Annotated in this window: 52 protein-coding genes and 3 pseudogenes (1 of these 55 cut by a window edge); 22 read left to right on the plus strand and 33 right to left on the minus strand. The window is 72.7% G+C overall.

From position 1 onward, the window contains the following. Nucleotides 1-172 precede the first annotated feature (172 nt). The gene (locus tag ACYVMZ_RS32420) at nt 173-1,222 is read right to left on the minus strand and encodes an acyl-CoA dehydrogenase family protein (protein WP_461086071.1); all 1,050 of its coding nucleotides are present in this window, start codon (nt 1,220-1,222) and stop codon (nt 173-175) included. A 98-nt stretch (nt 1,223-1,320) separates the two neighbouring features. Here ACYVMZ_RS32420 and ACYVMZ_RS32425 point away from each other — a divergent pair, with 98 nt between their 5' ends. Then, complete coding sequence (locus tag ACYVMZ_RS32425; RefSeq protein ID WP_461086233.1) at nt 1,321-1,674, plus strand: YciI family protein; 354 nt, start codon at nt 1,321-1,323, stop codon at nt 1,672-1,674. Then, on the plus strand, nt 1,671-2,867 hold the full coding sequence (locus ACYVMZ_RS32430; RefSeq protein WP_461086073.1) for an RNA polymerase sigma factor: 1,197 nt from the start codon (nt 1,671-1,673) through the stop codon (nt 2,865-2,867). Before ACYVMZ_RS32425 ends, ACYVMZ_RS32430 begins: the two co-directional genes overlap by 4 nt. Nucleotides 2,868-2,945: 78 nt before the next feature. Here ACYVMZ_RS32430 and ACYVMZ_RS32435 read toward each other — a convergent pair. Further along, a pseudogene (locus ACYVMZ_RS32435) lies at nt 2,946-3,154 on the minus strand (ABC transporter substrate-binding protein); the annotation flags it as partial. A 347-nt stretch (nt 3,155-3,501) separates the two neighbouring features. On the opposite strand from ACYVMZ_RS32435, the gene ACYVMZ_RS32440 reads away from it, so the two are divergent. Beyond that, nucleotides 3,502-4,392 carry a glycoside hydrolase family 19 protein gene (locus tag ACYVMZ_RS32440; RefSeq protein ID WP_461086075.1) on the plus strand — a complete coding sequence of 297 codons (891 nt, stop codon included), beginning with the start codon at nt 3,502-3,504 and terminating at the stop codon, nt 4,390-4,392. Between the two features lie 270 nt (nt 4,393-4,662). Here the strand turns inward: ACYVMZ_RS32440 and ACYVMZ_RS32445 are convergent, their stop codons facing one another. After that, nucleotides 4,663-6,987, minus strand: coding sequence for an FhaA domain-containing protein (locus ACYVMZ_RS32445; RefSeq protein ID WP_461086077.1), 2,325 nt, complete (start codon nt 6,985-6,987; stop codon nt 4,663-4,665). 430 nt (nt 6,988-7,417) lie between these two features. Between ACYVMZ_RS32445 and ACYVMZ_RS32450 the strand changes: the two genes are divergently transcribed. Next, nucleotides 7,418-7,810 (plus strand): VOC family protein, encoded by a 393-nt coding sequence (locus ACYVMZ_RS32450; RefSeq protein WP_461086079.1) that lies wholly within the window; start codon nt 7,418-7,420, stop codon nt 7,808-7,810. Nucleotides 7,811-7,892: 82 nt separating this feature from the next. Beyond that, nucleotides 7,893-8,972, plus strand: a complete 1,080-nt coding sequence (locus tag ACYVMZ_RS32455) for an adenosine deaminase (protein ID WP_461086081.1) — start codon at nt 7,893-7,895, stop codon at nt 8,970-8,972. Here the strand turns inward: ACYVMZ_RS32455 and ACYVMZ_RS32460 are convergent. Then, nucleotides 8,954-9,469 carry a mycothiol transferase gene (locus ACYVMZ_RS32460; protein ID WP_461086083.1) on the minus strand — a complete coding sequence of 172 codons (516 nt, stop codon included), beginning with the start codon at nt 9,467-9,469 and terminating at the stop codon, nt 8,954-8,956. The genes ACYVMZ_RS32455 and ACYVMZ_RS32460 overlap by 19 nt on opposite strands. 52 nt (nt 9,470-9,521) lie before the next feature. Then, a complete protein-coding gene (locus tag ACYVMZ_RS32465) occupies nt 9,522-10,433 on the minus strand; it encodes a LysR family transcriptional regulator (RefSeq protein ID WP_461086085.1) in 912 nt (303 codons plus the stop codon). A gap of 153 nt (nt 10,434-10,586) precedes the next feature. On the opposite strand from ACYVMZ_RS32465, the gene mgrA reads away from it, so the two are divergent. After that, nucleotides 10,587-11,579, plus strand: coding sequence for an L-glyceraldehyde 3-phosphate reductase (gene mgrA, locus ACYVMZ_RS32470; RefSeq protein ID WP_461086087.1), 993 nt, complete (start codon nt 10,587-10,589; stop codon nt 11,577-11,579). On the opposite strand, the gene ACYVMZ_RS32475 is transcribed toward mgrA, so the two are convergent. Both ACYVMZ_RS32475 and ACYVMZ_RS32480 read right to left on the minus strand, forming a co-directional pair. Further along, nucleotides 11,569-11,856: a DUF1905 domain-containing protein gene (locus ACYVMZ_RS32475; protein WP_461086089.1), complete on the minus strand. Its 288-nt coding sequence runs from the start codon at nt 11,854-11,856 to the stop codon at nt 11,569-11,571. The two genes, mgrA and ACYVMZ_RS32475, sit on opposite strands and share 11 nt — an antisense overlap. A 102-nt stretch (nt 11,857-11,958) precedes the next feature. Continuing rightward, complete coding sequence (locus ACYVMZ_RS32480) at nt 11,959-12,342, minus strand: nuclear transport factor 2 family protein (RefSeq protein ID WP_461086091.1); 384 nt, start codon at nt 12,340-12,342, stop codon at nt 11,959-11,961. A 328-nt stretch (nt 12,343-12,670) separates the two neighbouring features. Here ACYVMZ_RS32480 and ACYVMZ_RS32485 point away from each other — a divergent pair, with 328 nt between their 5' ends. From ACYVMZ_RS32485 to ACYVMZ_RS32500, 4 genes are all read left to right on the plus strand, one after another. After that, nucleotides 12,671-13,081, plus strand: a complete 411-nt coding sequence (locus ACYVMZ_RS32485) for a hypothetical protein (protein ID WP_461086093.1) — start codon at nt 12,671-12,673, stop codon at nt 13,079-13,081. 61 nt (nt 13,082-13,142) lie between these two features. After that, complete coding sequence (locus ACYVMZ_RS32490) at nt 13,143-15,482, plus strand: FHA domain-containing protein (protein ID WP_461086095.1); 2,340 nt, start codon at nt 13,143-13,145, stop codon at nt 15,480-15,482. An 8-nt stretch (nt 15,483-15,490) separates the two neighbouring features. Continuing rightward, complete coding sequence (locus ACYVMZ_RS32495; protein ID WP_461086097.1) at nt 15,491-16,081, plus strand: hypothetical protein; 591 nt, start codon at nt 15,491-15,493, stop codon at nt 16,079-16,081. After that, nucleotides 16,078-17,070, plus strand: a complete 993-nt coding sequence (locus ACYVMZ_RS32500) for a serine/threonine-protein kinase (protein WP_461086099.1) — start codon at nt 16,078-16,080, stop codon at nt 17,068-17,070. Before ACYVMZ_RS32495 ends, ACYVMZ_RS32500 begins: the two co-directional genes overlap by 4 nt. 9 nt (nt 17,071-17,079) lie before the next feature. Here the strand turns inward: ACYVMZ_RS32500 and ACYVMZ_RS32505 are convergent, their stop codons facing one another. Further along, nucleotides 17,080-18,348: a streptophobe family protein gene (locus ACYVMZ_RS32505; protein WP_461086101.1), complete on the minus strand. Its 1,269-nt coding sequence runs from the start codon at nt 18,346-18,348 to the stop codon at nt 17,080-17,082. A 181-nt stretch (nt 18,349-18,529) separates the two neighbouring features. On the opposite strand from ACYVMZ_RS32505, the gene ACYVMZ_RS32510 reads away from it, so the two are divergent. Next, on the plus strand, nt 18,530-19,672 hold the full coding sequence (locus ACYVMZ_RS32510) for a DUF6777 domain-containing protein (RefSeq protein ID WP_461086103.1): 1,143 nt from the start codon (nt 18,530-18,532) through the stop codon (nt 19,670-19,672). 1 nt (nt 19,673) lies between these two features. Here ACYVMZ_RS32510 and ACYVMZ_RS32515 read toward each other — a convergent pair whose 3' ends face one another. From ACYVMZ_RS32515 to ACYVMZ_RS32525, 3 genes are read right to left on the minus strand one after another with little or no spacing between them, the layout of a single operon-like run. Then, nucleotides 19,674-20,090 carry a PRC-barrel domain-containing protein gene (locus ACYVMZ_RS32515; protein ID WP_461086105.1) on the minus strand — a complete coding sequence of 139 codons (417 nt, stop codon included), beginning with the start codon at nt 20,088-20,090 and terminating at the stop codon, nt 19,674-19,676. Continuing rightward, nucleotides 20,087-20,671 (minus strand): PRC-barrel domain-containing protein, encoded by a 585-nt coding sequence (locus tag ACYVMZ_RS32520; RefSeq protein ID WP_461086107.1) that lies wholly within the window; start codon nt 20,669-20,671, stop codon nt 20,087-20,089. Before ACYVMZ_RS32520 ends, ACYVMZ_RS32515 begins: the two co-directional genes overlap by 4 nt. Continuing rightward, on the minus strand, nt 20,668-20,808 hold the full coding sequence (locus ACYVMZ_RS32525) for a hypothetical protein (protein WP_461086109.1): 141 nt from the start codon (nt 20,806-20,808) through the stop codon (nt 20,668-20,670). Before ACYVMZ_RS32525 ends, ACYVMZ_RS32520 begins: the two co-directional genes overlap by 4 nt. Nucleotides 20,809-21,053: 245 nt before the next feature. Here ACYVMZ_RS32525 and ACYVMZ_RS32530 point away from each other — a divergent pair, with 245 nt between their 5' ends. Continuing rightward, the gene (locus tag ACYVMZ_RS32530) at nt 21,054-21,464 is read left to right on the plus strand and encodes an ATP-binding protein (RefSeq protein WP_461086111.1); all 411 of its coding nucleotides are present in this window, start codon (nt 21,054-21,056) and stop codon (nt 21,462-21,464) included. 141 nt (nt 21,465-21,605) lie between these two features. Here ACYVMZ_RS32530 and ACYVMZ_RS32535 read toward each other — a convergent pair whose 3' ends face one another. Then, nucleotides 21,606-22,493 carry an RNA polymerase sigma factor SigF gene (locus ACYVMZ_RS32535; RefSeq protein ID WP_461086113.1) on the minus strand — a complete coding sequence of 296 codons (888 nt, stop codon included), beginning with the start codon at nt 22,491-22,493 and terminating at the stop codon, nt 21,606-21,608. A gap of 116 nt (nt 22,494-22,609) precedes the next feature. Next, on the minus strand, nt 22,610-23,419 hold the full coding sequence (locus tag ACYVMZ_RS32540; RefSeq protein WP_461086116.1) for a class I SAM-dependent methyltransferase: 810 nt from the start codon (nt 23,417-23,419) through the stop codon (nt 22,610-22,612). A 59-nt stretch (nt 23,420-23,478) separates the two neighbouring features. Between ACYVMZ_RS32540 and ACYVMZ_RS32545 the strand changes: the two genes are divergently transcribed. After that, complete coding sequence (locus ACYVMZ_RS32545; protein WP_461086118.1) at nt 23,479-23,907, plus strand: helix-turn-helix domain-containing protein; 429 nt, start codon at nt 23,479-23,481, stop codon at nt 23,905-23,907. 25 nt (nt 23,908-23,932) lie between these two features. Here the strand turns inward: ACYVMZ_RS32545 and ACYVMZ_RS32550 are convergent, their stop codons facing one another. From ACYVMZ_RS32550 to ACYVMZ_RS32560, 3 genes and pseudogenes are all read right to left on the minus strand, one after another. Continuing rightward, on the minus strand, nt 23,933-24,535 hold the full coding sequence (locus ACYVMZ_RS32550) for a ClpP family protease (protein WP_461086120.1): 603 nt from the start codon (nt 24,533-24,535) through the stop codon (nt 23,933-23,935). After that, a complete protein-coding gene (locus tag ACYVMZ_RS32555; RefSeq protein WP_461086122.1) occupies nt 24,535-25,191 on the minus strand; it encodes an ATP-dependent Clp protease proteolytic subunit in 657 nt (218 codons plus the stop codon). Before ACYVMZ_RS32555 ends, ACYVMZ_RS32550 begins: the two co-directional genes overlap by 1 nt. A gap of 131 nt (nt 25,192-25,322) precedes the next feature. Then, nucleotides 25,323-26,048, minus strand: a pseudogene (locus ACYVMZ_RS32560) (epoxide hydrolase N-terminal domain-containing protein); the annotation flags it as partial. Nucleotides 26,049-26,170: 122 nt separating this feature from the next. On the opposite strand from ACYVMZ_RS32560, the gene ACYVMZ_RS32565 reads away from it, so the two are divergent. Beyond that, the gene (locus ACYVMZ_RS32565) at nt 26,171-26,653 is read left to right on the plus strand and encodes a VOC family protein (RefSeq protein ID WP_461086124.1); all 483 of its coding nucleotides are present in this window, start codon (nt 26,171-26,173) and stop codon (nt 26,651-26,653) included. 46 nt (nt 26,654-26,699) lie between these two features. On the opposite strand, the gene ACYVMZ_RS32570 is transcribed toward ACYVMZ_RS32565, so the two are convergent. The 3 genes from ACYVMZ_RS32570 to ACYVMZ_RS32580 form a co-directional block, all read right to left on the minus strand. Continuing rightward, on the minus strand, nt 26,700-27,575 hold the full coding sequence (locus tag ACYVMZ_RS32570; RefSeq protein ID WP_461086126.1) for an aminoglycoside phosphotransferase family protein: 876 nt from the start codon (nt 27,573-27,575) through the stop codon (nt 26,700-26,702). Between the two features lie 69 nt (nt 27,576-27,644). Further along, nucleotides 27,645-28,550: an SGNH/GDSL hydrolase family protein gene (locus tag ACYVMZ_RS32575; RefSeq protein WP_461086128.1), complete on the minus strand. Its 906-nt coding sequence runs from the start codon at nt 28,548-28,550 to the stop codon at nt 27,645-27,647. A gap of 184 nt (nt 28,551-28,734) precedes the next feature. Further along, nucleotides 28,735-29,742, minus strand: a complete 1,008-nt coding sequence (locus ACYVMZ_RS32580; RefSeq protein ID WP_461086235.1) for a zinc-binding alcohol dehydrogenase family protein — start codon at nt 29,740-29,742, stop codon at nt 28,735-28,737. A gap of 153 nt (nt 29,743-29,895) precedes the next feature. Between ACYVMZ_RS32580 and ACYVMZ_RS32585 the strand changes: the two genes are divergently transcribed. Both ACYVMZ_RS32585 and ACYVMZ_RS32590 read left to right on the plus strand, forming a co-directional pair. Next, the gene (locus ACYVMZ_RS32585; RefSeq protein ID WP_461086130.1) at nt 29,896-30,696 is read left to right on the plus strand and encodes a VOC family protein; all 801 of its coding nucleotides are present in this window, start codon (nt 29,896-29,898) and stop codon (nt 30,694-30,696) included. A gap of 35 nt (nt 30,697-30,731) precedes the next feature. Beyond that, nucleotides 30,732-31,433, plus strand: a complete 702-nt coding sequence (locus tag ACYVMZ_RS32590) for a ribonuclease H family protein (RefSeq protein WP_461086132.1) — start codon at nt 30,732-30,734, stop codon at nt 31,431-31,433. On the opposite strand, the gene melC2 is transcribed toward ACYVMZ_RS32590, so the two are convergent. Beyond that, on the minus strand, nt 31,434-32,255 hold the full coding sequence (gene melC2 / locus ACYVMZ_RS32595; RefSeq protein ID WP_461086134.1) for a tyrosinase MelC2: 822 nt from the start codon (nt 32,253-32,255) through the stop codon (nt 31,434-31,436). 33 nt (nt 32,256-32,288) lie between these two features. Continuing rightward, nucleotides 32,289-32,663 (minus strand): apotyrosinase chaperone MelC1, encoded by a 375-nt coding sequence (gene melC1 / locus ACYVMZ_RS32600; RefSeq protein WP_461086136.1) that lies wholly within the window; start codon nt 32,661-32,663, stop codon nt 32,289-32,291. A 338-nt stretch (nt 32,664-33,001) separates the two neighbouring features. Between melC1 and ACYVMZ_RS32605 the strand changes: the two genes are divergently transcribed. Further along, a complete protein-coding gene (locus ACYVMZ_RS32605) occupies nt 33,002-34,225 on the plus strand; it encodes an FAD-dependent monooxygenase (RefSeq protein WP_461086138.1) in 1,224 nt (407 codons plus the stop codon). A gap of 10 nt (nt 34,226-34,235) precedes the next feature. Here the strand turns inward: ACYVMZ_RS32605 and ACYVMZ_RS32610 are convergent, their stop codons facing one another. After that, a complete protein-coding gene (locus ACYVMZ_RS32610; protein WP_461086140.1) occupies nt 34,236-35,957 on the minus strand; it encodes a cholesterol oxidase substrate-binding domain-containing protein in 1,722 nt (573 codons plus the stop codon). A gap of 136 nt (nt 35,958-36,093) precedes the next feature. Here ACYVMZ_RS32610 and ACYVMZ_RS32615 point away from each other — a divergent pair, with 136 nt between their 5' ends. Further along, nucleotides 36,094-37,077, plus strand: coding sequence for an aldo/keto reductase (locus ACYVMZ_RS32615; RefSeq protein WP_461086142.1), 984 nt, complete (start codon nt 36,094-36,096; stop codon nt 37,075-37,077). A gap of 71 nt (nt 37,078-37,148) precedes the next feature. On the opposite strand, the gene ACYVMZ_RS32620 is transcribed toward ACYVMZ_RS32615, so the two are convergent. Continuing rightward, the gene (locus ACYVMZ_RS32620; protein ID WP_461086144.1) at nt 37,149-37,508 is read right to left on the minus strand and encodes a hypothetical protein; all 360 of its coding nucleotides are present in this window, start codon (nt 37,506-37,508) and stop codon (nt 37,149-37,151) included. A gap of 166 nt (nt 37,509-37,674) precedes the next feature. Between ACYVMZ_RS32620 and ACYVMZ_RS32625 the strand changes: the two genes are divergently transcribed. Then, the gene (locus ACYVMZ_RS32625) at nt 37,675-38,145 is read left to right on the plus strand and encodes a DUF6328 family protein (RefSeq protein WP_461086237.1); all 471 of its coding nucleotides are present in this window, start codon (nt 37,675-37,677) and stop codon (nt 38,143-38,145) included. A 104-nt stretch (nt 38,146-38,249) separates the two neighbouring features. On the opposite strand, the gene ACYVMZ_RS32630 is transcribed toward ACYVMZ_RS32625, so the two are convergent. Both ACYVMZ_RS32630 and ACYVMZ_RS32635 read right to left on the minus strand, forming a co-directional pair. Beyond that, a complete protein-coding gene (locus tag ACYVMZ_RS32630; protein WP_461086146.1) occupies nt 38,250-38,675 on the minus strand; it encodes an SsgA family sporulation/cell division regulator in 426 nt (141 codons plus the stop codon). A 264-nt stretch (nt 38,676-38,939) separates the two neighbouring features. Then, nucleotides 38,940-39,911, minus strand: a complete 972-nt coding sequence (locus ACYVMZ_RS32635) for an LLM class F420-dependent oxidoreductase (protein WP_461086148.1) — start codon at nt 39,909-39,911, stop codon at nt 38,940-38,942. 73 nt (nt 39,912-39,984) lie between these two features. On the opposite strand from ACYVMZ_RS32635, the gene ACYVMZ_RS32640 reads away from it, so the two are divergent. Next, on the plus strand, nt 39,985-41,430 hold the full coding sequence (locus ACYVMZ_RS32640; protein ID WP_461086150.1) for a serine hydrolase domain-containing protein: 1,446 nt from the start codon (nt 39,985-39,987) through the stop codon (nt 41,428-41,430). On the opposite strand, the gene ACYVMZ_RS32645 is transcribed toward ACYVMZ_RS32640, so the two are convergent. From ACYVMZ_RS32645 to ACYVMZ_RS32655, 3 genes are all read right to left on the minus strand, one after another. Next, nucleotides 41,422-43,086 carry a serine/threonine protein kinase gene (locus ACYVMZ_RS32645; protein WP_461086152.1) on the minus strand — a complete coding sequence of 555 codons (1,665 nt, stop codon included), beginning with the start codon at nt 43,084-43,086 and terminating at the stop codon, nt 41,422-41,424. The two genes, ACYVMZ_RS32640 and ACYVMZ_RS32645, sit on opposite strands and share 9 nt — an antisense overlap. 601 nt (nt 43,087-43,687) lie before the next feature. Further along, complete coding sequence (locus ACYVMZ_RS32650) at nt 43,688-44,365, minus strand: AIM24 family protein (protein ID WP_461086154.1); 678 nt, start codon at nt 44,363-44,365, stop codon at nt 43,688-43,690. Nucleotides 44,366-44,435: 70 nt separating this feature from the next. Continuing rightward, nucleotides 44,436-45,863, minus strand: coding sequence for a CAP domain-containing protein (locus tag ACYVMZ_RS32655; protein ID WP_461086156.1), 1,428 nt, complete (start codon nt 45,861-45,863; stop codon nt 44,436-44,438). A gap of 111 nt (nt 45,864-45,974) precedes the next feature. On the opposite strand from ACYVMZ_RS32655, the pseudogene ACYVMZ_RS32660 reads away from it, so the two are divergent. Beyond that, nucleotides 45,975-46,118, plus strand: a pseudogene (locus ACYVMZ_RS32660) (RNA polymerase subunit sigma-24); the annotation flags it as partial. A gap of 33 nt (nt 46,119-46,151) precedes the next feature. On the opposite strand, the gene ACYVMZ_RS32665 reads toward ACYVMZ_RS32660, so the two are convergent. The 5 genes from ACYVMZ_RS32665 to ACYVMZ_RS32685 form a co-directional block, all read right to left on the minus strand. Further along, nucleotides 46,152-49,142 carry a helix-turn-helix transcriptional regulator gene (locus ACYVMZ_RS32665; protein ID WP_461086158.1) on the minus strand — a complete coding sequence of 997 codons (2,991 nt, stop codon included), beginning with the start codon at nt 49,140-49,142 and terminating at the stop codon, nt 46,152-46,154. A gap of 72 nt (nt 49,143-49,214) precedes the next feature. Then, the gene (locus tag ACYVMZ_RS32670; protein WP_461086160.1) at nt 49,215-49,568 is read right to left on the minus strand and encodes a UBP-type zinc finger domain-containing protein; all 354 of its coding nucleotides are present in this window, start codon (nt 49,566-49,568) and stop codon (nt 49,215-49,217) included. Next, a complete protein-coding gene (locus ACYVMZ_RS32675; protein ID WP_461086239.1) occupies nt 49,565-51,013 on the minus strand; it encodes an ATP-binding protein in 1,449 nt (482 codons plus the stop codon). The genes ACYVMZ_RS32670 and ACYVMZ_RS32675 overlap by 4 nt, the downstream gene beginning before the upstream one ends. Nucleotides 51,014-51,024: 11 nt before the next feature. Further along, nucleotides 51,025-52,701 (minus strand): NAD(P)/FAD-dependent oxidoreductase, encoded by a 1,677-nt coding sequence (locus tag ACYVMZ_RS32680; RefSeq protein WP_461086162.1) that lies wholly within the window; start codon nt 52,699-52,701, stop codon nt 51,025-51,027. Between the two features lie 116 nt (nt 52,702-52,817). Continuing rightward, entirely contained in the window at nt 52,818-53,171 is a 354-nt protein-coding gene (locus tag ACYVMZ_RS32685; protein ID WP_461086164.1) for a VOC family protein, read from the minus strand. A 78-nt stretch (nt 53,172-53,249) separates the two neighbouring features. Here ACYVMZ_RS32685 and ACYVMZ_RS32690 point away from each other — a divergent pair, with 78 nt between their 5' ends. Then, nucleotides 53,250-54,118, plus strand: the 5' portion of a protein-coding gene (locus ACYVMZ_RS32690; protein WP_461086166.1) for a universal stress protein. The gene runs 4 nt beyond the window's last position; only the first 869 of its 873 coding nucleotides appear in the window; it begins with the start codon at nt 53,250-53,252; its stop codon lies beyond the right edge, outside the window.

A 54,118-nucleotide genomic window follows, 5' to 3' on the forward strand; every position in this document is an offset into this window, starting at 1 on the left:
GGCGTTGCCTTGAACGCGGCGTGTTCTGCTCACTCGACGAACTGAAGACCGCGCTCGAGGACTGGATCAAGACCTGGAACGAGCAGGCCAGACCCTTGAAGTGGACCAAAACCGCGGACCAGATCATCGACCGCATCTGCCGCTACTGCGACAGGATCTCCGGACCGGGACACTAGCCGGCGCCCAGCGCGTCGAGGTGCGCCCGGCGCACCTCGGCCCTCTGCCCCTGCACCAGCAGGAACATCCCCTCCCGCGCCAGCCGCTGCGCCCGGCCGGCCAGGGCCAGGGAGCGGCCGCCCCCGGCCACGACCGCCGCGGTCGTGGCCGCGCGCATCAGGTCGTACGCCCGCGTCTTCAGCGCCAGCCGGTCCGCGATCCGCTCGTGCGGCACCGGGTGGTCGGCGAGCGCGTACGCCTCCCGCCGTACCTCGTCGAGCCGGGAGCGCAGCGACCCTGCGGTCTCCCGGCCGTCCGGGGCCGCCGCCACCAGCTCCAGCGCCGCGTACGCCACCCCGAACACGGCCGGGTTCGCGTTGGTGTTGCGGGGGAGGTCGACCAGGGCGAACTTCTCCTGCGCGGTGCGCAGGACCACGGCCTCCTCCGGCACCCACAGGCCCGCCAGCTCCAGGGACACCGTACGGGCGGCCGTGAGCGCCGCCAGGCGCAGGGGTGCCGACGGGCGCAGCCCCGGCCGCTCACGAGCCTCGGTGAAGGCGAACACCACCTCGGCGGTCCGCGTCACCCCCGCCAGCAGCATCACGTCGTTCAGGCCCCAGCCCGTGTACCAGGGCACGGTGCCGTCGAACCGCCAGCCGCCGCGCTCGGGCACGGCCCGTACGGGGACCCGGGGGAAGGCGCGGACATGGGCGTACGCGATTCCGGCCAGCGACTCCCCGGTGGCCAGCGGACGCAGCAGCTTCTCCCGTACGGGCGAGTCGTACGTGGCGAGCATCTTCACCGGCGTGTGGTGCTGGGCCTGCACGAACCAGGTCGAGCAGCACGCACCGGCCAGGATCTCCGCCGTCTCCCGCACTACGGCGGCCGGGGCGTCCGCACCGCCGTACTCCGTCGGCGCGCCCACCCCGAGCAGCCCCGACCGCCGGAGCGCCTCGATGTGGCTCGCGGGCACGCCCTCCTGGTCGACCCGTTCGGCGTGCGGGGCGAGGAGATCGCGCGCGAGCTGCCGGGCACGGGTGACGAGCGGGTGCGCTGCGGTGGCCATGGAGAGAATTCTCGCGTTTCGCCGGGGCGAGGTGTCGATCCGGGGGTGTGCCGTTCGTGTAGGAGGTGAGAGAAACCCACGAGGCCGAGGAGGCCGTCATGAAGTACTACCTGCTCAGCGTGATGCAGCCGGTCGGTGAGCCGCCCGCCCCCGAGGTGCTCGCCGAGATCGACAAGAACCTCGACGTCTTCCACCAGGAGCTGCGCGAGGCGGGCGCCTGGGTGTTCGCCGGGGGACTGCACGGCCCGGAGGCGTCCACCGTGCTGCGGCCCCGCGACGGAGACGTCCTGATCACCGACGGCCCGTACGCCGAGGGCAAGGAGATGCTCGGCGGGATCTGCCTGATCAAGGCGCCCGACCTGGACGCCGCCCTGGAGTGGGGCCGCAAGGCGGCCCTGGCGACCACCCTGCCGATCGAGGTGCGGCCCTTCATGGGCGACGCGGACCGATGACCGCGTCCCACGCCGGCATCGAGGCCGTCTTCCGCGCGGAGTACGGCCGCGCGGTCGCCACCCTCGTCCGCTTCCTCGGCGACATCGATCTCGCCGAGGAAGCGGTGCAGGACGCCTTCACCGCGGCCGTGCGGCGCTGGCCGGAGACCGGCGTGCCGCCGAGCCCGGCCGGCTGGATCATCACCACGGCCCGCAACCGCGCGATCGACCGGCTGCGCCGCGAGTCCACCCGGCAGGCCCGGCACGCCGAGGCCGCCCTGCTGCACGCTTCCGACGCACCGCCCGGGGAGGGCCCCGTGCGCGACGACCGGCTCCGCCTGATCTTCACCTGCTGCCACCCCGCACTCGCCCTCCAGGCCCGGGTCGCGCTGACCCTGCGCCTGCTCGGCGGGCTCAGCACGGCCCAGATCGCCCGTGCTTTCCTCGTGCCCGAGCCGACGATGGCGCAGCGGATCGTGCGGGCCAAGGCGAAGATCCGCAACGCGCGCATCCCGTACCGGGTGCCCCGCGACGCCGACCTTCCCGACCGGCTCAACGGTGTCCTCGCCGTCGTGTACCTGATCTTCAACGAGGGCTACACCGGCGATCCCGAGCTGTGCGCCGAGGCCGTACGCCTTGGCCGCCTCCTGGCCGAGCTGATGCCCGACGAACCCGAGGTCACCGGCCTGCTCGCGCTGATGCTCCTCGCCGAGTCACGTCGTGCGGCCCGCGTGAACGAGCAGGGCGAGCTGGTGCCGCTGCCCGAGCAGGACCGGGCCCGCTGGGACCGCGCCCTGATCGCCGAGGGGCAGGCCCTCGTCCGCCGCTGCCTGCGCCGCAACCGGCCGGGGCCGTACCAGATCCAGGCCGCCGTCCAGGCCGTCCACAGCGACGCGCCGACCGCCGAGGCCACCGACTGGGGGCAGATCCTCCAGCTGTACGACCAGCTCATGGCCCTCGCCCCCAGCCCCGTCGTGGCCCTGAACCGGGCGGTCGCCGTCGCCGAGACCGAGGGCCCGCGCCCCGCCCTCGCCCTCGTCGACACCCTCGGCCTCGACGGCTACCACGTCTTCCACGCGGTCCGCGCCGACCTGCTGCGCCGGCTGGGCCGCGACGAGGAGGCCGTACGGGCGTACGAGACCGCGAGCGAGCTGACGGAGAGCCCGGCGGAGCGCGGTTACCTGCAGCGGCGCCGACGGGAGCTCGCGCGCTGAGGACGTCTCCTTGAGCGCAGCCGACGGGCCTCACGCGCTGCGGGCCTGTCCGGAACGGCGCCGGCGAGAACTCGTCCCCACGTTGCTGACCAGCAGGTCGGGCCGGAGTGCGGCGTACTTCTCGATGTTGAACTGGCCCCACTCGGTGCCCAGGCTGGTCAGCTTGGTGACGTCCATGTCGCCGGCCTGCGGGTCGGGGCTGCCGTTCACGGGCTCGCTGGGGCCGAAGACGCCTGTGCACTGATGCCGTAGTCGTACAGGGCGGCCGCGGTGCTCACGAACGCGACGCCCGCCGCGAGCATGCGGCGGCGTGACGGGCCGGAGGGAGCGGCGGAGCGGGGCATCGCAGGTGACATGGAGAAGGCTTCCTTCGCGCAGGCTTGACTCGGAGAGCGCGCACATCCGGCCAAGCCCGGACGAGCGTGAAGCTGAGGGAAGGCCAACCTAATCGCCAACTGCCTTGTACTCCTTGCCGTGAGCCGTTCGGAGTTGACTGGTCTACACCCTTGACTGGTACAGACCAAAGCGGTTGAGTGTGCCACCACACCCCCCACCACGGCCGCCCCCGCACAAAGGCCCTGCCGTCCCCTGCCCTTGTCCGGGTGCGGCCGTGCCCGGCAAAGGAGTTGACCCCATGTCGAGACGCCGCGTCTCCGCCGTCATGGCCGCACTCGCTCTCGCGGGCACCGCGCCGGTGCTCCTCCCGGCCTCGAGCGCCTCCGCCGCCGCGTGCTCGAGTTACCCGAACTGGGTGGCCGGAAAGTCGTACGTCACCGGCGACATCGTCCGCTACACCGACGGCAGGGCCTACATCGCCGAGCACTACAACCCGGGCTACGACCCGACCATCAGCACCTGGTACTGGGAGCCGTACGCCTGTGACAACGGTCCCGGGACGCCCGTCGGGACGTTCGTCGTGACCGAGGCGCAGTTCAACCAGATGTTCCCGAACCGGAACCCGTTCTACACGTACCGCGGGCTCACCGCCGCCCTGAGCGCCTACCCCGGCTTCGCCACCACCGGCAGCGACACGGTGAAGAAGCAGGAGGCCGCCGCCCTCCTCGCCAACGTCAGCCACGAGACCGGCGGCCTGGTGCACGTCGTCGAGCAGAACACCGCCAACTACCCGCACTACTGCGACTGGAGCCGTCCGTACGGCTGCCCGGCCGGTCAGGCCGCCTACTACGGACGCGGCCCGATCCAGCTGAGCTGGAACTTCAACTACAAGGCCGCGGGCGACGCGCTCGGCCTCGACCTCCTGAACAACCCCTGGCTGGTGCAGAACGACGCCGCCGTGGCCTGGAAGACGGCCCTGTGGTACTGGAACACCCAGACCGGCCCGGGCTCCATGACCCCGCACCACGCCATGGTCAGCGGCGCGGGCTTCGGCCAGACGATCCGCAGCATCAACGGCTCCCTGGAGTGCGACGGCAGGAACCCGGCGCAGGTGCAGAGCCGTGTCGACGCCTACCAGCGGTTCACGCAGATCCTCGGGACGTCGCCGGGTGGCAACCTGTACTGCTGACGGCGGAGCGGCACGGGGCCATGCACCTGACTGAGCTCCACCCGAACCGCCCGCGCCTGCTCGCCACGACCGCCGCGCCGGCCGCCGCGGTCGTGGTGCCCCCGCCCGCTGCCGCCGCCGACGCGATCCCGGCCCCGGGCGCGTACTACGGGCAGAGCGCCACGACCGGGATCAACTCGGCCGACAACGCCGGAACGGTCGAGCAGCGCCGCCCCCCAGGGCGAACGAGGACCACCGGCAGTTCGCCCGCGCCGCGTCGCCGGTCCCGTGTCAGCCCCAGGCAGGGGCGGCGAACATGCTGGCGGCGTTGTAGCCCGAGTGCGGATAGGAGGCCGTCCAGTTCAGCGCCTCCGGCTGGGTACGGGGGAAGTCCGCGGCCACCAGCGTGGCGAGGCTGAAGTAGGCCTCGCGCGTACGTGTCTTCAGCTGCGCGAGGTCGACCTCGGCACCCGCGGCGAGGTGCTCGTCGAACGGGATCTCCACCACTCCCCGGCAGCGGGCGCGGAAGTGGTCCACCACCTCGTTGACCTTGACCGCCTTGCTCTTCTTGCGCGTCTCGGACACCACGGTGAGGCTGCGCTTGACGAGTTCGTCGTAACCGTGGGCGTTGAGCCAGTCCAGCGTGGTGCTGGCACTGGTCGCACCGTCCACGCTGGAGGTGGCGACCACGATCAGCTGGTCGGCGACGTCCAGGACCCCCCGCATCGCGCTGTGCAGCAGCCCGGTGCCCGAGTCGGTCAGGATGATCGGGTAGTGCTGTCCGAGGCAGCCGACGACCTGGCGGTAGTCCTCGTCGTTGAAGGCCGTCGACAGGGTGGGGTCCGCCTCGTTGGCGAGGATCTCGAGGCCGCTCGGGGACTGCGAGGTGAAGCGGCGGACCGCCATGTAGTTGGTGAGGTTCGGGATCTCCGCCACCAGGTCGCGGATGGTCGCTCCGGTTTCGCGCTGCACCCTGCGGCTCAGTGTGCCCGCGTCCGGGTTGGCGTCGATCGCGATGACCCGGTCCTGACGCTCGGTGGCGAGTGTGGCACCCAGAGCGGTCGTGGTCGTCGTCTTGCCGACTCCGCCCTTGAGGCTGATGACGGCGATCTTGTAGCACTGCATCACGGGGGTGCGGATGATGGCCAGCTTCTGCAGCCGTTCCCGCTCGGCCGCCTTGCCGCCGGGGCGCAACCGGCTGATCCCGCGGCGGTCGGTGGGCTTCTTGCGCAGCAGCCGGTCGGAGGAGAGCTCGGCGGTGGAGCTGTGCCCGATCCCTCCACCACGACCGGCCCGGTCCGCTGCCGGCCAGGGGGCCATGGTGTGGGGGACCGGCATGTGGGGAGCCGGCCGCAAGGGCGACGGCGCTCCCGCGGCGCCCCACGACGGCTGCGCCATCCGGGCGTAGGGGGCGGACCTGACCTCCGGGCCGTAACCGGTCCCGGCGGGCGCGGGGCGGCTCTCGGGCCGGGGCGCCGGCGGCGGAAACTCCTCCGCCGCCCTTACGGCGGTCTGGGGTTCCTCGGGTGCGCCGGCCTGGTGCCCGTTCGTGAGGCAGGGGTCCGGCGGCGCGAAACCCAGGCCGTCCGCGTGCTGGCTGCCTCGGGCGGACGTCGGGCCGCCGACGATGTCTGGATCGTTCGTCACGATGTTCAGTCCTTTTGATGAGGTGGAAGGTCCGTGGGCCAGGGAGTCGTCCCGGCGGCGTCCTTGTTCCGCGGGCAGAGGTTCGGGCTGCTCGGCGGCTCGGTGACCGGGCGTGCCTATGGGGCGCGATGCTCCGGACGATCCGACGGCGACGGCCGGTCGCCCGGGATCCGGGCCGGCCTGCCCTGCCGCCGTGGCGACGAGGTCGAGGCCGGCGTCGCTCCGGCCCGTGCGACGCGTCGCGCCCAACGCGGGGCCGAGGGCGAGTCGTGTGCCGGGGCCGGCAGGGAGGGCGGGCCACTCCTGCCCGGAGGGGCGCAGGGCGGCGGCGGCCGGACCGCGTGCCACCGGCCGTACGGGGCGCAATGATGCGGGCGCGGTGACAGGCCCCTGCGCGTCCGCGCGGACCAGCATGCCGCTCTTGTCGAACGTCAGTCCCATCGAGAGGAACTGATCGACGCTCAGGACCCTCTTCTCCCCGCGCAGGACATGTGCCTCCGACGGCCAGGCGCCGACCGCGCCACCACCGCGGACGGCCGGCGCCGAACGCGTGGCACCGGTGTACCGGGCGGATTGCAGGGCGTGCTGGACCTCCGGCGGAATCTCGAGCCGGCTGCGCACCCGGAACTGCCCGGCGTTGAGGGTTTCCGCCCGCAGCAGCTGGACCTTCAGCGGACCCACGAAGGAGTAGTGCTGCTCCTCGGCGTAGTCGCGAACCTTCTCGACCAGCTCTTCGCCGAGCATGACCAGGCATGCGCCGTGCAGTTCATGGTCGCCCGGGCTCAGTTCGACGATGAAGGCGTTGGGCACGATGACGCAGTCCTGGTTCCAGATCCTGGCGTTGACGTCGCACTCGCGCCGGAGTGCCCCGATGAACTCCATGGGCTGCACCGCAGACTTGAAGACCTTGGCGAACGCGCCGTTGACCAAAGCCTCGAAGCGCTGCTCCAGCTTGCTCAGTGCACCCACTGACAGCCTCCTGGAAGCCGATCTGACGCGTACAAGGCAGTCAGATGGCGAGTGTCAGATTACTAATAGTATTTTCATAACCACAGGCGGTGACGCCGTTCGCGAGCGTCGCCCTAATTCACCGGATCGGTCCCACGTCCGGTCACCTCCGGCCGCCGACGCGGGCGGCTCGGCATCTCACGGGAAAGGCGGCCCGTGCGCGTGAGGCGTCGTCCCGGCCGGCGGACTCGCGGAGGAGTCGGCGCGAATCGGGGCGGTGATCCTCCCGGTAGTCCTTCCCCTGGTGGTCCTCTGCCTGCTGGTCCTCCCTTCGCTGGTCCGCCCGGCGCCTGCCTGGTCCACGGCATCGGACCAGGTCTCAGCGGCGACTGGCGTGCATCAGGTTTTACGTATAACCTCTCCCGTCAATCACCCCGCCCGAGAGGTTTTGATGAGACGTATCGCCCTGGTCACCCTCGTCGTCGACGACTACGACGAGGCGATCCGCTTCTACACCGACGCCCTCGGATTCCGGCTCGCCGAGGACGCGCCCCGGCCCGACGGCTCCCGCTGGGTGGTCGTCGAACCCGGCGCCCCGGGAGCGGGAACCGGCCTGCTGCTCGCCCGCGCCAAGGGCGAGACGCAGCGCGCCCGGATCGGCGACCAGACCGGCGGGCGCGTCGGCTTCTTCCTGCACACCGACGACTTCGCCCGCGACCACGCCCGCATGGCCGCCGCGGGCGTGACCTTCCTGGAGGAGCCGCGCCACGAGCCGTACGGCACGGTGGCCGTCTTCCAGGACCTGTACGGCAACCGCTGGGACCTGCTCCAGCCCGCCGAGTGACACCCGCGTAAGCGACCCGCACCCAACAAGTGACCTGCCGAGCCGGCACGTCCATAACCACCTGCCGAGGAACAGCCCGCCCATGACCGCGCCCCGCATCGACACCGACACCCTCCGCCGCCTGCCCAAGGCCGTGCTGCACGACCACCTCGACGGCGGCCTGCGCCCCGCCACCGTGGTGGAGCTCGCGGACGCGGTCGCCCACCCCCTGCCCACCACCGACCCCGACGAGCTCGCCGCCTGGTACTACGACGCCGCCAACTCCGGCGACCTGGTCCGCTACATAGCCACCTTCGAGCACACCCTCGCCGTGATGCAGACCCGCGAGGGCCTGCTGCGCACCGCCGAGGAGTACGTCCTCGACCTGGCCGCCGACGGCGTGGTCTACGGTGAGGTGCGCTACGCCCCCGAGCTGATGGTCAAGGGCGAGCTGACCCTGCCCGAGGTCGTCGAGACCGTCCAGGAGGGCCTGGCGGCGGGCATGGTGAAGGCGGCGGCCGCGGGCACGCCCGTACGGGTCGGCACCCTGCTGTGCGGGATGCGGATGTCCGACCGGAGCCGGGAGATCGCCGACCTGGTCGTGGCGTTCCGGGACGCCGGTGTCGTCGGCTTCGACATCGCCGGTGCCGAGGACGGCTTCCCGCCCGCCGACCACCTCGCCGCCTTCGAGCATCTGCGCCGCGAGAACGTGCCGTTCACCATCCACGCCGGGGAGGCCCACGGACTGCCCAGCATCCACCAGGCCCTCCAGGTGTGCGGCGCCCAGCGCATCGGGCACGGCGTGCGCATCACGGACGACATCCCCGACCTCGCGGCCGGCAAGCTCGGCCGTCTGGCGGGCTGGGTACGGGACCGCCGTATCGCGCTGGAGATGTGCCCGACGTCCAATCTGCAGACGGGCGCGGCGACCTCGATCGCCGAGCACCCCATCACCGGGCTGAAGGACCTCGGCTTCCGGGTCACGCTCAACACCGACAACCGGCTGGTGTCCGGAACGACGATGACCCGCGAGATGTCCCTGCTGGTCGAGCAGGCGGGCTGGACGGTCGAGGACCTGCGGACCGTCACGGTGAACGCCGTGAAGAGCGCGTTCCTCCCCTTCGACGAGCGGAACAGGCTCATCCGGGACGTCGTCCTGCCCGGTTACGAGGCCGCGCTCTGAAGGAGGCCGCGGACGTAGGCCGCCTGTCCGACGTGCTGGAGATCGTCGGACAGGACGCTGACCAGCCGGACGCCCAGGCTGACCGGCGGATCCCAGCGCTCGTCCACGATGCGTTCCAGGTCCTTGGCGGCGAGCCCGCGCAGGCACCCGAGGGTCTGTTCGTGCACGGCGTCGTAGTAGCCGGTCAGCAGGTCACCGGAGTCGACCCGTACCTTGGCGACCTTCGCGGGGCTGTGGCCGTAGCCGGTGTCGTGGGGCGCCAGGCCCAGCGCGAAGCGCTTGTGCCAGTCCTGTGACAGCCACACCTGGTCGAGGTCGAAGGCGTCGGCCACGTGGTCGTCCTGGACCCGGGCGAGATGCCAGATCAGCCAGGCGACGGAGTTGGTGGCGGGGGAGGGGCGGAAGGCGAGCTCGTCGGGGTCGAGGCCCTCGACGGTGGCGTGGACTTCTTCCCGGATGCGGCTGTACCCGTCGATGAGGATGTCCTTCGCATGCATGGCTCCACCATCGCGCATCCGCGTTCCTCACGCGTCCCCGCGTTCCCGTCCCTCACGTGTCTGCGTCGGTCTCCGGGCCGGTCTCCGGGTCGTGGTCCAGCAGCGCCATCAGTGCCCGGGCCGCCGGGCTGGTGGCCTGCGGGGGCGGCAGCAGGGCGACCGTCTCGTACACCGCCTCGCCGGTGCCCTTCACGGGCAGGGCGGTCAGCGAGGCCCGCTTGTGCGCGAAGTGCCGGGGCACGACGGCGATGCCGAGGTTCTCGCCCACCAGGTCGAGCAGGGTGTGCACGTCGTTCACCTCCAGCGCCACGCTCCGCCGTACGCCGGCGGCGGAGAACACGGCGTCGGTGGTGCGGCGCGGCCCCCAGTCCGGGTGGAAGTCGACGAACACCTCGCCGCCCAGCTCCTCCGGTGTGACGGCGGCCCCGGTGACCGCGAGCCGGTGGGCGGCGTGGCACAGCACCGTCATCGGCTCGCTGGTCAGCGGCACCGACCGCAGCTGGTCGGAGTCCGCCCGCGTGCGCACGCCGAACGCCAGGTCGAGCCGCCCGGCCGCGACCTCCTCCGCCAGTGCGCCCGAGCCCGCCTGCCGCAGGCAGATCTCCACGTCCGGGTGGCGGCGCCGGAACGCGGCCAGCAGCCGTGCCGCGTCGACCCCGGCGATGCACTGCTCGGTGCCCACCGTGAGCGTGCCCCGCAGCACGCCCTGCACCGCGGCCACCGCCTCGTGGGCCGTGCGCACCTGCGCGAGAATCCGCTCCGCCTCGGCGAGCAGCGCCCGCCCGGCCGGGGTGAGCGTCACCCGGCGGGTCGTGCGCACGAACAGCGGTGTCTGCAGCTCCCGCTCCAGCGCGCGGATCGAGGCCGACAGTCCCGACTGGGAGACCATCAGCCGTTCCGCCGCACGGGTGAAGTGCTGGTCCTCGGCGACCGCGACGAAGTGCTGGAGGTGGCGCAGTTCCATGACTGAGAAGCGTATCCGCTGAATTCCATCGGATTCTTCTGTTGGACGGATGCCCGCAGGTCGCGCCAGAGTGTCTACCGGTTCGCGTGTCCGCCGGTCGTCCACCGGTCGCCACCGGACCGGTATCCGTGTGCCAACCCCTCTGGAGTCGCGTTGTACACCGCACACCCCGACCGCTACGCGGACATGCCCTACCGGCGCACCGGACGCAGCGGCCTGAAGCTCCCCGCGCTGTCGCTCGGCCTGTGGCACAACTTCGGCCCCGACCGCCCGGTCGAGACCCAGCGCGCCATCCTGCGGCGCGCCTTCGACCTCGGCGTCACCCACTTCGACCTCGCCAACAACTACGGCCCGCCGCCCGGCGCCGCCGAGTCCGCCTTCGGCGAGGCACTGAAGGCCGACTTCGCGCCGTACCGCGACGAACTCGTCATCTCCACCAAGGCCGGCTACCTGATGTGGCCCGGCCCGTACGGCGAGTGGGGTTCGCGCAAGTACCTGATGTCCTCGCTCGACCAGAGCCTGAAGCGGATGGGCCTGGACTACGTCGACATCTTCTACTCGCACCGCCCGGACCCCCAGACTCCTCTGGAGGAGACGATGGGTGCCCTGCACTCGGCGGTCCAGCAGGGCAAGGCGCTGTACGTCGGCGTCTCCAACTACTCCCCGGAGCAGACCCGTGAGGCCGCCCGCATCCTGGCCGAGCTGGGCACCCCGCTGCTGATCCACCAGCCGCGCTACTCGATGCTCGACCGCCGCCCCGAGGACGAGGGCCTGCTGGACGCCCTCGACGAGCTCCAGGCCGGCTCAATCGCCTACTCCCCGCTGGAGCAGGGGCTGCTCACGGGCCGCTACCTCAACGGCATCCCGGAGGACTCCCGGGCCGCGAGCGACAGCCCCTTCCTGAACTCCGACGCGCTCACCGAGGACCTGGTGGCCCAGCTGCGCGACCTGAACGACATCGCCAAGTCCCGCGGCCAGACCCTGGCCCAGATGGCGCTGGCCTGGGTGCTGCGCGGCGGCCGGGTGACCTCCGCCCTGGTCGGGGCGAGCAGCCCGGAGCAGCTGGAGGACAGCGTCGCCGCGATCCGCAACCTCCACTTCGACGCCGAAGAGCTGGCCCGTATCGACGCGGTCGTCAAGCGGTGAGCCGTTCCTCCAGGTGAACCGTCACCCTGTCGCCCTCCTGCTTCCCGATGGCCCGGCGCACCTCGGCCTTGACGGGAAGCTTGTGGGTGCCGTCTCCGAGAGCCATGAACGAACTCCGGAAGGGATGCCCGTCGATCGTCCCGCGGACCTTGACCAGTCCGCGAGTGCCGAAGAACGCGGCGGACTCCGGCCAGACCAGATACGTCCAGCCGCCCTTGTCCGGGCTCTTGCGCAGCACAGCGGTGAACTCCACGTCCACCTTTCCGCTCGTCCCCATCACGTCCTCCGCTCGCGGTGATCCCGACGGCCCGTCGTTCTTGCGGGCGGGCTGTCACTGAAGAGACCGCCGAGAGCGGGGAAACTCATCGCGGCCCGGCCCTCACGTCTGTGCGGGCACCCGGTCGAGGAAGCCCAGCACGGACGTGATCCGGCCCGTCTCGTCCAGCGTGATCACGTCCGACCCGGCGACGGGCGCCGAGCCGTCGGCCTCGCTCACCAGCTCCCACGAGAAACGCGCGGTGGCGTGGTGCCCGTCGACGCCCCCGGCGAGCCGGAACACGAAGCCCGGGAACTGCTCGCGGGCCGCCGCGATCAGCGCCGCGATCTGCTCGTGGCCGCGGACCTCGGCCAGGGGGTCGGTGTAGCCGCCGTCCACCGCCCAGGCCGCGGCGACCGCCTTCGCCCGCGCGTCCGGTCCGTCGGCGTTCCAGGCCTCGAAGTAGCGGGCGACGGCATCCTCATAACGGTTGGCGGGTGCGGACATGGGGGATCAGCCTCCATCGAGATCGACTCTGCTGGTCAGGGCCCGGGTCCCGGTCGGGGGACCCGGTACGGCAACCATGCCCGCGCCCGCCGCGAGGCGTCGATTACCTCCAGGGTCATGCGGCCCCGCCACGTTCCCGCCACGTTTCGGCCAACAGCGCCGGTGAATATGCCAGGAGAGTGGCCGGAAAGTCATGGTGACAGTGTTTCAGTAGTGAACATACTCGACTGCGAGAGCGCTTTCGCAGCGCGACGGCGCCCTCACGCACAGCACGCGAGCCGCGGGAAGCGAGGCCGGCCGGCGAGCAGGGCCACGGGGGAGGGGCAACGTGCACGACGAGTTCCTGTGCCACGTCACCGCGTACGGAGTCTGCGACGGCCGGCGCATCGGCGTACCCCTGGGCACGTACCGGGCACCCACCCTGGCCCTCGCCCTGTGGTGGCTGCGCGACCGGGCGTCCTGGATCGCCCAGCGCCTCGACCCGCAGCCCGACGCCGAGCACTTACCGCCCGGCGCGCTCGTCCCCGTCGCCGACACCGTGCCCGACGTGCCCGCCGTGCTGCGTGCCTGGTGCGCCGACGCCGCCCGGCAGGAACTGGTCGCCGAGGAACTGGCCGCCGGACGGCTGGTGCGCATCGCCACCAGTGACGACACCACCGAGTACGAGCTGCTCGCCGAGTCCGTGGACGCCCTGCGCATGCAGCGCACCGCCCCGCTCCTCGGCGTCCCCGTCGCCTGACCCATGGCCGGATGCCCGCGCCGCCCAGGCGTACATCTGGGCGAATCGATAGAATCCTGACATGGCGGAACGGCCGGTCGCGCCGACCGCGCCCGAACTCGTCCTGGAGACCGAGACGGGCTCCACCGTGATGAGTCCGAGCCGTGACTACCACGTCGGACGCGACCCGTTGAGCGACATCGTCCTCGACGATGCCCGGGTCTCGTGGCACCACGCGGTGCTGCGACCCGACGACGGCCACTGGACCCTCGAGGACGAGAACAGCACGAACGGCACCTACGCCGACGGCCACCGCGTCCACGCCTGGCACGTCGGCCCCGGCAGCGTCATCCGCTTCGGCAACCCGGCCGACGGCCCCCGCGCCGTCTTCCTCGGCCGCTCCGCACCGGCCCCCGAGCGCCCCTCGGCGGTGTCGATGCCCGGCCTGACGGGCACCTTCCGGCAGCCCACGACCGTACGACCGCTGCCCGCCCGCACCGTGCGCATCGGCCGCGCCGCCGACAACGACCTGGTCATCGACGACCTCGTCGTCTCCCGCCGGCACGCCGAGCTGCGCGCCCTGCCGGACGGGACGTACGAGATCGCCGACCTGGGCAGCCACAACGGCACCTACCTCAACGGCCGGCCGGTCACCACCGCCCCCGTCGGTCCCGGCGACATCGTCGGCATCGGGCACTCGGAGTTCTGCCTCGTCGGCGACCAGCTGCAGGAGTACGTCGACACCGGCGAGATCTCCCTCGACGTGCAGGACCTCACGGTCGCCGTCGACCGGGGCCGCAAGACCCTCCTCGACCACGTGTCCTTCCCGGTGGGGGAGAAGAGCCTGCTCGCGGTCGTCGGGCCGAGCGGCGCCGGGAAGTCCACGCTGCTCAACGCCCTCACCGGGCAGCGGCCCGCCGACCACGGCACCGTGCTCTACGACGGCCGCGACCTCTACCGCGACTACGCCGAGCTGCGCCAGCGCATCGGCCTCGTCCCGCAGGACGACATCCTCCACACCCAGCTGACCGTCCGCAAAGCCCTGACCTACGCCGCCGAACTGCGCTTCCCGCAGGACACCGCGAAGGCCGAGCGGCGCTCCCGCGTCGACGAGGTCATCCGCGAACTCGGCCTGGAACAGCGCGCCCGGCAGCCCGTGCACAGCCTGTCGGGCGGCCAGCGCAAGCGGGTCAGCGTCGCCCTGGAACTGCTGACGAAACCGTCGTTGCTGTTCCTCGACGAGCCGACGTCCGGACTCGATCCCGGAATGGACCGCTCGGTGATGCACATGCTGCGCGGTCTCGCCGACGACGGCCGGACCGTCGTCGTGGTCACCCACAGCGTGCTGAGCCTGGACGTGTGCGACCGGCTCCTGGTGCTCGCGCCCGGCGGGATGATCGCCTACTACGGCCCGCCCGAGGACGCCCTGCCCTTCTTCGGGTTCGAGCAGTGGCCGGAGGCCTTCGAGGCCTTCGAACGCGACCAGGACCGGGACTGGGCGGGCGAGTTCCGCGCCTCGCCCCTCCAACGGCGGTACGTCGCCGACGCCACCGTGCAGCCCCGGCAGCCCCGGTCGGGCCCGGTCGTCATCACCCGGCCGCCCCGGCCGCGCAGCCGCGGTGCCCAACTCGGCACCCTGGTCCGCCGGTACACGGCGGCACTGAGCGCCGACCGCACCTTCCTCGCCATCATGATCGCGCTTCCGTTCGTGATGGGCGCGATGGGCCGGGCCCTGGCGGGCAGCGAGCTGAACCGGAAGACCGCGATGAACGCGCTGCTGATCCTGTGCGTCGGCGCGGTCCTCAGCGGCGCCGCCAACGCCGTGCGCGAACTCGTCAAGGAGCGCGTGATCTACCAGCGGGAGCGAGCGGTGGGTCTGTCCAGATCGGCGTACCTGATGTCCAAGGTCGTCGTGCTGGGCACGATCACCGTGCTGCAGGCGGTGGTGCTGACCGTCGTCGCCCTGCTGGGCGTCGACCTCAACGCCCCCGGCGGCGAAGGCGTGTTGATGCCGCCGCTCGCCGAGATCACGGTCGCCGTCGCCCTGTTGGCGTTCACGGCGATGATGCTCGGCCTGCTGGTCTCCGCGCTGGTGCGCAAGGAGGAGGTGACGATGCCGCTGCTCGTGCTGCTCGCCCTCGTCCAGGTCGTGTTCTGCGGCGCCCTGCTGAAGCTGGACGGTGTGCCCGGCCTGGAGCAGCTGGCGTGGCTGGTGCCCTCGCGGTGGGCGCTCGCCGCGATGGCCGGCACCGTCGGGCTGTCCCGGATCGTGCCCGGCGAGGTGGCCCAGGACCCGCTCTTCCGGCACGAGACGGGTGTGTGGCTGCTCGACGTGGGGATGCTGCTCGTGCTGTCGGCGTTCTTCGGGGTGATGGTGTCCCGGCTGCTGCGCCGGAGCGAACCCGCGGTGATGCGGAAGTAGGCGATCCGATGACGACTCCGCCGACCCCGCCGGCCCCCGGCTTCCGGCCCACCCACGTCGTCCCCCAGCACGGCATGCCCGCCTGGGAGGCCCCCGACCCGGGCCGGCCCACCGTCGCCCTCGACCCGCTGCTGCCGGTCCAGCTCGTCGAACGGCTCGGCGACTGGGGCCACGTGGTGTGCTCCAACGGCTGGTCGGCCTGGGTCGACGGCCGCTGCCTGGTCGCCGTACCGCAGGACCCGCCCGCCGCCGACGGCCCCCTCACCCGCACCGCCGACCCGCGCCCCCTGCTGGCCCGCGCCGAAGAGGCCCTGGCCCGCTACCGCGGCGCCGTCGAGGAGCTGGCGGGAGGCGGCCTCGACGGCGAGGCCTTCCGGGCCCGCACCCGCGGCCTGCGGATCGGGATCGTCGTCGACGGCGAGTCCGTCTGGCTGTACGACCGCGACCACGGGCGGTGGGTCTACACCGACGGCACCCGGCTGAGCACGTACGCGGCCGACGAACCGCCCCGCGCCGCCGCGGACCCCGGCCACGCCCCCACCCAGGTCGTCGCCCACGACCCCACCCGGGTCGTGACCCCCGACGGTGACGTCCGATGAGCCGCGACACCGGACTGTTCTCGGGCCGGCCCTCCGAGCTGATCGGACGGCAGATCGCGGGCTACCGCATCGAGCAGGAGATCGGCCGGGGCGGCATGGCCGTCGTCTACCGCGCCCGCGACCTGCGCCTGGAACGCACCGTCGCCCTCAAGCTGCTCGCCCCGGAACTCGCCCGCAACGACACCTTCCGGCGCCGCTTCACCCACGAGTCCCGGGCCGCCGCCGCGATCGACCACCCGCACATCGTGCCCGTCTTCGAGGCCGGGGAGACGGACGGCATCCTGTACATCGCCATGCGGTACGTCTCCGGCAGCGACCTGCGCCACCTCCTCGACCGCGAGGGCCCGCTGCCGCCCCCGACCGCCCTGCGCGTCGCCGCCCAGGTCGCCTCCGCGCTCGACGCGGCCCACGACCACGGCCTGGTCCACCGGGACGTGAAACCCGGCAACATCCTGGTCTCCCGCGGCACCGACAGCGAGCACCCCGAGCACGTCTACCTCACCGACTTCGGCCTGACGAAGAAGTCGCTGTCACTGACCGGGTTCACCACGGTCGGCCAGTTCGTCGGCACGCTCGACTACGTCGCCCCCGAACAGATATCCGGCCGCCCGGTCGACGCCCGCTGCGACGTCTACGGCTTCGCCTGCGTCGTCCACGAGACCCTCACCGGCCACCCGCCGTTCCGCCGGGACGACGACATGGCCCTGCTCTGGGCCCACCAGTACGACGACCCGCCGCCGCTGACCCGGGCCCGCCCCGACCTTCCCGAACAGGTCGACGCCGTCTTCGCCAAGGCCCTGGCCAAGAACCCCGAGGACCGGTACCCGTCCTGCCTGGCCTTCGTCACCGCCCTGCGCACCGCCACGACCGGCAGGGCCGCGGTCGGACACGCCCCCACCAAGGTCGACCTGCGGGTCCCGGCCCCCGTGGACGAACGGCCGAAGCCGCCACCGAGCTGGGCCGAGCCGGTGTTCCGGCGTCCGGTGTAGGAAGCGCCGTCAGGCCTGGTCCGTCTCGCCCCGCCGGTGCACCCGCCGCGCCAGCAGCGCCCCGGCGAAGCCGGTGACCAGGCCCCACAGCACGGCCAGACCCAGCGCGGACCACAGCCGCGGCCTCAGGAACAGCTCCCCGGCGAGCCCGCCGCCGAGGTCGCCGATGCCGAGCACGGACAGGCCGTAGTGCGCGGAGATCCGGCCGACGAGGCAGATCATCAGTACCGTGAGCGCGAGTGCGGCCGCCATGTGCAGGGCGTGCTGCCAGGCCCGGATCCGGGCCGGTGAACGGGCCGCCATCACGAACGCGGCGGCCGGCAGCAGCACCGCGTTCACCACCAGCAGCCACCACACCCGGCCGTCGTGCTCGGAGAGCGTGCCGAGGTTCAGCGCGGAGATGTCCGGGGTGCGCAGCACCTGGTCCAGCACATGCGGCATGGGCAGCCCGAACGGCCCCTCCACCCGACCGTTCCAGGTGGCCCCGAGCCCGATCGTCAGCACCAGCCAGACCAGGTTGGGCACCCCCAGCAGCAGCACGGCGAACGTCTCGGCCGCATGGCCCCGCGTCGCCGCGACGACCAGGCCGACGACGATCCCGATCACCACGTACGCCAGCAGCAGGAGGACCATCGCGTACGCGGCCGGCCGCACCGACGTCTGGAAGCGCAGCAGCCGGCCGGGCAGCGGAGCGCCCCGCGCGACCACCAGCGCCAGCACCAGCACACCGGCCAGCCACAGCAGCCCGAAGAACAGCGTCACCGGCACATTCGTCGTGAAGCCGATCTCCGGCCGCACCCCGAAGAAGTCGCCGAGGTCGCCGAGGACGTCGTCCCCGAGGTCGATCTCGAACGTCTGGCGGGCGGCGAGAGCCAGGCCGAGCAGCGCCAGCAGCCACAGCACGGCGACCCGGGCGGCCCAGCCGCCGAGCTCCGCCGCGCCGGCCACCGCCCGGTGCCGCAGGGGCCGCAGAAAACCGGCGGCGATCACCAGCGCCCCCGCGAGCGTGACCGACAGCGGGATCACGGTCAGACCGGCGTCCGTCTCGGCGAGCCCGCCGGCGCTCCCGGCCAGCTCGATCGAGCCGCCGACGGAGGTGACGACGGTCGCCGCGACGACGCGCGGGAAGGCGCCGTCCGGGAGGTCCGTCGCCCCGGCGGCCCACAGGCCCAGCGCGGCGACCACCCCCATGGCGATCACCCCCGCCAGCACCACGGCAACGGCCCGCACCCAGCCATGCCGGGCGACGGCCTGCGCGGAGGCGGTTCGCAAGGTCACGCTGCCACGCTAAGCAGCACCCGCGCGCAGCGCCCGCCGGGAGGTCCGTCCGCGCCGGCTTGCGGGGGGTACCGGACGGAAGCGCACAATGAACGCGTAGCGGAAGAAGCAGTACCGGACATACGAAAAGCCGCATGAGTGTGCGCATCGCCGCGGACATCCCACCCCGGAAGAAGAGCTCGTGAGCGTCGAACCGCCGTCGTCCGGCCGTCCCACAGGACCGCCCTCCGGCCCGCTGTCGGGCCCCTCCCAGCCGCCTTCCGGCGGGCCGCCCGCACAGCCGCCGGGCGGGGGCGGCAGGACGCCGGAGCCCGGTCGGCCCTGGTGGCGGTCCGTGCCCCGCGTCGCGGTGCTCGCCACGATCGTGGTGGCAGCCGTGATCCTCGCCGTCGTCTTCAGCCGCGCCGGAGGCGGCGGTGCGGACAGGGCCGTGGGCGACGACGAGATCTTCCTGCAGTCCGCCGGCAAGACCGGCCCCGACCCGTTCACCGAGTCGACGGCGAAGGACAGCTCCGCCCCGCCGGTCACCCCGTCCCCGACCGCCGAATCGACCCCGCCGAACGCGGTGGCGACGGTGCAGGGCGGGGAACCGGGCCTGTACGGCGGCACCCGCAACGTCTCCAGCTGCGACGTCGAGAAACAGATCAGCTACCTGAGGTCGTCGCCCGAGAAGACCAGGGCGTTCGCCTCGGTCCTGCGCATCGGCACGTCCGACGTGCCCACCTACCTGCGCTCGCTCACCCCGGTGCAGCTGCGCGTGGACACCTGGGTCACCAACCACGGCTACCGCGACGGCGCCCCCGCCCCCTACCAGGCCGTCCTCCAGACCGGCACGGCCGTCCTCGTCGACGACCGCGGAGTGCCGCGCGTGCGCTGCGCCTGCGGCAACCCACTGGCCCCGCCGGTCGCCCTGCGGACCACACCGAAGCGGACGGGTGACTCGTGGCCGTCGTACCGCCCCTCGAACGTCGTCATGGTCAAGCCCGCGCCAAAGGTGGTCAAGGTCTTCGTCGTTCACGACCTCGACAGTGGCGGGTGGTTCGAGCGGCCCCGTGGCGACACGGGCGCGAAGGACCGCATGACCGCACCGCCCGACAAGCCCACCCCGTCGGCGAGCGTGTCCACGCCTGCGTCGCCGCCCCCGGACTCGCCGCCGACCACCACCCCGTCCCCGCCGAGCCCCGAGTCCCCGCCGAGCCCGGAGTCCCCGCCGAGCCCCGAGTCGCCGCCGTCCGAACCCACGTCGCCCGACACCTCGACGCCGGCCGAGGAGGACATCACATCGAGCCCCGAGGGCCCGTTGGCCGGCGCCCCGGCGCCGTGACTCAGTCCGCCCGGACCACCAGCGCGTAGTCGCCGAGCCCCAGCAGACGGTCGGCCGGCAGCACGCCGAGCGTCGTACGGACCGTTCCGATGCGGCCGGTGGCCGGGTCGAACTCCGCGTCCTGGACCGTGCCGTGCTCGTCGCCCGCCTCGGTGAGAACCCTGCGGCCGAGCAGGTCGTGGTGCCGGGGCACCGTGTCCGGGGCGGCCGTCGAGCGGACCAGCACGGCGTCCGGGCCGATCGCGTGCAGCGCGTCCCAGGGCAGCACGGTCTCCTTGCGCGACCGCGGGAGGCGGACGCGGACATGGGTGACCGTGCCGGACGCGGCGTCGACGGTCAGGGACCGCACCACGCCGATCTCGTCGGCCTCGGCCAGCGTCACCACCGGCAGGCCCCGGGTCTGCGACAACAGCATCACGGCGGCGAACCCTTCCGGGAGTGGTGAAAGGCGCCGACCCGGGCGACGAACCCGGGCAGGTCTTCGGCGACGTACCGGGTGGCGTCGGTGGGGATGACCAGCGCCCGGCCGGACACGGCGAGCGTCTCGCCCCGCGGCACGTACACCTGGTGCCGGTGGCGCCTGGAGCCCGATACGAGCGCCTTGTGCGCGGCGATCCGGAACCCGACGACACGGCCGCTGGTGCCGCCCTCGACCACGAGGTCGAGCACCGTGCCGACCTCGGTGCCCGCGTCGGTGAGGACCTTCGCGCCGAGCACCCGCCCGCGGAAGGCCTCGCGGCGCGCCACCACGGCGTCCAGACCCGTGAGGGCGCCCGCGTCACGGATCATGACCGCGTCGTGGCCCAGCGCGTGCACGGCCGACCAGGGCAGGCTCTGCTTCAGCGGGCCCGACCACAGGCCCCGGCCGCTGAGGGTGAAACCGGTGATGCGCCCGGCGCCCGCGTCGAAGACGGTGTCCTTGACCTGGGCGACCGCGTCCCCGCCCAGCGTGACCACCGGCCGGGTCGTCAGGCTCCGCGCCGCCAGCAGCCCGCTCATCGCACGTCCTTCCCGCCGGGCCGGTGCCGGACCGCGAGGACCGTCCCCGACCGCCGGCCGGCCTGCACCGCCAGCGTCAGCAGGACCACCGCGACGATCACCCCGACCACCACGACGAGCCATGTCCACCAGGCCACCGTGCACCTCCGGCGCTCCGGACCGGGCCGCCCTCGGCCGGCCCCGTTGCCTTTCCGAGTGCCCCGCCCGGGCGCGACGATGCGGCGGGCCCCGCGTCCACCTGAGAGGCGAACACCTGTCAGGTGGACTGCGGGGCCCGGCTTGGGGTACGAGGACTGGTGCAGAGCGTCCGGCCGGTCCGGCTTCCAAGAGAGAAACGCATGATGAGCACCTGGACGGGGCAGTGATACCGACTGGTTTCGACGTGCCCGTGGAACCGCTGCGGCGGGCGGCACACTACACCGGCGAGCAGGGCTGCATCGCCGAGGCACGTTCCTTCGCCGCGCACTTCCTCGGCCGGCTCAGGGCCGAGTGGTGCGTCGCGATCGACGAGCGGGCCGAGGGCGCGGTGCTGCTCGTGGTGAGCGAGCTGGTCACCAACGCCGACCGGCACAGCAACGGGCCGTACATCCTGGAGCTGGAGGGGACGGGCACCTCGGTGGCGGTGTCGGTCTACGACAGCAGCGTCGCTCTGCCCCGCATCTTCCCCCGCAACCCCGAGCGCGTCGGCCGGCACGGCCTGGAGATCGTCCACGCGCTGGCGCAGGAGGTCACCGTCGAACGGGTGCCGGTCGGCAAGCGCGTGCGCGCGGTGCTGGCCCTGGAGGGCGGCTGAGCGGCGCGGACGTGGGAGCCCCGGCTCCCTGAGCCCGGCGTCCTGGCTCACTGCCCCTTGGAAGCCCGGGGCCCCGTGCCCCGGGCCCTGGAAAAGCCCTCTGGAAGCCGGGCGCTCCGGCGCCGCGCGCCGATGCCCGCGTCAGGCGCAGCCGAGTTCGCCCAGCATGCCCTCGCGCAGCCGCGTGATGATCCGCTTGATCAACCGGGACACGTGCATCTGCGAGCAGCCGAGCCGTTCGCCGATCTCCGCCTGTGTGGCCTCCTCCACAAACCGCATGTGGATGATCTGCCGGTCGCGTTCGCTGAGCTCGGCCATGAGCGGAGCGAGGGAGTGGAAGTCCTCGACGAGCCGCAGCCCGTCCTCCTCCACGCCGATGAAGTCGGCGAGCACCGCCTCGCCGTTCTCCGGCCCGTCGCCGGTGAGCGCGGCGTCCAGCGACGCGGAGTTGTACCCGTTGGCGGCGATCTGGCCTTCGATGACCTCGTCCTCGGAGATGTTCATCAGCGTCGCGAGCTCGGCGACCGTCGGCTCCCGGTCCAGCCGGCTGGCGAGCTCCTCGCGGGCCTTGGCCAGCTCCACGCGCAGCTCCTGCAGCCGCCGGGGCACGTGCACCGCCCAGGTCGTGTCACGGAAGAACCGCTTGATCTCACCGACGATGTACGGCAGCGCGAAGGAGGTGAACTCCACCTCGCGCGACAGGTCGAACCGGTCGATGGCCTTGATCAGGCCGATCATGCCCGTCTGGACGATGTCCTCCATGTCGTCGCCGCGGCCCCGGAACCGGCCGGCCGCGAACCGCACGAGCGACATGTTCATCTCGATGAGCGTGTTGCGGGCGTACTGGTACTCGTGGGTGCCCTCTTCCAGCTCCGTCAGGCGCTGGAAGAACTGGCGGGACAACTCCCTGGCGTCCCGCGGCGCCACGGCCTTCGGGTCCACGACGCCGGGCAGTGGTCCGTCACCCGTCCTGGCCTCGGTGTTCTCCTCGACGACCTGCGCCTCGGTCCGGATCACGGCGGTGTCCATCACCTGGTACCTCTCCCACGAAAGTCACGGCGACATCTGCTCAGGTCCCTTCTGGGTTGCGGGTACCCAGGTCGTGACCGATCATGCCGACTGTGTGAAGGACCGGCGGGAAAGCGTCACATACGCTCCGCCCGGACCGCCGTGATCAGCTCGTGCAGATGGCGCTTGGTGACCCGGCCGCCGTACCGGGTCCCGATCAGATTCCGGATGCACCCCAGCAGGCCCTGCCGGGCGGTCTCGTCGAGGGCGCGGTGCCCCGAGTAGGTGAGCAGGACGTCGAGGTACTCGCCGGCGGAGTAGGCGATGTCCTGCTCGTGCCGCGCCACCGTGACCTTCGCGAAGTCCGGCGAGCCGGTCAACTCGATGGTGTCCGTGCTCACTTCGGCAGCGTCCCGCAGCCGCAGGCCGGGCGGTGTGGCGGGGTCCCAGCGTTCGTAGCAGGCCTGGGCGAGAGCGAAGAACTCCGTGATGCCGCCCGCCACATGGTGCGTGGTGATGAGTGCCAGGTGCCCGCCGGGGCGCAGCGCCCGTGCCGCCTTGACCACCCGTACGGCCGGGTCGATCCAGTGGAACGCGGTGGCGCTCACCGCCAGGTCGTACGGCTCCGGCGGCAGCTCCCAGCGTTCGAAGTCCCCCACCACCACGTCGACGTGCGGGAACCGGCTCACCCGGCGCCGTGCCACGGCCGCCAGGGCCGGGCCCAGCTCCACGGCGGTGACCCGGCAGCCGGACTCGGCCAGCGGGACGGTGAGTTGACCGGTCCCCGGCCCGACCTCCAGGACCCGGCTGCCCGGGCCGAGGCCCGCCACACGGACCAGATCGGCGACCATGGCCTGCGGATAGCGGGGCCGCGCCCGGTCGTACAACTCCGGGACCTCGTTGAACGTCTCCCGCAGGACCACCTGGAAGCCTCCCCGCCCGCGCATTCACCCAGGGCAGAATGCCGGGCCCTTCCCCTGGCGTCCACGGCTTTTAGGCTGAGGAGGTGACCAGCCAAGCGCCGAACGAAGCCCGCGTCATCCCGCTGCGCCCGCACAGCGCCCGCCCGGGAACCGCCCGCCCCGACGCCGTCCCGCCCCGCCGGGGAACACCGGCCGCCCCCGCGCCCAGGGAACCCCTGTGGCGCGACCTGGTCGGTGACGTCCTGCGCCACGAACGCCTCGCCCAGGAGCGCACGTTGAAGGACGTCGCCGACGCGGCCCGCATCTCCATGCCGTACCTGTCGGAGGTGGAACGCGGCCGCAAGGAGGCTTCTTCCGAGGTCCTCGCGGCCGCCGCCCACGCGCTCGGACTGAGCCTGGGCGACCTGCTGTCCCGGGCTCAGGGAGAGCTCATCCGCATCAGCTCACGGCACGCGGGCCGCAGCCGGGGCACGTCCGCGTCGTCGCACGACGGGCTGTGCCTGGCCGCCTGACGCCGACCGGAGACCGGCCGGCGCCTCAGACCCGCACGAGGCGCCGGCTGAGCACCTCGTCGGCCAGTCCGTAGGCCACCGCCTCCTGCGCGGTGAACACCTTGTCGCGGTCCATGTCCGCGCGCAGCGTCGCCACGTCGTGGTGCGTGTGCCGCGACAGCACCTCCTCGACCTGGGAGCGGATCCGCACCATCTCCTTGGCCTGGAGGGACAGATCGGAGATCGTGCCCCGCGCTCCGCCGGAGGCCGGCTGGCCGAGCAGCACGCGCGCGTGCTCCAGCACGAACCGCCGCCCGGGATCCCCGCCCGCCAGCAGCACGGCCGCCGTGGAGGCCGCCTGGCCGACGCAGAACGTCGAGATCGGCGCCTGCACGAACGTCATCGTGTCGTAGATCGCCATGAGGGAAGTGAACGAGCCGCCGGGGGAGTTGAGGTAGATCGCGATCTCGCTCTCCGGGGACGCCGACTCCAGATGGAGCAGCTGCGCGATGACGACGTTGGCGACGCCGTCGTCGATCTCGGTGCCGAGAAAGATGATCCGCTCGTTGAGCAGCCGGCTGAACACGTCGAAGGACCGCTCGCCCTGCGGGGTGCGCTCGATGACGTTCGGAACCGTGTACGTGCCCATCACAGCAACCCCATCCTGCGGCGTGTGGCGGTCGGGCGGATGTCGGCGAGGGACTCCACGATCCGGTCGACCATGCCGTACTCCCTGGCCTCCTCGGCGGTGAACCAGCGGTCCCGGTCGCCGTCCCGGGAGATGGTCTCCGGGCTCTGGCCGGTGTGCTCGGCGGTGATCCGTTCGATGGTCCGCTTGGTGAAGTCCAGGTTCTCCGCCTGGATCTCGATGTCGGCGGTGGTGCCGCCGATGCCCGCCGACGGCTGGTGCATCATGATCCGCGCGTTCGGCAGGGCGTAGCGCTTGCCGCGCGCGCCCACCGTGAGCAGGAACTGCCCCATGCTGGCCGCGAATCCCATGGCGAGCGTGGCGACGTCGTTGGGGATCAGCCGCATCGTGTCGTAGATGGCCAGACCCGCGTGCACGGCCCCGCCGGGGCTGTTGACGATCAGGCTGATGTCGGTGCGCGGGTCCTGCGCGGACAGGATCAGCAACTGGGCGCAGACCCGGTTCGCGGAGGCCTCGGTGACCTCGGTGCCGAGGAACACGATCCGCTGGTCGAGCAGTTGGGCCGCCAGATGGTCGTCGAACCGGGTCGGAGGGGTGTCACCCTCCTCGGCCCGCGGGAGCAGGGCCGGCAGCGGGCCGGCGGTGAGTGGAGACATGGGCACTCCTTGGAGAGGCGTGATGCCGTACGGCGCTGGTCGCCGCGGTCTCCACTGTCGGTCCGGGTCCGCGCCCGATGGGGATTTCTCTGCCCGCGGCAGATTCGCCGCGGGCAGAGCGGCCGGCCGCCGCCCTTCTCACGCAGCTGCCGGAAGAAGGCCCACACGTCCCCGACCAGCAGATCCGGCTCCTCCATCGCGGCGAAGTGCCCGCCCCGGTCGAACTCCGTCCACCGCACGAGGTTCTCGGTGCGCTCCGCCTTGTGCCGCAGCGGGATCTGCGGCTCGGCGGGGAAGAGGGTGAGTTCGGCCGGCGCGGTCGGCGGCTCGGCCGGCCGGGCCGAGCGGCCCGTGGCGTGCGCCCGCTCGTAGGAGATGCGGGCGGACGAACCCGCCGTCCCGGTCAGCCAGTACAGCATCACGTCGGTCAGCAGCCGGCCCCGGTCGACCGCCTCCTCCGGCAGCTCCTCGGAGTCCGTCCACCCCCGGAACGTCTCCACGATCCTGACCACGTCCAGGAACTCCACGATCGACCCCGGCCAGCCGTGCGTGATGATCAGCGGGGTGGCGTCCGGCCCGGGGGAGCGGACGTGGGCGAAGTGGACGTTCGCCCCGTCGACCGTGGTGGTGAACCGCGGCCACTCGTTCAGCCGTGCCTCGGCGGCGCGCCAGTCGTGGTCGTGCCGCCAGTACCGGACGAGGTCGCGCAGGTACTCCAGCGGCACGCCGTGCGCCCAGCCCCTGCCGGGCAGCTCGTCCGGCCAGCGGGTGCGGCCGAGGCGGTCGTCGAGGTCGCTCTGCGGGATGGCGAGGCGGAAGGGGCGGATGCCGCTGCCGGCGGGCGAGGACGTCGTCATGGCCGCGATGCTGGTTGGGGTCACGACACGGCCGTCCGGATTGATCCGCCGCCCGGCCGATGAGTTTGCCGGCGTGCGCCGGTCGATACAGATGACCGCGTTCACCGCCCCAGGAGGTACTCATGACCACCGACGGATTCACCACGTGTCTCTGGTTCGACGGCCAGGCCGAGGAGGCCGCGCACTACTACGTCTCGGTCTTCAAGAACTCCGGCATCGGACGGACCGTGCGCTACACCGAGGCGGGCCCCGGCCCCGCCGGTTCGGTCGTCACCGTGGACTTCGTGGCCAACGGCCAGAGGTTCGTCGCGCTGAACGGCGGCCCGCAGTTCAAGTTCACCGAGGCGATCTCCTTCCAGATCGAGTGCGACGACCAGGAGGAGGTCGACTACTACTGGACCGTGCTCACCGAGGGCGGCGGCGAACCCGGCCCCTGCGGCTGGCTCAAGGACAGGTACGGGGTGTCCTGGCAGGTCGTCCCGAAGCGGCTGATCGACATGGTCAGCGACCCTGACCAGGAGAAGGCGGCCCGCGCCACCAAGGCGATGCTCTCGATGGGCAAGCTCGACATCGCGGCGCTGGAGAAGGCCTACGCGGCCGAGTGACACCTCAGCAGGACAGGGCGGGCCGCCTGTCACGGCCCGCCCGTCGCTACCCGGCCTCGGCCAGGATCTCCCCGATCACATGCCGTGAGTTCTCGGCGAGCGCCGGATTGGTGTCCCAGTAGTACGGCAGCTGGATCAGCGAGATCGACAGCGCCCAGCCACGGCCGCGCGCCCACTCCGCGTCGTCGGCGCCCACGGCCTCCCGGAAGAGGCCGCGCACCTCGGCGGGCAGCAGATTCCAGGCGACGATCAGATCGACGGCCGGATCGCCCACCCCCACACAGCCGAAGTCGATCACAGCGGCCAGCCGCCCACCGCTGACCAGCACGTTCCCGGGCGACAGATCACCGTGCGCCCACACGGGCCGCCCGGTGTGCTCCGGAGCCCGCAGGGCCTCCTCCCACAGGGTCGTCAGCGCGCCGGTGTCGGCCCTGCCCGCCAGCTGCGCGAGCGCCTCGCGCGTGGGCGTGTCCCGGGTCGCCAGCGGTACGCCCCGGTGACCGGTGGGGCCGCCCGCCGGGTCGATCCGGCGCAGGGCGGTGACATACGCCGCCAGATCCCCGGCGAGCCGTTCCGGCTCCTCGACACGGCCGGCCACGGGATTGCGGCCGTCCAGCCAGCGGTACACGGACCAGGGCCACGGGAAACCCGCGCCGGGCTCGCCCCGCCCGAGCGGTTGCGGTGCGGCGAACGGCAGCCGGGGGCCGAGCCGGGAAAGCCAGTGCTGTTCGTGCGCCACGCTCTCGACGGCACGGGGATGCCGGGGGAGCCGCACCACCAGATCCGTCCCCAGACGGAACATCGCGTTCTCGGTCCCCGAGGACGGCAGGCGCTCCACCGGCAGCCCGGCCCACCGGGGGAACTGCCCGGCGACCAGCCGGCCGACGAGCTCGGCGTCGACGTCCACCTCGTCCGCATGCATCCGCACAGCACACATGCCGCCCATCCCAGCGGACAACTCACCTCCCGTCGAATGGATTTGCGGCCGGACTCACCGGACGTGTGCGTCGATCACCCGGGTGATCTCGCGGGCGATGCGCAGGATCCCGGGGGAGCGCACCGGGCAGGGCTTGGGCCTGGACGTCGTGGGCGCGAGGCAGAAGTGCAGGTAGTCGTCGTCGCGGTGCAGAGCGGTCCGGCCACGGCCCGGCTGGGTGCAGTAGTCGGGGTGGGCACGCTCGTAGGCCGTGCACGGCAGGTACTGGGCCCAGGTGTAGCGGGCCGAGGCCGGGCTCACCGCCTTCCCCGCGTCGGCCACGAGGTCGCCGGAGGCGGCGGCCTGCTTCTCGTAGACCGCGTTCACACGCCGGACCCGTTCGGGGGTGATCGGGTCGGGGCCCTGCAGCACCCAGACGATCCGCGGCCGCTGGCCCCCGCCGGCCGCGGCGATCTGCTCGGTGAGCCTGCGGGCGTCCGCCTCGTACCGCCCGAAGTACTTCTCCCGCGAGGCGTCGTACGTGATCCCGTCCATGCACGGCGTGTAACCCCAGGCGTTGCCCCAGAACTGCAGCACCACGAAGTCCGGCCGCAGCGAGCGCACCAGCGCGGCCGCCTTGTCGGCCGCCGGGACGAGGGACCGTTCCGCCGTGCCCTCCAGGTAGTCGCACAGGGTCGTGCCCGAGTACGGGGCGCTGGTGTACCGCGCGCGGAGGTCCCGGCGCAGCTCCTGCCCGAGCACCTTCTGGTTCTCCATCGCCAGCGAGTCCCCGAGGTACAGCACGGTGGGCGCCTCGGCCGGGGCGGCGCTCCGGCTCGGGGAGGCGGCGGGCCGCTGGTGCGTGGTCGCCGACGCGCCCGGTGACGTCGGCGGTGGCGCCTCGGGCGCGGACGCCGGATCCCCGCACCCGCCGAGCAGCACCCCGGCCAGCAGCACCCCCACGACCCACGGCTTGCGCATACGGCAACTCCCGCCCCGGCCACCGAAACGGCTCCCCAGGCAAGCACAGCCGGGGCCGGGGCGGAAGACACGCGTCGGCCAAGGATCGCTATCAGCAGACCAATTGACGCCGCATCAGGCCCGGTCTGCGGTGTGATCAGCAGGTACGGGCACGACCCGAGCCCACCCGCTCGGGCGCAACGGCTCAGGACAGGTCGTTCACCAGCACCGCCGCCCCGTCGAACCGGCCCGCCTTGAGGTCGGCCAGCGCCCGCGCGGCCCGCGACAGCGGATACGGGTGCGTGGTGGCTCGCACGCCGTGCCGGGCGACCAGAGCCAGGAACTCGCGGCCGTCCTCGCGCGTGTTGGAGGCGACGCTGCGCAGCTGCTTCTCGTGGAACAGCTCGGTCTCGTAGTGCAGCGGCGGGGTGTCGCTGAGGTGGATCCCGGCGATCGCCAGGGTCCCGCCCCGGTCGAGGGCGCGCAGCGCGACCGGGACCAGCTCGCCGGCCGGGGCGAACAGGATCGCGCTGTCCAGGGGCTCCGGCGGCAGGGCGTACGGGTCCTGCGCGGAGGCCGCCCCGAGCTCCAGGGCCAGCCGCCGCGCCGCCGCACCGCGCGTCATGACGTGCACGGTCGCGCCCTCGGCCAGCGCGACCTGCGCGCACAGGTGGGCGCTGCCCCCGAACCCGTACAGCCCGAGCCGTCCGCCCGGCGGCAGCGCCGCCCGTCTGAGCGCCCGGTACCCGATGATGCCCGCGCACAGCAGCGGCGCGAGCGCCACGTCGGCCACGTCACCGGGGAGCCGGTAGGCGAACGCGGCCGGTACGGTCGTGTACTCCGCGTAACCGCCGTCGGCGTCCCAGCCCGTGTACGTCGAGGACGGGCACAGGTTCTCCCTGCCGCGCGCGCAGTAGGCGCAGCTGCCGTCGGTGCGGTTGAGCCAGGCCACCCCGACCCGGTCACCGACGGCGCAGCCGGTCACGGCCGTCCCGGCCCCGGCCACCTCGCCGACGACCTCGTGCCCGGGCGTCACACCCGCCCGGTGCACCGGCAGGTCGCCCTCGGCGACGTGCAGGTCGGTGCGGCACACCCCGCAGGCCCGCACCCGCACCAGCAGCTCGTCGTCGCCGGGCACCGGCACCGGCTTCTCGGTCAGCCGCAGCGACCCTTCCTCGACCGGCCCGGGCCGTACCACGGACCACGCGCGCATCGTCCCGTCCGCCATGGCGTTCCCGTCCCACCGAAGACCCGGCCCCGCCTCTCCAGTCTGCTGCGGAACGACCTGTTCGGCGCGCGAGACGGCGCCCGGCTGACTAGCGTGAGGAAACGGACCATCCACCCGATCCCGGAGGGGGCCGCGACCATGGCCGTCCAACCTGAGGGAGCCCCTTGCTGGGCCGACGCGATGTTCACCGACCTCGAGGGGGCCAAGAGCTTCTACGGCGCTGTCCTCGGCTGGACCTTCGGCGAGGCGTCGACGGAGTACGGCAACTACACCCAGGCCTACACGGACGGCAAGGCGGTCGCCGCCGTCGTCCCGCCCATGCCCGGCCAGGAGGGCCGGTCCCAGTGGTGCCTCTACCTCGCGGCCGAGGACGCCGCGGCCACCGCGGCCCGGATCCGCGAGCACGGCGGCGAGGTGGTGATGGAGCCGATGCGGGTCGGCGACTTCGGCACCATGTGCCTGGCCCGCGACCCCGGCGGTGTCGTCTTCGGCGTGTGGCAGGCGGGCACCCACGAGGGCTTTCAGGCGGAGATGGACGAACCGGGCGCCTTCTGCTGGGCGGAGGTCTTCACCCGCGAGCCGGAGAAGTCCGACACGTTCTTCCCCGCCGTCTTCGGCTACCAGGCCCAGCAGATGCAGGACGACACGATGGACTTCCGGGTCTACAGCCTCGGTGAGCGCCCGGCGCTCGGCCGGATGGAGATGACGGACGACTTTCCGCCCGAGGTGCCGCCGTACATCAACGTCTACTTCGCCGTCGCCGACTGCGACGAGGCCGTCTCGAAAGCCACCAAGCTCGGCGGCGTGCTGCGGTTCGGGCCGACGGACACCCCGTTCGGGCGGTTCGCCTCGCTGACCGACCCGCAGGGCGCCGACTTCTCGGTGCTCGACACCACGAGGACCGAGGGCGAGATGCCGGCCATGACCGACGTCTCCTGACCACCTCGGCACCGGACATCCGCCCGCCCCATGGCATGATCGAGCCCATGCGTGAACGTGTTGTGGCCGCGTGCGACGGGGCTTCGAAGGGAAACCCCGGGCCGGCGGGCTGGGCCTGGGTCGTCGCCGACGAGAGCCAGGCCCCGGCCCGGTGGGAGGCGGGGCCGCTGGGGAAGGCCACCAACAACGTCGCCGAGCTCACCGCGCTGGAGCGCCTGCTGTCGGCGACCGACCCGGACGTGCCGCTCGAGATCCGCATGGACTCGCAGTACGCCATGAAGGCCGTCACCACCTGGCTGCCCGGCTGGAAGCGCAACGGCTGGAAGACGGCCGCCGGAAAGCCGGTCGCCAACCAGGACCTGGTGGTGCGCATCGACGAACTGCTCGCCGGCCGCACCGTCGAGTTCCGCTACGTCCCCGCCCACCAGGTCGACGGCGATCCGCTGAACGACTTCGCCGACCGCGCCGCCAGCCAGGCCGCCACTGTCCAGCAGGCGGCGGGCAGCGCCCTCGGTTCCCCCGAGCCGCCGCCCGCGCCGGACACCCCGGTGAAGGCGAAGGCCCCGCGCCGCTCCGCCTCCGGCTCCCGGCAGCGCGGCGGCTCGGCCCGCACCATCAAGGCGAAGTTCCCCGGCCGCTGCCAGTGCGGCCGTTCCTACGCGGCCGGCGAGCCCATCGCCAAGAACGACCAGGGCTGGGGCCACCCGGAGTGCCGTACGGCGGCCCAGAGCGCCTGATCAGGCGTCGAAGGTGTACAACGCCGTGTGGTCCAGCAGGTCGGCCGGGCGCACGTCGTTCCACGGCTTCATCGTGTCGTTCAGGTCCACCACGTCCGGTGTCCCGGCGGCCGGCAGGTAGCCGGAGCCGGGGTGCCGCCGCTGCCACTCGGCCCACAACTTGTCTATGTAGGCGTGGTGCAGCCAGAACACCGGGTCGTTGGGGGAGACCCCGGTGGCCATCTGACCGCCCACCCAGACGTGGACCCGGTTGTGCAGATTGACGCCCCGCCAGCCCTCCAGGTGGTTGCGGAACCCGTCGGAGCCGCTGTTCCAGGGCGCCATGTCGTACGTGTCCATCGCCAGCACCGACTCGACCTCGGCCGGCGTCGGCAGTCGGCGCCCCCCGGAGCCCAGCGAGCGCCGCAGGAACGTCCGGCCGTCCACCCGGACGTTGATCGGCCAGTTCCCGGTGGACGCGGCGAACGGCCCGTCCATTACCTGCCCGTCCCGGCTGCGCCCGGTACCGCCGAGGAAGTCCGGCGCCCACAGCGAGGAGCGCCCCGAACGGTCCGTGCTCCAGTCCCAGTACGGCAGCGCCACCGACGCGTCCACCTCCTGCAGCGCCCGCTCGAAGTCGAGCAGGAATCTGCGGTGCCAGGGCAGGAAGGACGGTGAACGGTGGCCCGTCCGTTCGCCGTTGTCGGTGTCGGCCACGATGAAGGCGTTGTGCGTGGTGACGAACTCGTCGTAGCGGCCGCTGCGCTTGAGCTCCAGGACCGCGGCGACGAAACGCCGCTTCTCGTCGGCGGTCAGAACGGACTGGTTCTTGCGGACGGTCATGTGCGGGTGACTCCAAGTGTCCTTGCGTGGCGGTCAGTTGGCGGGGAACGGCAGGAGTGGGGCGCCCTGCAGCTCGTCCACCGCGGCGCGTGCGGCGGCCCGCGGGGTGGGCACCGGGTCGTAGTGGCTGACGACGCTGATCCAGCTGCCGTCGGCGTTGCGCATCACGTGCAGTTCCACCCCGTCGACGAACACGGCGTAGCCCGGGCCGTGGTGGTGGTGACCGCCCCCGGTGACGGGGCGGCCCTGTATCCGGCGGCCCTTGTAGACCTCCTCGAAGGCCTGGGGCGCGCCGTGGTGGTGCCCACTGCCGGCGGACGCGGCGGGAGCGGTGACGGCCTGGGCTCCGGCGGCCACGGCGACGGCGGCCGCGGCGGTGAGCGCACGGCGACGGCTGAGTTCCGGCATACGGACCTCCTGGGTTCGTTCGGCTGCGACCCCGCATGCCTATCGGCCCCGCCGGGAAGGGGAGAAATCCCCTCAGGCCGGTTGGCTGAGATCCGGGCAATTCCCCTTATGTCGTGCAAGGTTGAACAAAGATGATCTTGCTGGGAGCGCGGTCGGCGGAGGCGCGGAACAGGAAATTCCGTCCGGGAAAGCGCTGTCGCACGTGATCTTTCGCGGCGAGGTGTGCCGGTGGTGAGGTGTCTCACGCCGTGAGAATGGCGCGATCGGAAGGTCCGGAGCGTAAGGCTCCGCTTTGCTACCCTGCGTCGTCACATGGCCGCGACGAGTAACTGTCAGGGGTGCGCGTGAAGGTCGCCTGCGTCGGCGGCGGGCCCGCCGGCCTGTATCTCTCGATCCTGCTGAAGCGGCAGGACCCGTCCCACGACATCACCGTCCACGAACGCAACCCCGAGGGCTCGACCTACGGCTGGGGCGTCACGTACTGGCGAGGGCTGCTCGACAAGCTCCACGAGCACGACCCCGCAACGGCACGCGCCCTGGACGCCGACTCCGTGCGGTGGAGCGACGGCGTCGCGCACGTACGGGACGCCGTACGCGACCTGACGACCCGGCACCGCGGCGACCAGGGGCACGGCATCGGCCGCCACCGCCTGCTGGAGATCCTCGCCGCCCGGGCCCGCGCGCTCGGCGTACGGCTGGAGTTCGAGCACGAGATCACCGCCGACGCCCTGCCCGCCGACGCCGACCTGATCGTGGCGGCCGACGGCGTCCACAGCGCGCTGCGCACCCGCCACGCCGACCATTTCGGCACCCGCCTCGCGACCGGCCGCAATCCCTATGTCTGGCTCGGCACGACCAAGGTCTTCGACGCGTTCACCTTCGCCTTCGTCGAGACCGAGCACGGCTGGATCTGGTGCTACGGCTACGGCTACAGCCCGGAGCACAGCACCTGCGTCGTCGAGTGCGCACCCGAGACCTGGAGCGGACTCGGGCTCGACCGGGCGAGTGAGGCCGACGGACTGGCCCTGCTGGAGAAGCTCTTCGCCAACGTCCTGGACGGCCACCCCGTCATCGGCGCCCCCACCGGCATCCAATGGCTGACCTTCCGCACCCTCACCAACCGCACCTGGTACCGCGACAACCTCGTCCTGATCGGCGACGCCGCCCACACCACGCACTACTCCGTCGGCGCCGGCACCACCCTCGCCCTGGAGGACGCCATCGCCCTGGCCGGGGCGCTGCGCGAGCACTCGGCACTCCCGCGGGCCCTGGCCCACTACGAGCGGGAACGCCGGGCGGCCCTCCTGCCCGTGCAGAGCGCGGCCCGCTACAGCGCCCAGTGGTACGAGAACCTGCCGCGCTACATCCACCTGCCCCCGCAGCGGATGTTCGCCCTGCTCGGCCAGCGCCACTCGCCCCTGCTGCCCCACGTCCCGCCCCAGCTGTACTACCGGCTCGACCAGGCGTCCGGGCGGCTGGAGGCGCTGCGCCGCTTCAAGCGCTGGCTCGGGCCGAAACTGGCGCGGACCGCGCACGCACGGGCACTGGCCTCCCGCGAATAGCCCTCACACGTCAGCCGAACAGCCGGTCCAGGAAGGCGTTGCCGAACACCCGGTGCGGATCGAGCCGCTCCAGGGCGGCGGCCGCCTCACCCCACGCCGCCGTGCCGAACGAGGCGGGCACCACCGTGCCCAGCACCTCCGCGTCGCTCCACACCGCCTTGTCCGTGTAGGCCCAGCCTTTGGACCACTCGACCCGGGCCAGGGCGTACCCGCCGTCGTACGTGCGCAGCAGGAACCGCTCGATCTCACGCAGGAACGCCTCCGCGTGCGGCGTGCCCGGCAGCGTCAGCACGTCCAGCCACACGGCCGTGTCCCACTCGGGCCGGTCCTCGCGCGGCCGGAGCGCGGACAGCAGCGGCGGGCGGGCCCCGGCCAGTGCGGTGTCGGCCGGGTCGTCCAGGCCGGTGGCCCGGATCTCCACCGAGCCGTTGACCGGGAAACGGCCCCGGGCGGCGTACGCGGCCAGCCGCGCCCGGTAGAACGCGGCGAACTCGGCGACGACGCGCTGGACCTGGCCCCGGCCGGTGAGCACGGCATAGCCGTTGGCGGTGACCCGCAGCGTGGTCGGCTTCAGATACAGCAGCGTGTTCTTGGACGGACCCCAGATGTCCGCCGACCGGGTCGCCACGAGCCCCAGGGCGGCCACGTCGTACTGCGCGTTGCCGAGCACCGGCGCCAGGTGCCAGGCCGCCTCCGACGTCATCCGCCCCACCAGGTCGGCCACCGGGGCCGGCACGTTGTCGGAGAACGGGTAGTTGTACGGCCGCGTCACGTGCCGCGAGCCCAGGGGCCGGGTGGGGGAGACGCTCCACACCTTCAGCCACGGGTGCTCGGTGAAGGCGAACCAGATCGCCTCGGCCCGTCCGGCCTCGTCCAGGAAGCTCGCGAAGGTGCGCCCGTCGGAGCCGGGCGCCGCGAACAGCTCGGCGGCCGGGATGTCCGTACGGCTGACACACCGCAGGTTGGTGTTCGTACCCACCCGCAGCACCACCTCGGTCACCAGGGACCGCCCGAGGTGGGTGAGCAGCGCGGCACCGTCTGCCTCGTCGCGGCGCAGCGTCCGCAGGACGTACGCGCCGCGCCCCGCGTCCCACACCACGGCCGTCAGGGACAGCACGAGATTGCTCAGCGAGCCGTACGTGTGCCCGGGCTGCCGCCGCTCGCCGCGCGCCGGTACGGCGGTGCCGTGCGCGTCGACGGCCAGGGCGCCGCCCAGCGTGAGGTCGCCGGGCGCGGGCGTGGCCGTGACCCCGAGGCCGCGCTCCTCCAGGAACGTCAGTAACGCCTCCAGGGTGACGCCGGTGCCGGCGCGCACCTCGTTCGGTGCCCGCAGGCTCAGCCCGGTGAGGTGAGGGGCGGTGTCGACGAGCAGGACGGGCGCGTCGGGCCGCGTTCCTTCCGTGACGGTCAGGGGTGACCAGCCGTGCGAGGAACCCCGGGCACGGACTCTCCAGCCGTGCCGCCAGGCCCAGTTGACCACGGCGACCACCTGATCCGGGCCATCGGGCGCACAGGCCCACAGACCGTCGGCGGTGATCTCACCGACCCAGTTGCGGTACGCCGAGCGGTACAGGGCGACGTCCGCCGGGAAGTCCGGCAGCTCCGCGGCGGCCACCGCCGGATCCGCCGCCGGGCCGGGGACGACGGCCAGGGCCGCCGCGGTGCGCAGGAGACCCCGGCGGGTCCAGGAAGGCTCCTCGGAACGGAAGTTGCTCGCTGAACGATCAGTCACGGGCTCACGCTAGGGGCCGGTCGGCAGGCGGTGCCTTCCCGACGAATCGTTTCACCCGTGTGAGTGAAACGACGGGGTCTCACCGGCCGGGGCAACCGGTTCCGTGCCCGCCGGCGGCGGATGACAGACTGACGCCATGGACGAGCGCACATTCGACAGGTGGGGCCGGCAGGCATCCGTCGTCGGTCTCGGTACGTGGCAGCTGGGGGCCGACTGGGGAGACGTCGACGACAAGGAGGCCCGCGCGGTACTGGAGGCGGCGGCCGAGTCGGGGGTGACCTTCTTCGACACCGCCGACGTCTACGGCGACGGCCGCAGCGAACAGACCATCGCCGCGTTCCTGAGCGGCAGGCCGGACCTGCACGTGCTCGTCACCACGAAGATGGGCCGCCGGGTCGACCAGATCCCCGAGAACTACGTGCTGGACAACTTCCGCGCCTGGAACGACCGCTCGCGCCGCAACCTCGGCGTCGACCGGATCGACCTGGTGCAGCTGCACTGCCCGCCGACGCCCGTGTACTCCAACGACGAGGTGTTCGACGCCCTGGACACCCTCGTGGAGGAGGGGCGCATCGCCGCGTACGGCGTCAGTGTCGAGACCTGCGCGGAGGCGCTGACCGCGATCGCCCGGCCGAACGTGGCGAGCGTGCAGATCATCCTCAACCCGTTCCGCATGAAGCCGTTGCGCGAGGTGCTCCCGGCCGCGCGGGAGGCGGGCGTCGGCATCATCGCCCGTGTCCCGCTGGCCTCCGGCCTGCTGTCGGGCAAGTACACCAAGGAAACGGAGTTCCCGGAGAACGACCACCGCACCTACAACCGGCACGGCGAGTCCTTCGACGTGGGGGAGACCTTCTCCGGCGTGGACTACGTCACCGGCGTCGAGGCCGCCGCCGAGTTCGCCGCGCTCGCCCCCGAGGGATACACCCCGGCCCAGCTGGCGCTGCGCTGGATCATCCAGCAGCCCGGCGTGACCACCGTGATCCCGGGTGCCCGCTCGCCCGAGCAGGCCCGTGCCAACGCGGCCGCCGCCGGGCTGCCGGAGCTGTCCGACGACACGCTCGCCGCGATCCGTGACCTCTACGACCGCCGGATCAAGGACCAGGTGGAATCCCGCTGGTAACGCCCCGTGGGCAGGACCCGCCGGGCAGGGCCGTCTCTTACGGCGCCCGAAGTCTTACGGCGCCCGAAGTCTTACGGCACCAGGAGCAGTTGCCTCTCCTGCTCCTGGTCGCCGGAGGCTGCGCCCTGGTCGCGTGCCGTGAAGGCGCGTCCGAGCGTGTCGCCGGCCCGCCGCACGGCCTCGGGGGTGCCCTGGACGGTGACGTTCACGGGCGCGGACAGGGCAGTGGCGGCCGCCTGCCCTGAGTCCCCGGCCGTCGCCGGGGCCGTGTCGCCGTCGAACGTCGCCATGTGGACCGTCGCGTTCTCGTCCGCGGGAAGCTGGTCCGGCGCCCCGAACGCTCCTTCCAGGACCCGGACGACGGCTCGTGCGTCGTCGATGCCTCCGCCACTGAGCGTCACGGTGAGCTGCGTACCGGACGTGCGTCCCACGACCTCCTCCAATCCTCTGACTGCGGTCCGTGTAACCGGCCGCTGATCGCTCAAACCGCAAGGCGGACGGAGAGGACGGCCGCGGACGGGGAACCCGCAGGAAGAGAAGGACGCGGGTCGATAGGACCGGGAGGCACAGGTGTCGGACACAGCGGAGGGCGCGGGCATGCGCAGGGGGCGCAACGAGACGGAGGAGGAGAGAGCGGACCGGATGTGGCAGGAGCTCATCCAGGAGGTCCGCGTGGCACAGATGGGCGTGCAGATCCTGTTCGGCTTCCTGCTCACCGTTGTGTTCACTCCCAAGTACGACGACCTGGCCGACACGGACAGGGCCATCTACATCGTCACGGTCGTCCTGGGCGCCTGCGCGACCGGCGCGCTGATAGGGCCCGTGTCCCTGCACCGGCTCGTCTCCGGGCGGCGTGTGAAACCGCAGGCGGTGCAGTGGGCGTCCCGGCTGACCATGCTCGGGCTCGTGCTGCTGCTCGCCACGACCACCGCCGCCCTGCTGCTGATCCTGCGTGTGGCGACCCACGACGCCTTCGTGCCCTGGCTGGTCACCGCGGTGGTCGTGTGGTACCTGCTGTGCTGGTTCGTGCTGCCGCTGTGGACGCGGCGGCGCCATACCTCGGGCTGACGGCGAGCGAGACCGGCTCACGGCGGGCTCCCCTCGGCGGGAGCTCGCCGTGGGGTGCCGTGCGGGGCGCCCGCGCGAGTACGGCTGCTCAGCTCGCCCGTGCCTCAGCCTCCGGCGATGACCTCCGCCAGGAAGTCGTCGACACGGACCTCCTCCTGACCCGGCCCGACCACCTCGTAGGTCTCCCGCAGGAAGGCCGCGAACGCCGCCGCCCACGCGAACACCACGGCGTGGTGCCGTCCGCCGTCGGGACGGGCGTCGCCGAAGAACTCCATGCGCAGTTCCTGCCAGGTGCCCCGCGACTCGGGGCGCAGCCGCACGTCCCCGATCCCCACCGGACGCGTCAGGCCGTCGGCGACCATCTCGCGGTCCAGCTGCCACCGGGCGAGCACGCGGCCGTCATGGCTGAAGACGACGGTGAGGGCGAACGGGTCCGCCGCGTCGTAGCTCAGGTGGGCGAGCACGGGAAAGCGGTCCGTGACGCCCGCCTGAAGCTGCACGACCAGGGTCTTGTGCACGAAGGAGTTCACGAGAGGGCCTCCGGGAAGAACCGACGTAGAGCCCTCTAGTACCCCCGATACGCACAAGATGCTCAGCCCTCCGGGTGATTCCCCCGCGGCCCGCGCGGCGACTCGATGAAACCCTTCGTCGCCTTTTCCAGGCGCGACAGGTGCCGCTCGGCCTCCTGACGCAGGCCGACGGGCGCGTCGACGGTCGTCCGGCGGCGCGCCGGAAAGCGAGACGCAGTAGTAGGGGGACCATGGTGCGACTCGCGGTCGGGGTGACGGCAGGCCTCAGCCGAAGGCGTCCCGCAGAGCGGGCAGCAGCGTCTTCTCCGACCAGTCCAGGTACGCCGGCTGCGAGTCGCCGCCGACCTGTACCAGGGCGATCTCGGTGAACCCGGCCTCGGCGTACGGGCGGACGGCCTCGACGAAGTCCTCCGGGGCATCGCCGCACGGGATCGACTCGGCGACGTCGTCGGGCGTGACGAACTGGGTCGCCGCCTCGAAGGAATCGGGGTGCGGCAGCTCGGAGTTGACCTTCCAGCCGCCGCCGAACCAGCGGAACTGGGAGTGGGCGCGCTTGATCGCCGTGTCGCGGTCGGGGTCGTAGCACACCGGCAGCTGGCCCACGCGCGGCTTGCCCTCGCCGCCGTGCCGGTCGAACGCCTCCAGCAGCCCCGCCTTGGGTTCGGTGGCGATCACCAGGTCGGCGAGCCGGCCCGCGAGCTCGCAGGACTGCTCGCCGGAGACGGCGATGCCGATGGGCGGCGGCTGGTCCGGCAGATCCCACAGCCGGGCCGACTCCACGTCGAAGTGCGCACCGTGATGGTTCACATGGCCGCCCTTGAACAGGGCCCGGATGATCTCCACCGCCTCCTCGAACATCTCGTGCCGTACGTCGACGGACGGCCAACCGCCGCCGACCACGTGCTCGTTGAGGTTCTCGCCGGAGCCGAGCCCCAGCCGGAAGCGGCCCTCGGACAGCAGCTGCAGCGTCGCCGCCTTCTGCGCCACCACCGCCGGGTGGTAGCGGAACGTCGGACACGTCACGTACGTCATCAGCGGAATGCGCGACGTGGCCTGGGCGGCCGCGCCCAGCACACTCCACGCGTACGGCGAGTGACCCTGCGAGCGCAGCCACGGGAAGTAATGGTCCGAGGTCACCGAGAAGTCGAAGCCCGCCCCCTCGGCCCGCACCACATGGTCGACGAGCTCTCGGGGGCCGGCCTGCTCGGTCATCATCGTGTATCCGATTTGCACCATGCCCGCCGAGTCCCCGTCCGACGGGACCGAAAACGGCTCGATCACCGCCCGGCGGGCGAGGCAGGATGCCGTCATGAGCGCCCGCGCCCTGCCCGTCGACGACCCCGCCGCCCAGGGAGTCGACGCCTCCGGTGTCCACGCCTTCCTCGACGCCCTCGAGGCCGCCGCCGACATCGAGCCGCACAGCCTGATGATCCTGCGCCACGGCCACCTGGTCGCCGCCGGCTGGTGGGCGCCGTACCCACCCGAACGCCCTCACCTGCTGTACTCGCTCAGCAAGAGCTTCACCGGGACCGCCGCCGCTTTCGCCGAGGCCGAGGGGCTGCTGGACTTCGACGCCCCGGTGATCTCGTACTTCCCGGAGTTCGAGGCCGACGTCACCGACCCGCGCAGTCGGGCGATGCTGGTGCGGCACGTGGCGTCCATGGCCAGCGGCCACGAGCGGGACACCGTCGATGAGGTGGAGGCGCGCCATCCCGTGGAGCCGGTCCGTGCGTTCCTGCTGGTGCCGCCGGACCGTGATCCGGGCACCGTCTTCGCCTACAACCAGCCCGCCACGTACACGCTCGCCGCCCTCGTGCAGCGCGTCACGGGTCAATCGCTCACCGCCTACCTGCGGCCCCGGCTGCTGGATCCGCTGGGCATCGGCGAGGTGTCCTGGCTGCGGGACGGCACGGGCCGCGAGATCGGCTACAGCGGACTGCACGCCCCCACCGACGCCGTCGCCCGCCTCGGTCAGCTGTATCTGCGGGACGGGGTGTGGCAGGGCGAGCGGCTGCTGCCCAAGGGCTGGGTGGCCCGGGCCACCCGCCCGCACATCGCGACCGCCGGGGCCATGGGAGACGAGGACCGGCAGGACTGGCACCAGGGCTACGGCCTGCAGTTCTGGATGTCCCGGCACGGATACCGGGGCGACGGGGCGTACGGTCAGTTCTGCCTGGTGCTGCCCGAGCACGACGCCGTGATCGCGGCGACGACGGCGACCGAGAAGATGCCGGACTACCTCGACCTCGTCTGGCGGCATCTGCTGCCCGCTTTCGGTCCGGCACCGCTGTCCGGACGCAGAGCCGCCGACGCGGCCCTGCGGGAGCGCCTCGAACGACTCGCGCTGCCGCCGGCCGTGGGCGGGCCCGTGCCGCCGGAGCGGGCGGCGGCCTGGGCCGGTGCCTCGTTCGCGCCGTCCGGCGGGGTCTGCGCGGACCAGCCGGGCCTGACCGCGGTCTCCGTGTCCGCCGCGGCGGACGGCTGGACGCTGACGCTCACCGAGGACGGCGACCGGCTGGATCTGCGACTCGGCCGGGGCGGCTGGGCCGTCGCCGAGGAGCCCCTGCCGACCGCGGTGAGCGGTGGCTGGACCGACGCCGACACCCTCGCCGTCGACGTGGCGTTCCTGGAGACCCCGCATCACCTCGAGGTCACCTGCTCCCTGACGGACCGCGCGTTCACCGCGCGCTGGCGCACCCGGCCGTTGCACGGCGGCCCGCTGCGCGCCCAGCGCGCGCCGCGCGGCTCAGGCTGAGCCCGGCCGGAACGTCCCCAGGAAGGTCCTGAGCGCCTCCCGGTTCGCCGCCTGCTCCCACTCGGCGGCCGGGGTCGTCCAGCGCAGTGAGAAACCGCGCCCGCCGCCCAGCAGGAAGCCCCGGCCGAAGGTGCGCACCCGGGTGCCGTCGACGTCCGCGTACCACTCCATGTCGGCGGCCTCGCGCCCCTGGTACGTCGTCGCGCGGATCTCGCCGATCCGCCGGTAGCCGCCGGAGCGCTCCAGGCTCGGCTCGACGTCGTCGCGCCAGACGGCCACCGGGTCCGGGCCCACACGCTCGCTGTAGGTCACGGCGAGCGTGCGGTCGTCGCCCTGGGCGCCGAAGACGACGCGGTAGGCCAGGTCGGACTGGCGCGAGGTGTCCAGGCGCTTCCAGCCCTCGGGGAGCGCGACCGAGAAGCCCTCCGGTGCCTGGTAGCGGCCGTAGCCGGGCGGCAGGCCGGTGGCCGGGGCGGACGGGGCCGGGGCGGACGGGGCCGGCGTGGTCGGCTGGGACGTGGTGGGGGCGGACGGCGTGGGCGGGAGCGTGGGGGACTGCGGGGCAGTGGGCTCCTGGGACGGCTGGGGCGTAGTGCCGTCCGCGCTGCCGCCGGGCTCGGCGGCGGAGACCGGCGGGCGGGACGGCGCGTCGGACGCGGAGTCGCCGGTGCCGGGCAGCCCGTGGGTCACGGCGAGCACGGCGACCGCGACGGTGACGACGGCCAGGGCGGTTCCGGCGACCATCGTCCGTCTGCTCCACTCCCGGCCCATCATGCGGGCGGCGGCGTACGTGCCGCGCAGGCGCGGGCTCGGCATCGCCGCGAGGGCCGCTTCGGGCTCCTCGCTCAGCACCCGGGCCAGGGCCTCGCGGACCACCGGCCGGGTCAGCCGCTCCCGGGAGTCCTTGCGCAGCAGCCCCTGAACGGCCTTGGTGAGCGGCCCGGCGCGCACGGGTGAGCGCAGCGGCAGCCGGTCCACCCCCTTCAGCGTGGTCTCCGGCCGGCCCCGGTCACGGAAGGGCGGACGCCCCTCGACCATCGTGTAGAGGATCGCGCCCAGCGCCCACAGGTCGGCGGCCGGCCCGACGCGCTCGTCGCGGGCCTGCTCCGGGGAGGCGTACGACGGTGCCGTCAGCCGGGGTGCGAGAGTCGCGCCCGCGAGCCCGTAGCCGGTGACGACGACGGAACCCTCCTCGCGCACGAAGACCTGGCCGGGGCTGAGCTCGCCGTGCGTGATGCCCTCGGTGTGCGCGGCGTCCAGCACGTCGAGCAGCTCCAGCCCGATGCGCGCCGTCCGCACGTAGTTGAACGTGCCCTGCTCGGCGAGGAGTTCCGCGAGCGGTGTGCCGTCGATCCACTCGGTGACGGTCCACAGGGCCCCGGCCTCCTCCACCGCGTCGATCACCGTGGCGATCCGGCCGGGGCACAGCAGCGCCATGTTCTCGGAGGTGCGCAGAACGCGCGCGGCGGCCCGGCGCTCGGTCTCGTACGGGTCCTGCGGAAGCCCGATCTGCGTGACCAGGCAGGGGCGGGACGTCTCGCCGCCGCCGATGTCCTCCCCGTACCAGTAGATGCGGTTGGTCTCGCGATGGATGATCTCGAGCAGCCGGTACCGCCCGGCGACCAACTGGTGTGTGGAGACGTGCGCCCTGCCCATGGCCATCCCTCGCTGAACCTATGGCTCTCACCTTTCCCTGAGGTACGGGCCATGAGGCGGGGTGCGTTCAATTGGATCCGAACTCAAGGGACTTCTTGTCTTTCATTCAACAGAGGCGAGCGTGTGTGCGAGGGAAAGACGCCATTCCGGGCGGGACCGGGCCTCACCTCGTACGGCGCGCCCGCGCGGGGCTGCGCCGAATTCCGATTCCCGGACCGCGCAGAAACGAATACCCCTGCGCCGACCTGGTGGTAACCACGGGTAAAGAGAAGGTGGCGAACACGTGGAACTCGTCTCTCCACGGCCGGAATTCGGCGCCGGAATCCCGAGCCGTGCCCGGCGGCCTTCAGCGCAGCCCGGAGCGTGCCGCCCAGGCGATCATGCCGCCGGTGGTCGCGTTGCCCCCGCCCCGTCCACACCTTGGCGTGGTCGGCCAGTTCGGCGGCGGTCTCCTGCCGGTCGCGGCCCACTGTGCCGTGCCCGCTGCCACTACGTCGGTCAGCGAGGAGTTGACGGACAGGGCGGTGAGGGCGCCCTGGTACTCCGGGGCGCATGCCGTGCGGCCGGGTTGCCTGTGAGGCGCTGATCAGCTGACGGGGACTCAGTGCTGCTGCACCTTCTGCGGGGTCGCCTCGCTCGGCCGGACCACCGCATATCCCTGGCCCTGGAGCATCAGCTGCACCGCCTCGCCGGAGCCGCCGCGCAGCATGGAGCCGATGGACTGCGACCGGTGCAGCGAGGTCGTGAGGCCGGCGGTCCAGCCGACGATCGCGTCCGTGTCGACGTACACCGGGTACTGCGGCGAGACCGGGATGACCAGCGGCGTGCCCTCGCACACCAGGCCCAGCTTGCCGTGCCCCGAGAAGACGCTGTTGAACAGGCCGCCGCCGGAGATGCCCGCCCCCTTCACGGTCGCGATGCGGTACGACAGCGTGGCGTCGAAACACAGCACGTTGCGGCCGTTGACGGTGAACTCGTCGCCCGGGTCGACCTCGACGACGAAGCAGTTCTGCGCCTCGTGCGCGAACCAGGCCTCGCCCTGCCCGCGCACCGCCATCAGCGGCAACCCCTCCCCGGTGACGGCACGCTTGAGCATCCCGCCGACCCCCTGGCCCTTGCGCTCGAACTGGAGGTTGCCGCGGTAGGCGATCATCGCGCCCTGCCGGGCGAGCATCTCGCCGTTCACCGCGTACCGGATGCATTTGGCGTTCTCGACCGTCATGCCCGGCGCCGTGGCCGGCTGCACCATGTGCTCGCTGGAAAAAAGGTCACCCTTCATGGGGGCATCCTCGCCCGGACGGTCTCCTTCCGCCTAGTTCACGGACGGGTGACTTGGTACGGGTGCGCCGTCAGCCGCCGAACAGCTGCGTCCAGTACGTGCCCGCCCGGCCGCCGCCGGCGAAGCCGATCCCGATGTGGGTGAAGCCGGGTGTGAGGATGTTGGCACGGTGCCCGGGGCTGTTCATCCAGCCCTCCACCACTTCGGCGGGGGAGCGCTGACCGCAGGCTATGTTCTCGCCGATCGCGCGCCGGGTGGAGCCCGCCGCGGCCGCCCGGTCCCAGGGGCGGCTGCCGTCGGGGCAGGTGTGGGAGTAGAAGTCGCGGGCCACCATGTCCGCGCTGTGCGCCTGCGCGGCCCTGGTGAGGTGCGGGTCGGCGGCCAGCGGGCGCAGACCCGCCCTGGCGCGCTCCCGGTTGGTCAGGTCGATCACGTCGGCCGCCGTGCGGGCCAGGCCGTCCGGGGTGAGCGGCCTGCCCCACAGCGCGGTCCAGTACGTGTCCCCGGAGGGGCCGTTTGCGTACGACAGGCCGGCGTGGGTGAAACGCGGGTCGTGCAGCGTGCGCCTGGGGGCTTCGGCGCGCAGGCAGTACGCGACGAACTCGGCCGGTGTGCGCGGGCCGGAGACCAGGTGCTCGCCCACCGTGAGATACGGGTATCCGGCGGCGATGACGCGCTGGTAGACGGAGACGCCGTCGTGGCTCTCGACACCGAGGCGGCCGGCCGCGGCCATGGCGGCGGCGTGGTCCCGGGCGGCGCAGACCAGGCGGGCGTCGAGGGAGACCGGTGGTGAACCGGCGGCCCGGCGGGCCGAGTTGACCAGGTCGAGGAAGCCGTCGGGATCGGGGGAGGGGACAGGGGACGCAGCGGCCGCCGTCAGGGAAGCGGCGGGCGCCGAACCGGCCGGGCTGCGCGGCGGGTTGACCGGGGCCGGGGGAGGGAGCGTGCGTGACCCGGCCGCGGCAGCTGCCCGGAGCCTCGGACCGGGCACGGCCGGTGGTGCCGAGGGCGCGGGTGCGTCGTCCACGACGTCCACGCCGAAGTCCCGGACGAGGCCCGCCAGTCCCTCGGCGTACCCCTGCCCCAGGGCACGTATCTTCCAGCGGTCGCCGCGCCGGTACAGCTCCGCGAGCAGCAGGACGGTCTCCTGGCGAGGGCGCGGCGGGGTGAACCGGGCGAGCGGGCGGCCGCCCGCGTCGGTGACGTGGAGCGTGGGGGAGGGCAGGCTGCTCAAGGGAGTTCCGGGCTCGGCGGGGCTGACGGCGACCGTGACCCGGGTGGCGCCGGCGCGCAGCCGCGGTGGGTCGACGGTCAGCGTGTCGCCCCGCAGCTGGGCACCCGGGGCGTCCGGCTGGTTGTAGAACACGAAGTCGCCGTCGTCCCGTACCTTGCCGCCCTCGTCCGTGACCAGGGCGGACACGTCGAAGGGGCCGGGCACCCGGACGGCCACGACGCCGCCCGGGAGGGGCAGATTGCCCCCGGGGACCAACTCGCTCATCGTGCCGCCCTGCTGTCGTCGTACCGGACCGATGGGGTGATGTCCGGACAACGGTCACCACGGCGCGAGGGTTCCCCGCCCGGCGGCGCGGTCGGTCCCGGGCGATGCGACCCGGCGCTGATCGTCCGGCCGGGCGGCGAGATCGACACCGTCATGGCGATGCGCATCGACGACGGCCTCATCACCGGGCTCTACGCCGTGCGCAATCCGCAGAAGCTGTCGCGTCTTGGGCGGGAGACGGACTTGCGCCGCTGAGTCTCCTCACGCACGGCGCCGGACGGGCTCGGCTCAGCCGGACGCCGACGGCTCCGGGCTGATCAGCCCCTCCCGGTAGGCGATGGCCACCGCCTCGGTGCGGCTCGCCGCGCCCAGCTTGGCGAGGATGTTGGAGACGTGGACGCTCGCCGTCTTGCCGCTGATGAACAGTTCCTCGCCGATCTGCCGGTTGCTGCGGCCGAGCGCGAGCAGCCGCAGCACGTCCTGCTCACGGGCGGTGAGCACCGTGGCCCGGCCCCCGGCGGGCGGTGTGTCCGACAGGCGGCCGCGGCGGACCAGGGCGTCCACCCGCTCCCGCAGGAGCGTGGCGCCGAGCCGGTCGGCGGTCTCCCGGGCCGCACGGGCCTCGGCGGCCGCCTCCTTGCGGCGCTCGGCCGCGAGCAGGGCCTCGGCGTACCGCAGACGGCAGCGCGCCCGCTCGTACACGTCACCGAAGCCGAACGCGTCCACGGCCTTCGCCCAGGCCTCCGCGTCCGGCCCGGACACCGCCCGCGTCCACTCCGCCTCGGCGCGGGCCAGCCACGCCTGCCCCTCCGGGCCCTGCGGCGTGCCGTCCTCGCTGCGGACGGCCGTGGCCCGCGCCAGCTCCATCAGCTCGGTCGCGGTCTTTGCCCAGCGGCGGGCCCCGGGCACGCCACCGGTCAGCCGCTGCCCGGCCGCCGCGTCGGCGACCGCGGACAGCGCGAGGGCGGCGAGCCGGACCGTGACGTCGGGGCGGGTGCCCACGCCGTCGGTGAGCGCCGTGGCCGTGGACCGCAGCCACCTCACGGCCTCCTGAGGATCACCGCGCAGCGCGGCGGCGTCGGTCAGTACGATGCCCGCCACCAGCGTGGCCATCCAGTCGAACGGCCCCTCCAGCAGGGCACGGGCCCGGTCGGCGGCCCCGAAGTCCCCGCGTGCCAGTGCCACGTACAGGGCGGGACCGGCCGTGTAGCCGCTCGCGGCGGGCAGCACCTCGGTATCGGCCGCGGCCGCTCGGACGCACTCGTCCCAGCGGCCCAGCGTGTACAGCACCAGCAACTGCAGGTACCGCATCTCCCGCGGATACGGCGAGGACAGCAACCCGGCCCGGCGCGCCCGGTCCAGGCCCTCGGCCAGCCAGGGCAGACACTCCTGAAGGGCACCGGACTCGTAGCTGCCCATGGCGAGGTTGAACAGCGCGCGCAGCTCCACCGGCGCGTTGCCCGAGGCCCGCGCCAGCTCCCGGGCCCGCAGCAGCCGGTCACGGCCCTGCGGCGTGCGGCGGCCGCCGTCGTCGGAGGCGGCCAGGGACACCAGCAGGTCGGCCTGGGCGTCGGTCATGCCCAGCTGCTCGGCGGCGCGCAGGGCCCGGCGGGCGACCCGCAGCGCGGTGCCGGTCTCGCCGACCTGGCGCGCGGCCATGACGTGCGTCGCGGCGGCCCACACCCAGGTGGGCGACGGGGGGTCGTCGGGGATCATGGCCAGCGCCTCGCTGCTGTGGGTGAAGGCCGCCGTCAGGCCGTCGACGTTCAGCAGGTTCCCGGCCAGGGTGTAGCGGACCCGGGCGGCGAGTTCGGAGTCGGCGTCCTGGCCGAGGTCGGCGAGCGCGGACCGGGTGAGGGCCACCGCGCGGTGCAGTTCCCCGGCGTGCGCGGCCGCCGCCGAGGCTCGCAGCGTGAGCGGGACACGGTCGACGCCCCCGCCCGAGGGGCGCGCGGCGGGATCGACCGCCGGCCACAGGTCGAGGGCCGCTTCCAGATGCCGCAGCTCCTCGGCGGGGGCACCGACCCGCTGGGCGTGGTCGGCGGCCTCCAGGGAGGCGGCCAGCGCCTCGGCCAGGTCATGGCTCTCGCGGTAGTGGTGGGCGCGCTCGGCCGCGCTCTCGGCGCCGTGGCCGCGCCCGGCGAGCAGCCGCGCGAACGCCCCGTGCAGCCGGGCCCGTTCGCCGGGGAGCAGATCGGCGTAGACCGCCTCGCGGGCCAGGGCGTGCCGGAAGGAGTACGTGTCGTCGTCCCCGGCGACGAGGAGTTGCCGCCCTATGGCCTCGCGCAGCGCCGACTCCAGTTCCTCCTCGGGCAGCCCGACCGCGTCCCGCAGCAGGTCGTGCTCGACACGGCGCCCGGCGACGGCTGCGGTGCGCAGCACCTGCTGCGCGGTCTCGGACAGCTGCTCGAAACGGATCAGGAGGACGTCGGCCAGGCCGCTGGGCACCCCGCCCGCCTCCGCGTCGGTGGCCGCGAGCAGCTCCTGCGCGTAGAAGGCGTTGCCCTCGGCGCGCTCGACGATCCGGCGGACCGTGACGTCGGGCAGCGGGCCCGGCTCCAGGGCCCGCACCAGCCGGGCCACCTCGACATCGGGCAGCGGCCGCAGCTCCAGCCGCTCGACGGCGGGCAGCCGCACCAGTTCGGCCAGCAGCGGGCGCAGCGGGTGACGGCGGTGCAGGTCGTCCGAGCGGTACGACGCGAACACCGCCAGCCGGTGGCCCGGGGCGCCCCCGGCGGACCGCTGGAGAATGCCGCGGCCGAGCAGGAAGCGCAGCAGGTCGCGGGAGGACTGGTCGGCCCAGTGCAGGTCCTCCAGGACGAGCAGCAGCGGAGCGATGTCCGCCATGTCGGCCAGCAGCCCGGCCATGCCCTCGAAGAGCCGCAGCCGCCCTCCACCGCCGTCCGAACGCGTGGGGGTGCCGGCATCGTCCCGTACGGCGTCGGTCCAGCCGCCCAGCAGCCGCTCGACCACGGGATGGGCGGCGAGCGCGGCCGCGAACCGCTCATCGCCCGCGAGCCGCCCCAGCACTTCGGTGAAGGGCAGATAGGGCAGGCCGACGTCACCCAGGTCGACGCAGTGCCCGGTGACCACGGTCATCCCGGCCTCGACGGCCCGCCCACCGACCTCGTCCAGCACCCGTGTCTTGCCGACCCCGGCGTCCCCGGCGATCAGCACGGCCCGGGCCTCACCCCCACGGGCACCCTCCAGCACACCGGAGAGCCGGGCGAGTTCGACGTCCCGGCCGACGAGCGGAGTGGCGAATGAGGTCTGCGACACGCATCCATCCTGTCACGCGGCGGACCATCAGGGGCGCGGGGAACTGCGTGAACGGCCCGAGCCCCCAGGCGCTCACGACCGCAGGGCCCTTGCCCAGTCCGCCGGCACCCGCCCCGCCGGCCCGGGAGCCGGCTGGTCCGCGGGGTGGCTGGCAGGCGGTGCCAGCTCGGGCCCGGACTCGTACAACTCGTTGGTCTCGTAGTCCCAGAACCAGCTCTCACCGGGCTCGAAGCTCTGCACCAAAGTGTGCCCGGTGGCCCGGAAATGAGCCGTCGCATGCTTCGCGGGCGAACTGTCACAGCACCCGACGTGCCCACACCGCGCACACCGCCGCAGATGGAACCACCACCCACCGTCGGCATCACATTCGACGCATCCCGTGCCGCTCGGCGGCACACTGGGGTCGATTCCGCTGCCCTCGGTCATACCGGCTCCTCGCTGATCTCGGCGTCGGGCTCCGCCGCGGTGAACGGCAGCAGCACCTGGAAACGCGTATCGCCCGGTTCGGACTCCACCTGAAGCCCGCCGTGATGCTTGTCCACCACGATCCGCCACGAGATGTCGAGCCCCAGCCCCGTCCCCTCGCCCACCGGCTTGGTGGTGAAGAAGGGATCGAAGATCCGCCCGCGGATCTCCTGCGGAATCCCGACGCCCGTGTCACGGAACTCCACCAGCAGCCGGTCGTGCTCCCGTCCCGTCCGCACGGTCAACGTCCCGTCCCCGCCTGCACTGTTGATCGCGGAGACCGCGTTGTCGATCAGGTTGGTCCACACCTGGTTGAGCTCCGCCGGGTACGCCGGGATCTTCGGGAGCGTACGGTCGTAGTCCTTGACGACCTTGATCCGCTTCCCGATCTTGCCGGACAGCATCAGCAGCGTGCTGTCGAGGAGTTCGTGCACGTCGACGACCCGGTAGGGGGCGCGGTCGAGCTGCGAGTACTGCTTGGCGGCGTCGACCAGGTGCGAGATGCGGCTCGTGGAATCCTCGATCTCGTCCATCAGCAGCTCGGTCTCGACGGTGTAGTTGAGCCAGCCGATCGCACCGGGCAAAAGGTCCTCGTCCACGGACGCGGCGACCTGGTCGAGCCAGTCGGTGTCGAGCCCGGCCTGCACGAAGGTGGGCGCGATCCGCCAGCCCTCCTCGATGCCGTGGTCGTCGAGCCAGTCGGTGAGGGCGTCCTCCTGGTCGGCGGCCTCCAGCGGGCTCAACGCGGGCGCCTTGGCGACGCGTTCGGCGGTGCGCTCCTGAATGTCGATCAGGTTGGCCAGCGTCTCGCGCGAGTACGTCCCCGCGGAGATGACGCGGAGCTTGTGCCGCATCTTCGCCACCCGCTCCCGCAGGGTCGCCGTGGCCCGTACGGCCGCCGCGGCGGGGTTGTTGAGCTCGTGCGTCAGGCCGGCCGACAACGAGCCGAGCGCCAGCAGCCGTTCGCGCTGCCCGATCATCCGCTGGGTGTTCTTGGAGCCGAAGAACAGGCCCTCCAGGAGGTGGACCGCCATCGGGAACCACTCCTGCATGACGCTCGCGAAGGTGTCGGCCGGCAGGACGAAGAACCGCGTCGGCTCGGTCACCCGCATCGAGTTGTTGTAGACCTGCCGCACCCGGTCCCCGAGGTAGGCCTGCATGGCGCCCGCGTACACCCCGCGCTGGGAGGTCCGGGTCACCTCGACGTCGTCCCCGCCGACCCGGCGGGAGAGCACGACCGTGCCCTCGATCATCACGTAGAAGCAGGTGGCGGGGTCACCCTCGGCGTACACCGGCCCGGGCTCGAACTTCTCCACGCGCCCCTCGGCGCACAGCCGTCCGAGCTGTTCGGGGGTGAGCTTCTCGAACAGGAACAGGGAGCCGATCTCCTGCGGGCTGCACGGCATGAGCCGCCCGCTCACGACTGCTCCAGATAGCGGTGGACGAGCATGACGGCCATGGCTCCCTCTCCGACGGCGGACGCGACGCGTTTGGCGGACTCGGCGCGGGCGTCGCCGGCCACGAACACGCCGGGGACGTTGGTCTCCAGGTGGTACGGCGGCCGGTCCAGCTCCCAGTCCGCCGGCGGCCGCCCGTCGGGGGTCAGGTCGGGTCCGGCGAGGATGAAACCCCGCTCGTCCCGCAGTACCGTGCCGTCCAGCCAGTCGGTCAGCGGGGCCGCGCCGATGAACACGAACAGCCACTGCGCGTCGACGCGTTCACTCGACCCGGTCTCGACGTCCCGCAGCGTCAGCTGTTCCAGGTGGCCGTCGCCGTGCGCGGCGTCCACCACCGTGTGCGGGCGCACGATGATGTTGGGCGCTTCCTCGATCTGCTGGATCAGGTAGTGCGACATCGACGCCGACAGGTCCGGGCCCCGCACCAGCAGCGTCACCGACTTGGCGCCCCGCGCCAGGTACATGGCCGCCTGCCCGGCCGAGTTGGCGCCGCCGACGATGTACACGTCCCGGCCGTGGCAGGAGGGCGCCTCCGTCAGCGCCGACCCGTAGAACACCCCGCAGCCGGTCAGCTCCTCGCACCCGGGCGCCTCCAACTGCCGGTAGGACACGCCGGTCGCCAGGATCACGCTGTGCGCGGCGACCGCCGAGCCGTCCGAGAACCGTACGATCCGGGCGGAGCCGTTTATCTCCAGGCCCGTCACCTCGCGTGCGGTGAGGATCTCGGCGCCGAACTTGGCCGCCTGCCGCCGCGCCCGGTCGGTGAGCTGCGCTCCCGACACGCCGTCGGGGAAGCCGAGGTAGTTCTCGATGCGGGAGCTCTGGCCCGCCTGCCCGCCGGTCGCCGATCGCTCCACCAGCACGGTCCGCAGCCCCTCGGAGGCCCCGTAGACGGCCGCGCCGAGCCCGGCCGGGCCGCCGCCGATGACCACCAGGTCGTAGAAGTCCGCCGTCGGTGTCGTCGCCAGCCCCACCCGGGCGGCGAGGTCGACCGCCTCCGGCTCCACCAGCGGCGTCCCGTCCGGTGTGATCACCACCGGCAGCCGCATGCCGTCCGCACCGGCCGCGGCCAGCAGCCGCCGCCCCTCGGGCTCGTCGGAGGAGTACCAGCGGTACGGCACCTGGTTGCGCGCCAGGAACTCCCGTACGTCCGAGGAGCGCGCCGACCAGCGGTGCCCGACGACCTTCGTGCTGGGCACCGGCCGGTGGTCGCTGCACCGCCAGGCCTGCAGCAGGTCGTCCAGGACCGGATAGAGCTTCTCCTCCGGCGGGTCCCACGGCTTGAGGAGGTAGTGGTCGAGGTCGACGACGTTGATCGCGTCGATCGCCGCGTGCGTGTCCGCGTACGCGGTCAGCAGGACCCGCCGCGCGCCCGGGTACACGTCCAGCGCCTGTTCGAGGAACTCGATGCCGTTCATCTGCGGCATCCGGTAGTCGGCCAGGATCACGGCCACCAGGTCGCCACGCAGCTTCAGCTCCCGCAGCGCCTGAAGCGCGGACTCACCCGACTCCGCCCGGACGATCCGGTACGACGCTCCGTAGCGCCGTCTCAGGTCCCGGGCCACGGCGCGGGAGACTCCCGGGTCGTCGTCCACGGTCAGGATGACGGTGCGTGCTGCGTCGGCGGCCTGTGCCATACGTCCCCCACGTCGCGCGGTCGGGTTGGCGGCACGGCTCTCCGTTCCACCGCAGCCACCGCGCCGACCTTCGCCCATCGTAGGTTCGATCGTCCGCCTTCGCTCAGGTACGGAAGTCAGGAGCGGCGCGAGCTCAGGACGCAGAACTCGTTGCCCTCCGGGTCGGCGAGGACCACCCACGGCTGCTCGCCCTGGCCGACGTCGACACGGCGGGCCCCGAGCGCGAGCAGGCGGGAAACCTCCGCGTCCTGGTCGTCGGGCCGGAAGTCGAGGTGCAGCCGGTTCTTGACCACCTTGCCCTCCGGCACCGGGACGAACAGCAGCCCCGGCAGACGGTCCTTCGCGGGCCGGATCTCGTACTCGTCGGCCGCGTCGTTGACCACCACCCACCCGAGCGCCTCGGTCCACCAGCGCCCCAGCGCGACCGGGTCGGCCGCGTCCACGTTTACCTGCTCCCACTGCAAGGCCATGCGGACAGGGTAGTGAAGACTGGGCCCGCAGGACTGGTGGGCCGTACACAGTGACCGCGACACAGGGAGGCAGTTCGGATGACACGCCCGATCACGGCAGGGTTCGACGGATCGGAGGAGAGTCTCGCCGCGCTGGCCTGGGCCGCGCGGGAGGCCGTCCGCCGCGGGGTGGCGCTGCGGGTGGTGCACGCCTGGCGGTTCCAGCCGCACGAGGCGGCCGGGGCAGGGGACCGGGACGCCCAGGCGCAGTGGGCGCGCGACGCGGTGACCGAGGCCGCCCGCGGTGTCACCGAACGGCACCCTGACCTGGAGGTGACCACCGACGTCCTGGAGGGCGACACCGTCGAGACCCTGACCGCCGCGGCGGCCGGCGCCGAGCTGCTGGTGCTCGGCTCGCGCGGCCACGGCCGGGTCATGGGCTTCCTGCTCGGTTCCGTCGGCCAGCGGGTGATCGTCGGCGCCGCCCGGCCCGTCGTGCTCGTCCGGGCCGGCGACCGGCCGTCGAACGAGGTCGCCGGGCACGAGATCGTCGTCGGCCAGCAGGGCGAGCCGGAGGACAGTGCCGCCGCGCTGGGCTTCGCCTTCGAGACGGCGGCGGCACGCGGCGCCACCGTCCGCGTGGTACGGGCCTGGACGCTGCCGCCGGTGTTCGCCTACAGCCCCGGCTCGCTCAAGCTCCTCGACGAGGCGGGCGGCCTGGAGCCGTACGAGAAGAAGGCGCTGGCCGCGGCGCTCCAGCCGTGGCGGGAGCGCTTTCCCGACGTGCCGGTGGTGGAGCACGTGGAGATGGGCAGCGCGGGTCAGGTGCTGTTGTCGGTGGCCGGGACGGCCCAGTTGATGGTGGTCGGCCGGCGGGCGCACCGTACGGCCGTCGGCGCCCGCATCGGTTCGGTGGCGCACGGGATGCTGCACCACGCGGACTGCCCGGTGGCCGTGGTCCCGCACAC

This window comes from Streptomyces deserti (assembly GCF_054782695.1).

What these genes read in the sequence shown, in the direction of transcription:
- ACYVMZ_RS32625 (WP_461086237.1), top strand. Translation starts at nt 37,675, where the DNA reads ATGCGCAGGGGGCGCAACGAGACGGAGGAGGAGAGAGCGGACCGGATG.
- ACYVMZ_RS32615 (WP_461086142.1), top strand. Translation starts at nt 36,094, where the DNA reads ATGGACGAGCGCACATTCGACAGGTGGGGCCGGCAGGCATCCGTCGTC.
- ACYVMZ_RS32495 (WP_461086097.1), top strand. Translation starts at nt 15,491, where the DNA reads ATGACGACTCCGCCGACCCCGCCGGCCCCCGGCTTCCGGCCCACCCAC.
- ACYVMZ_RS32550 (WP_461086120.1), bottom strand. Translation starts at nt 24,535, where the DNA reads ATGGGCACGTACACGGTTCCGAACGTCATCGAGCGCACCCCGCAGGGC.
- ACYVMZ_RS32520 (WP_461086107.1), bottom strand. Translation starts at nt 20,671, where the DNA reads ATGAGCGGGCTGCTGGCGGCGCGGAGCCTGACGACCCGGCCGGTGGTC.
- ACYVMZ_RS32540 (WP_461086116.1), bottom strand. Translation starts at nt 23,419, where the DNA reads ATGCGCGGGCGGGGAGGCTTCCAGGTGGTCCTGCGGGAGACGTTCAAC.
- ACYVMZ_RS32655 (WP_461086156.1), bottom strand. Translation starts at nt 45,863, where the DNA reads ATGAGCGAGTTGGTCCCCGGGGGCAATCTGCCCCTCCCGGGCGGCGTC.
- ACYVMZ_RS32455 (WP_461086081.1), top strand. Translation starts at nt 7,893, where the DNA reads ATGACCGCGCCCCGCATCGACACCGACACCCTCCGCCGCCTGCCCAAG.
- ACYVMZ_RS32645 (WP_461086152.1), bottom strand. Translation starts at nt 43,086, where the DNA reads ATGGGCAGGGCGCACGTCTCCACACACCAGTTGGTCGCCGGGCGGTAC.
- ACYVMZ_RS32590 (WP_461086132.1), top strand. Translation starts at nt 30,732, where the DNA reads ATGATCGAGCCCATGCGTGAACGTGTTGTGGCCGCGTGCGACGGGGCT.
- ACYVMZ_RS32475 (WP_461086089.1), bottom strand. Translation starts at nt 11,856, where the DNA reads ATGGGGACGAGCGGAAAGGTGGACGTGGAGTTCACCGCTGTGCTGCGC.
- ACYVMZ_RS32500 (WP_461086099.1), top strand. Translation starts at nt 16,078, where the DNA reads ATGAGCCGCGACACCGGACTGTTCTCGGGCCGGCCCTCCGAGCTGATC.
- ACYVMZ_RS32580 (WP_461086235.1), bottom strand. Translation starts at nt 29,742, where the DNA reads ATGCGCGCGTGGTCCGTGGTACGGCCCGGGCCGGTCGAGGAAGGGTCG.
- ACYVMZ_RS32535 (WP_461086113.1), bottom strand. Translation starts at nt 22,493, where the DNA reads ATGGACACCGCCGTGATCCGGACCGAGGCGCAGGTCGTCGAGGAGAAC.
- ACYVMZ_RS32570 (WP_461086126.1), bottom strand. Translation starts at nt 27,575, where the DNA reads ATGCATGCGGACGAGGTGGACGTCGACGCCGAGCTCGTCGGCCGGCTG.
- ACYVMZ_RS32635 (WP_461086148.1), bottom strand. Translation starts at nt 39,911, where the DNA reads ATGGTGCAAATCGGATACACGATGATGACCGAGCAGGCCGGCCCCCGA.
- ACYVMZ_RS32685 (WP_461086164.1), bottom strand. Translation starts at nt 53,171, where the DNA reads ATGGCCTTGCAGTGGGAGCAGGTAAACGTGGACGCGGCCGACCCGGTC.
- ACYVMZ_RS32460 (WP_461086083.1), bottom strand. Translation starts at nt 9,469, where the DNA reads ATGCATGCGAAGGACATCCTCATCGACGGGTACAGCCGCATCCGGGAA.
- ACYVMZ_RS32420 (WP_461086071.1), bottom strand. Translation starts at nt 1,222, where the DNA reads ATGGCCACCGCAGCGCACCCGCTCGTCACCCGTGCCCGGCAGCTCGCG.
- ACYVMZ_RS32425 (WP_461086233.1), top strand. Translation starts at nt 1,321, where the DNA reads ATGAAGTACTACCTGCTCAGCGTGATGCAGCCGGTCGGTGAGCCGCCC.
- ACYVMZ_RS32565 (WP_461086124.1), top strand. Translation starts at nt 26,171, where the DNA reads ATGACCACCGACGGATTCACCACGTGTCTCTGGTTCGACGGCCAGGCC.
- ACYVMZ_RS32450 (WP_461086079.1), top strand. Translation starts at nt 7,418, where the DNA reads ATGAGACGTATCGCCCTGGTCACCCTCGTCGTCGACGACTACGACGAG.
- ACYVMZ_RS32430 (WP_461086073.1), top strand. Translation starts at nt 1,671, where the DNA reads ATGACCGCGTCCCACGCCGGCATCGAGGCCGTCTTCCGCGCGGAGTAC.
- ACYVMZ_RS32640 (WP_461086150.1), top strand. Translation starts at nt 39,985, where the DNA reads ATGAGCGCCCGCGCCCTGCCCGTCGACGACCCCGCCGCCCAGGGAGTC.
- ACYVMZ_RS32480 (WP_461086091.1), bottom strand. Translation starts at nt 12,342, where the DNA reads ATGTCCGCACCCGCCAACCGTTATGAGGATGCCGTCGCCCGCTACTTC.
- ACYVMZ_RS32490 (WP_461086095.1), top strand. Translation starts at nt 13,143, where the DNA reads ATGGCGGAACGGCCGGTCGCGCCGACCGCGCCCGAACTCGTCCTGGAG.
- ACYVMZ_RS32555 (WP_461086122.1), bottom strand. Translation starts at nt 25,191, where the DNA reads ATGTCTCCACTCACCGCCGGCCCGCTGCCGGCCCTGCTCCCGCGGGCC.
- ACYVMZ_RS32670 (WP_461086160.1), bottom strand. Translation starts at nt 49,568, where the DNA reads ATGACCGAGGGCAGCGGAATCGACCCCAGTGTGCCGCCGAGCGGCACG.
- ACYVMZ_RS32575 (WP_461086128.1), bottom strand. Translation starts at nt 28,550, where the DNA reads ATGCGCAAGCCGTGGGTCGTGGGGGTGCTGCTGGCCGGGGTGCTGCTC.
- ACYVMZ_RS32440 (WP_461086075.1), top strand. Translation starts at nt 3,502, where the DNA reads ATGTCGAGACGCCGCGTCTCCGCCGTCATGGCCGCACTCGCTCTCGCG.
- ACYVMZ_RS32675 (WP_461086239.1), bottom strand. Translation starts at nt 51,013, where the DNA reads ATGCCGTGCAGCCCGCAGGAGATCGGCTCCCTGTTCCTGTTCGAGAAG.
- melC2 (WP_461086134.1), bottom strand. Translation starts at nt 32,255, where the DNA reads ATGACCGTCCGCAAGAACCAGTCCGTTCTGACCGCCGACGAGAAGCGG.
- ACYVMZ_RS32680 (WP_461086162.1), bottom strand. Translation starts at nt 52,701, where the DNA reads ATGGCACAGGCCGCCGACGCAGCACGCACCGTCATCCTGACCGTGGAC.
- ACYVMZ_RS32585 (WP_461086130.1), top strand. Translation starts at nt 29,896, where the DNA reads ATGGCCGTCCAACCTGAGGGAGCCCCTTGCTGGGCCGACGCGATGTTC.
- melC1 (WP_461086136.1), bottom strand. Translation starts at nt 32,663, where the DNA reads ATGCCGGAACTCAGCCGTCGCCGTGCGCTCACCGCCGCGGCCGCCGTC.
- ACYVMZ_RS32650 (WP_461086154.1), bottom strand. Translation starts at nt 44,365, where the DNA reads ATGAAGGGTGACCTTTTTTCCAGCGAGCACATGGTGCAGCCGGCCACG.
- ACYVMZ_RS32465 (WP_461086085.1), bottom strand. Translation starts at nt 10,433, where the DNA reads ATGGAACTGCGCCACCTCCAGCACTTCGTCGCGGTCGCCGAGGACCAG.